51 protein-coding genes (2 of these 51 only partly in view) are annotated in these 57,671 nt (G+C 62.8%); 38 read left to right on the top strand and 13 right to left on the bottom strand.

The window, feature by feature from the left end:
• The 8 genes from prmA to HU773_RS03750 all read left to right on the top strand — a co-directional run.
• A protein-coding gene (prmA, locus tag HU773_RS03785) for a 50S ribosomal protein L11 methyltransferase (protein WP_057958210.1) crosses the window boundary here: on the top strand, positions 1-5 show its 3' portion. It extends 874 nt beyond the left edge of the window; only the last 5 of its 879 coding nucleotides appear in the window; its start codon lies off the left edge, out of view; it ends in the stop codon at positions 3-5.
• Between the two features lie 30 nt (positions 6-35).
• Positions 36-1,244, top strand: coding sequence for a DUF3426 domain-containing protein (locus HU773_RS03780; protein ID WP_169989296.1), 1,209 nt, complete (start codon positions 36-38; stop codon positions 1,242-1,244).
• Positions 1,245-1,430: 186 nt separating this feature from the next.
• The gene (gene dusB / locus HU773_RS03775; RefSeq protein WP_057437552.1) at positions 1,431-2,444 is read left to right on the top strand and encodes a tRNA dihydrouridine synthase DusB; all 1,014 of its coding nucleotides are present in this window, start codon (positions 1,431-1,433) and stop codon (positions 2,442-2,444) included.
• Positions 2,441-2,761, top strand: a complete 321-nt coding sequence (fis, locus tag HU773_RS03770; RefSeq protein WP_003186237.1) for a DNA-binding transcriptional regulator Fis — start codon at positions 2,441-2,443, stop codon at positions 2,759-2,761. The genes dusB and fis overlap by 4 nt, the downstream gene beginning before the upstream one ends.
• Positions 2,762-2,842: 81 nt before the next feature.
• Positions 2,843-4,450: a bifunctional phosphoribosylaminoimidazolecarboxamide formyltransferase/IMP cyclohydrolase gene (gene purH / locus HU773_RS03765; RefSeq protein WP_057958208.1), complete on the top strand. Its 1,608-nt coding sequence runs from the start codon at positions 2,843-2,845 to the stop codon at positions 4,448-4,450.
• A 131-nt stretch (positions 4,451-4,581) separates the two neighbouring features.
• Positions 4,582-5,874: a phosphoribosylamine--glycine ligase gene (gene purD / locus HU773_RS03760; RefSeq protein ID WP_057437548.1), complete on the top strand. Its 1,293-nt coding sequence runs from the start codon at positions 4,582-4,584 to the stop codon at positions 5,872-5,874.
• 102 nt (positions 5,875-5,976) lie between these two features.
• Positions 5,977-8,754 carry a hybrid sensor histidine kinase/response regulator gene (locus HU773_RS03755; RefSeq protein WP_057958207.1) on the top strand — a complete coding sequence of 926 codons (2,778 nt, stop codon included), beginning with the start codon at positions 5,977-5,979 and terminating at the stop codon, positions 8,752-8,754.
• 231 nt (positions 8,755-8,985) lie between these two features.
• Positions 8,986-9,582: a MarC family protein gene (locus HU773_RS03750; RefSeq protein WP_057437546.1), complete on the top strand. Its 597-nt coding sequence runs from the start codon at positions 8,986-8,988 to the stop codon at positions 9,580-9,582.
• An 8-nt stretch (positions 9,583-9,590) separates the two neighbouring features.
• Here the strand turns inward: HU773_RS03750 and HU773_RS03745 are convergent, their stop codons facing one another.
• The 5 genes from HU773_RS03745 to cobG all read right to left on the bottom strand — a co-directional run bounded on the left by HU773_RS03745 (position 9,591) and on the right by cobG (position 14,957).
• Positions 9,591-10,373: a hypothetical protein gene (locus tag HU773_RS03745; protein ID WP_120731444.1), complete on the bottom strand. Its 783-nt coding sequence runs from the start codon at positions 10,371-10,373 to the stop codon at positions 9,591-9,593.
• 298 nt (positions 10,374-10,671) lie between these two features.
• Entirely contained in the window at positions 10,672-12,309 is a 1,638-nt protein-coding gene (gene cobJ, locus HU773_RS03740; RefSeq protein ID WP_115127292.1) for a precorrin-3B C(17)-methyltransferase, read from the bottom strand.
• Positions 12,309-13,043 (bottom strand): precorrin-2 C(20)-methyltransferase, encoded by a 735-nt coding sequence (locus HU773_RS03735; protein WP_370694595.1) that lies wholly within the window; start codon positions 13,041-13,043, stop codon positions 12,309-12,311. Before HU773_RS03735 ends, cobJ begins: the two co-directional genes overlap by 1 nt.
• Positions 13,040-13,666, bottom strand: a complete 627-nt coding sequence (locus HU773_RS03730) for a precorrin-8X methylmutase (RefSeq protein ID WP_057437540.1) — start codon at positions 13,664-13,666, stop codon at positions 13,040-13,042. The genes HU773_RS03735 and HU773_RS03730 overlap by 4 nt, the downstream gene beginning before the upstream one ends.
• Positions 13,659-14,957 carry a precorrin-3B synthase gene (cobG, locus tag HU773_RS03725; RefSeq protein ID WP_186625848.1) on the bottom strand — a complete coding sequence of 433 codons (1,299 nt, stop codon included), beginning with the start codon at positions 14,955-14,957 and terminating at the stop codon, positions 13,659-13,661. Before cobG ends, HU773_RS03730 begins: the two co-directional genes overlap by 8 nt.
• Positions 14,958-15,068: 111 nt before the next feature.
• Here cobG and cbiE point away from each other — a divergent pair, with 111 nt between their 5' ends.
• The 13 genes from cbiE (at position 15,069) to HU773_RS03660 (ending at position 27,867) form a co-directional block, all read left to right on the top strand.
• Positions 15,069-16,274, top strand: a complete 1,206-nt coding sequence (gene cbiE, locus HU773_RS03720; RefSeq protein WP_186625838.1) for a precorrin-6y C5,15-methyltransferase (decarboxylating) subunit CbiE — start codon at positions 15,069-15,071, stop codon at positions 16,272-16,274.
• Entirely contained in the window at positions 16,271-16,996 is a 726-nt protein-coding gene (locus HU773_RS03715) for a cobalt-precorrin-6A reductase (protein ID WP_057958202.1), read from the top strand. The genes cbiE and HU773_RS03715 overlap by 4 nt, the downstream gene beginning before the upstream one ends.
• 56 nt (positions 16,997-17,052) lie before the next feature.
• The gene (locus HU773_RS03710; protein WP_057958201.1) at positions 17,053-17,385 is read left to right on the top strand and encodes a type II toxin-antitoxin system RelE/ParE family toxin; all 333 of its coding nucleotides are present in this window, start codon (positions 17,053-17,055) and stop codon (positions 17,383-17,385) included.
• A gap of 5 nt (positions 17,386-17,390) precedes the next feature.
• On the top strand, positions 17,391-17,714 hold the full coding sequence (locus HU773_RS03705) for a helix-turn-helix domain-containing transcriptional regulator (RefSeq protein WP_057958200.1): 324 nt from the start codon (positions 17,391-17,393) through the stop codon (positions 17,712-17,714).
• 102 nt (positions 17,715-17,816) lie between these two features.
• A complete protein-coding gene (locus tag HU773_RS03700) occupies positions 17,817-18,212 on the top strand; it encodes a DUF2946 domain-containing protein (protein ID WP_169959867.1) in 396 nt (131 codons plus the stop codon).
• Positions 18,213-18,257: 45 nt separating this feature from the next.
• Positions 18,258-18,740 (top strand): copper chaperone PCu(A)C, encoded by a 483-nt coding sequence (locus HU773_RS03695; protein ID WP_115127288.1) that lies wholly within the window; start codon positions 18,258-18,260, stop codon positions 18,738-18,740.
• Between the two features lie 19 nt (positions 18,741-18,759).
• Positions 18,760-19,182, top strand: coding sequence for a DUF2946 domain-containing protein (locus HU773_RS03690; protein ID WP_128593122.1), 423 nt, complete (start codon positions 18,760-18,762; stop codon positions 19,180-19,182).
• 93 nt (positions 19,183-19,275) lie between these two features.
• Positions 19,276-21,351, top strand: coding sequence for a TonB-dependent copper receptor (locus tag HU773_RS03685; protein WP_057958197.1), 2,076 nt, complete (start codon positions 19,276-19,278; stop codon positions 21,349-21,351).
• 94 nt (positions 21,352-21,445) lie between these two features.
• Positions 21,446-22,828 (top strand): PepSY-associated TM helix domain-containing protein, encoded by a 1,383-nt coding sequence (locus tag HU773_RS03680; RefSeq protein WP_057958196.1) that lies wholly within the window; start codon positions 21,446-21,448, stop codon positions 22,826-22,828.
• A gap of 153 nt (positions 22,829-22,981) precedes the next feature.
• Complete coding sequence (locus tag HU773_RS03675; protein ID WP_186625839.1) at positions 22,982-25,090, top strand: TonB-dependent receptor; 2,109 nt, start codon at positions 22,982-22,984, stop codon at positions 25,088-25,090.
• A gap of 37 nt (positions 25,091-25,127) precedes the next feature.
• On the top strand, positions 25,128-25,916 hold the full coding sequence (locus HU773_RS03670; protein WP_057437525.1) for an ABC transporter ATP-binding protein: 789 nt from the start codon (positions 25,128-25,130) through the stop codon (positions 25,914-25,916).
• Complete coding sequence (locus HU773_RS03665; RefSeq protein ID WP_170044487.1) at positions 25,913-26,860, top strand: ABC transporter substrate-binding protein; 948 nt, start codon at positions 25,913-25,915, stop codon at positions 26,858-26,860. Before HU773_RS03670 ends, HU773_RS03665 begins: the two co-directional genes overlap by 4 nt.
• Complete coding sequence (locus HU773_RS03660; protein WP_057958193.1) at positions 26,857-27,867, top strand: FecCD family ABC transporter permease; 1,011 nt, start codon at positions 26,857-26,859, stop codon at positions 27,865-27,867. Before HU773_RS03665 ends, HU773_RS03660 begins: the two co-directional genes overlap by 4 nt.
• A 51-nt stretch (positions 27,868-27,918) precedes the next feature.
• On the opposite strand, the gene HU773_RS03655 is transcribed toward HU773_RS03660, so the two are convergent.
• Entirely contained in the window at positions 27,919-33,846 is a 5,928-nt protein-coding gene (locus HU773_RS03655) for a DUF4329 domain-containing protein (protein ID WP_186625840.1), read from the bottom strand.
• A gap of 301 nt (positions 33,847-34,147) precedes the next feature.
• Here HU773_RS03655 and urtA point away from each other — a divergent pair, with 301 nt between their 5' ends.
• The 12 genes from urtA (at position 34,148) to HU773_RS03595 (ending at position 45,527) form a co-directional block, all read left to right on the top strand.
• Positions 34,148-35,413, top strand: a complete 1,266-nt coding sequence (urtA, locus tag HU773_RS03650) for an urea ABC transporter substrate-binding protein (protein WP_057437515.1) — start codon at positions 34,148-34,150, stop codon at positions 35,411-35,413.
• An 84-nt stretch (positions 35,414-35,497) separates the two neighbouring features.
• A complete protein-coding gene (urtB, locus tag HU773_RS03645) occupies positions 35,498-37,000 on the top strand; it encodes an urea ABC transporter permease subunit UrtB (RefSeq protein WP_128593127.1) in 1,503 nt (500 codons plus the stop codon).
• Positions 37,000-38,079, top strand: coding sequence for an urea ABC transporter permease subunit UrtC (gene urtC / locus HU773_RS03640; RefSeq protein WP_057437513.1), 1,080 nt, complete (start codon positions 37,000-37,002; stop codon positions 38,077-38,079). Before urtB ends, urtC begins: the two co-directional genes overlap by 1 nt.
• The gene (urtD, locus tag HU773_RS03635; RefSeq protein WP_057437511.1) at positions 38,076-38,936 is read left to right on the top strand and encodes an urea ABC transporter ATP-binding protein UrtD; all 861 of its coding nucleotides are present in this window, start codon (positions 38,076-38,078) and stop codon (positions 38,934-38,936) included. Before urtC ends, urtD begins: the two co-directional genes overlap by 4 nt.
• A gap of 181 nt (positions 38,937-39,117) precedes the next feature.
• Positions 39,118-39,816, top strand: a complete 699-nt coding sequence (gene urtE / locus HU773_RS03630) for an urea ABC transporter ATP-binding subunit UrtE (RefSeq protein ID WP_057437509.1) — start codon at positions 39,118-39,120, stop codon at positions 39,814-39,816.
• A gap of 31 nt (positions 39,817-39,847) precedes the next feature.
• The gene (locus tag HU773_RS03625; protein ID WP_128593128.1) at positions 39,848-40,687 is read left to right on the top strand and encodes an urease accessory protein UreD; all 840 of its coding nucleotides are present in this window, start codon (positions 39,848-39,850) and stop codon (positions 40,685-40,687) included.
• 86 nt (positions 40,688-40,773) lie between these two features.
• Positions 40,774-41,076, top strand: coding sequence for an urease subunit gamma (locus HU773_RS03620; protein ID WP_032862374.1), 303 nt, complete (start codon positions 40,774-40,776; stop codon positions 41,074-41,076).
• Between the two features lie 9 nt (positions 41,077-41,085).
• Positions 41,086-41,616, top strand: coding sequence for a GNAT family N-acetyltransferase (locus tag HU773_RS03615; protein ID WP_115127280.1), 531 nt, complete (start codon positions 41,086-41,088; stop codon positions 41,614-41,616).
• A gap of 5 nt (positions 41,617-41,621) precedes the next feature.
• A complete protein-coding gene (locus HU773_RS03610) occupies positions 41,622-42,155 on the top strand; it encodes a GNAT family N-acetyltransferase (protein ID WP_057437504.1) in 534 nt (177 codons plus the stop codon).
• Complete coding sequence (locus tag HU773_RS03605; RefSeq protein ID WP_057958190.1) at positions 42,152-42,460, top strand: urease subunit beta; 309 nt, start codon at positions 42,152-42,154, stop codon at positions 42,458-42,460. Before HU773_RS03610 ends, HU773_RS03605 begins: the two co-directional genes overlap by 4 nt.
• 141 nt (positions 42,461-42,601) lie before the next feature.
• Positions 42,602-44,302 (top strand): urease subunit alpha, encoded by a 1,701-nt coding sequence (ureC, locus tag HU773_RS03600; RefSeq protein WP_115127279.1) that lies wholly within the window; start codon positions 42,602-42,604, stop codon positions 44,300-44,302.
• Between the two features lie 100 nt (positions 44,303-44,402).
• Positions 44,403-45,527: a sensor histidine kinase gene (locus HU773_RS03595; protein ID WP_169959875.1), complete on the top strand. Its 1,125-nt coding sequence runs from the start codon at positions 44,403-44,405 to the stop codon at positions 45,525-45,527.
• Between the two features lie 641 nt (positions 45,528-46,168).
• Here the strand turns inward: HU773_RS03595 and HU773_RS03590 are convergent.
• Positions 46,169-47,113, bottom strand: coding sequence for a DnaJ C-terminal domain-containing protein (locus HU773_RS03590; RefSeq protein ID WP_120731426.1), 945 nt, complete (start codon positions 47,111-47,113; stop codon positions 46,169-46,171).
• Positions 47,114-47,385: 272 nt separating this feature from the next.
• On the opposite strand from HU773_RS03590, the gene HU773_RS03585 reads away from it, so the two are divergent.
• Positions 47,386-48,654 (top strand): Hsp70 family protein, encoded by a 1,269-nt coding sequence (locus HU773_RS03585; RefSeq protein WP_115127277.1) that lies wholly within the window; start codon positions 47,386-47,388, stop codon positions 48,652-48,654.
• Positions 48,655-48,691: 37 nt separating this feature from the next.
• On the opposite strand, the gene HU773_RS03580 is transcribed toward HU773_RS03585, so the two are convergent.
• The 4 genes from HU773_RS03580 to HU773_RS03565 form a co-directional block, all read right to left on the bottom strand.
• Positions 48,692-49,033 carry a thioredoxin family protein gene (locus tag HU773_RS03580; RefSeq protein WP_186625841.1) on the bottom strand — a complete coding sequence of 114 codons (342 nt, stop codon included), beginning with the start codon at positions 49,031-49,033 and terminating at the stop codon, positions 48,692-48,694.
• Between the two features lie 123 nt (positions 49,034-49,156).
• A complete protein-coding gene (locus tag HU773_RS03575; RefSeq protein ID WP_186625842.1) occupies positions 49,157-50,170 on the bottom strand; it encodes an AI-2E family transporter in 1,014 nt (337 codons plus the stop codon).
• 197 nt (positions 50,171-50,367) lie between these two features.
• A complete protein-coding gene (locus tag HU773_RS03570) occupies positions 50,368-50,667 on the bottom strand; it encodes a PsiF family protein (protein ID WP_057437488.1) in 300 nt (99 codons plus the stop codon).
• A 71-nt stretch (positions 50,668-50,738) separates the two neighbouring features.
• On the bottom strand, positions 50,739-51,527 hold the full coding sequence (locus HU773_RS03565) for an AraC family transcriptional regulator (RefSeq protein ID WP_186625843.1): 789 nt from the start codon (positions 51,525-51,527) through the stop codon (positions 50,739-50,741).
• A gap of 97 nt (positions 51,528-51,624) precedes the next feature.
• Between HU773_RS03565 and HU773_RS03560 the strand changes: the two genes are divergently transcribed.
• Positions 51,625-52,497, top strand: coding sequence for a DMT family transporter (locus HU773_RS03560; RefSeq protein ID WP_057437486.1), 873 nt, complete (start codon positions 51,625-51,627; stop codon positions 52,495-52,497).
• On the opposite strand, the gene HU773_RS03555 is transcribed toward HU773_RS03560, so the two are convergent.
• Complete coding sequence (locus HU773_RS03555; protein ID WP_186625844.1) at positions 52,494-53,384, bottom strand: esterase/lipase family protein; 891 nt, start codon at positions 53,382-53,384, stop codon at positions 52,494-52,496. The genes HU773_RS03560 and HU773_RS03555 overlap by 4 nt on opposite strands.
• 175 nt (positions 53,385-53,559) lie before the next feature.
• Here HU773_RS03555 and HU773_RS03550 point away from each other — a divergent pair, with 175 nt between their 5' ends.
• Complete coding sequence (locus HU773_RS03550) at positions 53,560-54,090, top strand: ferritin-like domain-containing protein (protein WP_057958177.1); 531 nt, start codon at positions 53,560-53,562, stop codon at positions 54,088-54,090.
• Positions 54,091-54,223: 133 nt separating this feature from the next.
• Here the strand turns inward: HU773_RS03550 and HU773_RS03545 are convergent, their stop codons facing one another.
• On the bottom strand, positions 54,224-56,293 hold the full coding sequence (locus tag HU773_RS03545) for an AsmA family protein (RefSeq protein ID WP_186625845.1): 2,070 nt from the start codon (positions 56,291-56,293) through the stop codon (positions 54,224-54,226).
• 367 nt (positions 56,294-56,660) lie between these two features.
• Between HU773_RS03545 and HU773_RS03540 the strand changes: the two genes are divergently transcribed.
• Both HU773_RS03540 and HU773_RS03535 read left to right on the top strand, forming a co-directional pair.
• Complete coding sequence (locus HU773_RS03540) at positions 56,661-56,999, top strand: hypothetical protein (protein ID WP_186625846.1); 339 nt, start codon at positions 56,661-56,663, stop codon at positions 56,997-56,999.
• A 152-nt stretch (positions 57,000-57,151) separates the two neighbouring features.
• Positions 57,152-57,671: the 5' portion of a TetR family transcriptional regulator gene (locus tag HU773_RS03535; RefSeq protein WP_057958175.1), read on the top strand. The gene runs 113 nt beyond the window's last position; 520 of the gene's 633 nt are visible here — the first part of the coding sequence; the start codon lies at positions 57,152-57,154; the stop codon falls past the right edge of the window.

The following is a 57,671-nucleotide window of genomic DNA, read 5'->3' as shown; positions in this document are numbered from 1 at the left end:
GCTAGAATGAGCGCCTGCATGAATCGGATGGCCGCATGACCGACAGTTTCGTCACCCAGTGCCCGCATTGCCAAACCCGCTTCCGCGCCAGCCATGCTCAATTGAGCGTGGCCCGTGGTGTGGTTCGTTGCGGCTCGTGCCTGCAAGTGTTCAATGCCGCCCGGCAACTGCTGGAGCAACGCGCCCACGCGCCTGAAGCGCCGGCTGCCGAAGCCCCGCCACGCGCCATCAGCCAGAAGCAATGGACCGCCGAAGAGCTGGACCTGGACCACCTGAACCTCGACGAAGAATTGGCCAAGCTTGAGCGCCGGGAGATCCAACACACCCAGCCCCAGGGCAGCGACCGCCGCCAGGCCGGCGCGGACCGTCGGCAAAAAGACGAGTCGATGATCGCCAGCCGCGATACGGTCAAGGCTGAAGAAGAACAGTGGGCCGCCAGCCTGTTCAGCGACCCGCCGGACGAACGGGCTGCGACAATCGCCCACACCGAGGAAACCGTCGAACCAGCCCCGGCCCCCACGGGCAAGCCCCAGCGTACCGAGCCCTCGATGTCCTTCGACATTCACGAGGTGGACGATGAGCCCGTGCTGCGTGCCGACGACGCTCTCGACCCGCCCGAGCCAACGCTCAGCAGCGAGCCGGACGAGCCCGAGCCTGAACCACGCCGCAAGCGCACACGCGCCACGGGCAACGTCCATGACGAGATGCTGCAGGACCTGGAAGACGACCCGCTGCACCTCTACGCCGGCAAGCGCCCCGCCGGCTGGGGCCGCCGCCTGCTCTGGCTGACCCTGGTGCTGCTGGCCGCCGCCGCCCTCGCCGGCCAGTACATTGCCTACCAGTTCGACGAACTGGCCCGCCAGGACAAGTACCGCCCATGGTTCCAGGAACTGTGCCCGAAACTGGGCTGTACCGTGCCGTCGCGGGTGGATATTGCCCATATCAAGAGCAGCAACCTGGTGGTGCGCAGCCATCCGGAGTTTGCCGGCGCGCTGGTGGTGGATGCCATCATCTATAACCGTGCGACGTTCTCCCAGCCGTTCCCGCTGCTGGAGCTGCGCTTTGCCGACCTAAATGGCCGGATGATCGCCAGCCGGCGCTTCAAACCCGCCGAATACCTCAGCGGCGAGTTGGCCGGCCAGACCGAGATGCCGTCCCAGACCCCGATCCATATCGCCCTGGACATTCTCGACCCAGGCAACAAGGCCGTGAACTACAGTTTGAGTTTCCACTCCCCCGAGTGATTGGTTGCGCGCGTCAAGGTTCGGACGGCAGGTTATTGACTTGCTCGTCCACGACCAAACCGCTGGCGATAAGAAAATAACTGCTCAGATTTTATCCAATTCAGCCTTTAACCAGTCATCGAGAGCGGGTATCATGCCAACCCTTTTTCGAACTCTAATGATCCGGCCCCACAACAGGGAAGTCCTATGTCGGCGGTACGCATCGGCCCATATACATTGCCAAACGCTTTGATTCTCGCCCCGATGGCGGGCGTCACTGACCAGCCCTTTCGTCAGCTGTGCAAACGTTTGGGGGCAGGGCTTGTAGTCTCGGAAATGGTCACCAGCGACATGAGCTTGTGGAACACCCGCAAATCGCGGATGCGCATGATCCACGAAGGTGATCCCGAGCCCCGCTCGGTGCAGATCGCCGGCGGTGATGCGCAAATGCTGGCGGATGCGGCCCGAGCCAACGTAGAGCTGGGTGCACAGATTATTGATATCAACATGGGTTGCCCGGCAAAAAAGGTCTGCAACAAGGCCGCCGGCTCCGCCCTGTTGAAGGATGAGCAGTTGGTGGCCGAGATCCTGCACGCCGTGGTGGGTGCAGTGGATGTGCCGGTCACCCTGAAGATTCGCACCGGCTGGGACCGGGACAACAAGAACGGCCTGACGGTGGCGAAGATCGCCGAACAGGCAGGCATTGCAGCATTGGCGGTGCATGGCCGCACCCGCGCTGACCTTTATACCGGCGAGGCCGAATACGACACCATTGCCGCGATCAAGCAGGCAGTGTCGATTCCGGTCTTTGCCAACGGCGACATCGACTCGGCCGAGAAAGCCCGGCGCGTATTGCACGCAACCGGTGCCGATGGCCTGTTGATCGGCCGGGCCGCCCAGGGGCGGCCATGGATTTTTCGTGAGATCGAGCATTTCCTGCGTACCGGCGAAATCATGCCGGCACCGGGGCTGATCGAGGTGGAACGTATTCTGCTAGAGCATCTGGCCGCCCTGCACATCTTCTATGGGGACGTGATGGGCGCGCGCATTGCTCGCAAGCATGTGGGTTGGTACCTCGCAACCCTGCCCGGCGCCAAAGAGTTTCGCACCGGGTTCAATCGTTTGGATGAAACGCAAGCACAGGTCACCGCCGTTCGTGAGTTCTTTGCCGAACGAGACAAGAGCCTGAGAGCAGGGGACGGAGAAGGGGTGGCCGCATGACGATGATGACCGAGACTTTAGTGAGTGGAACAACACCCGTGAGCGACAACGTCAATTTGAAACAGCACCTCAACACGCCGAGCGAAGAAGGCCAGACCCTTCGCGGGAGCGTCGAGAAAGCGCTGCACAATTATTTCGCCCACCTTGAGGGCGCGGCCGTCACGGATGTGTACAACCTGGTGCTCTCCGAAGTCGAGGCGCCCTTGCTCGAAAGCGTGATGAACTACGTCAAGGGCAACCAGACCAAAGCCAGTGAGCTGCTGGGCCTGAACCGTGGGACCCTGCGCAAGAAGCTCAAACAGTACGATTTGCTGTAAGCATTCAATCAAACCAGAAAGGCGCCCGCGTAAAACCGGTCGCCTTTTTTGCTGACTCCTTTGCTTTTGATGGAAATTGAGATGACCGACCAGACTACCCGCCTGCCGATCCGCCGCGCCTTGATCAGTGTTTCCGACAAGACCGGGATCCTCGAATTTGCCCGGGAGCTGGAAGCCCTGGGTGTGGAAATCCTCTCCACGGGCGGGACCTTCAAACTGCTGCAGGACAACGGCGTGGCCGCAGTAGAAGTCGCGGACTACACCGGTTTCGCAGAAATGATGGACGGTCGGGTCAAGACCCTGCACCCGAAAATCCACGGCGGCATCCTCGGCCGTCGCGGTATCGACGATGCCATCATGAACGAGCACGGCATCAAGCCGATCGACCTGGTGGCCGTCAACCTCTACCCGTTTGAAGCCACCATCAACAAGCCAGGCTGCGACCTGCCGACCGCTATCGAGAACATTGATATCGGCGGCCCGACCATGGTGCGCTCGGCAGCCAAGAACCACAAAGACGTGGCCATTGTGGTCAACGCCAGCGACTACGCCCAAGTATTGGAAAGCCTGAAAGCTGGCGGCCTGACCTACGCCCAACGTTTCGACCTGATGCTCAAGGCCTTCGAACACACGGCGGCCTATGACGGCATGATCGCCAACTACATGGGCACCGTGAACCAGGCCGCCGAGACCCTCAGCACTGAAGGCCGCAGCCAGTTCCCGCGTACCTTCAACAGCCAGTTCATCAAGGCCCAGGAAATGCGCTACGGCGAGAACCCGCACCAGAGCGCGGCGTTCTACGTGGAAGCCAAGCCTGCCGAAGTGGGGATCGCCACCGCGACCCAACTGCAGGGCAAAGAGCTGTCCTACAACAACGTGGCTGATACCGACGCCGCGCTGGAATGTGTGAAGAGCTTCGTCAAGCCAGCCTGCGTGATCGTCAAGCACGCCAACCCGTGCGGCGTGGCCGTGAGCCCGGACGCTGAAGGCGGGATCCGCCAGGCCTACGAACTGGCCTACGCCACCGACACCGAATCGGCATTCGGCGGCATCATCGCCTTCAACCGCGAACTGGACGCCGAGACCGCCAAAGCCATCGTCGAACGTCAGTTCGTCGAAGTGATCATTGCCCCATCCGTCAGCGAAGAGGCCCGCGCCATCGTCGCCGCCAAGGCCAATGTGCGCCTGCTGGCCTGTGGCGAGTGGTCGGCTGAGCGTGCCGCTGCCTGGGACTACAAGCGCGTCAATGGCGGCTTGCTGGTGCAGAGCCGCGACATCGGCATGATCGGCAGCCAAGACCTGAAAGTGGTGACCAAGCGCGCACCGACCGAGCAAGAGATCAACGACCTGATCTTCGCCTGGAAAGTAGCCAAGTACGTTAAGTCCAACGCCATCGTCTACGCCAAGAACCGCCAGACCATCGGTGTCGGCGCTGGCCAGATGAGCCGCGTGAACTCGGCGCGTATTGCAGCGATCAAGGCCGAACACGCCGGCTTGCAGGTGGTCGGTTCGGTGATGGCCTCGGACGCGTTCTTTCCGTTCCGTGATGGCCTGGACAACGCTGCAAAAGCGGGCGTGACTGCGGTGATCCAACCGGGTGGCTCGATGCGTGATGCTGAAGTGATTGCCGCCGCTGATGAAGCCGGCATTGCCATGGTCTTCACCGGCATGCGCCACTTCCGTCACTGATTGATCGCGCCCACGCTCCGCGTGGGTGCGCAGCCCGGGACGCTCCGCGTCCCTCGGACGCAGGGCGTCCGTAGAGGCATTCCCACGCAGAGCGTGGGAACGATCAACTAACAGAATTTGAGGTTTTTGAAATGAATGTTTTGATCATTGGCAGCGGTGGCCGTGAACACGCCCTGGCCTGGAAAGTCGCCCAGGACCCTCGCGTCCAGAAAGTCTTCGTCGCGCCCGGCAACGCCGGTACCGCCATTGAAGCCAAGTGCGAAAACGTCGCCATCGACGTCTTGGCCCTGGAGCAACTGGCCGACTTCGCCGAAAAGAACGTGTCCCTGACCATCGTCGGCCCTGAAGTACCGCTGGTGGCCGGCGTCGTGGACCTGTTCCGCAGCCGTGGCCTGGACTGCTTCGGCCCTACCGCTGGCGCCGCCCAGTTGGAAGGTTCGAAAGCCTTCACCAAGGATTTCCTGGCTCGCCACAAGATCCCGACTGCCGACTACCAGAACTTCACCGAGATCGAGCCCGCCCTGGCTTACCTGCGTGAGAAAGGCGCCCCTATCGTGATCAAGGCCGATGGCCTGGCCGCCGGTAAAGGCGTGATCGTGGCGATGACCCTGCAGGAAGCCGAAGACGCGGTGCGCGACATGCTCGCCGGCAATGCCTTCGGTGACGCCGGTTCGCGGGTGGTGATCGAAGAATTCCTCGATGGCGAAGAAGCCAGCTTCATCGTGATGGTCGACGGCAAGAACGTCTTGCCGATGGCCACCAGCCAGGACCACAAGCGCGTCGGCGACGGCGACACCGGCCCGAACACCGGCGGCATGGGTGCCTACTCCCCTGCCCCGGTGGTCACCGCCGACGTGCACCAGCGCGTCATGGACCTGGTGATCTGGCCGACCGTGCGCGGCATGGCCGATGAAGGCAATGTCTACACCGGCTTCCTGTACGCCGGGTTGATGATCGACAAGGCCGGCAACCCGAAAGTCATCGAGTTCAACTGCCGCTTCGGCGACCCGGAAACCCAACCGGTGATGCTGCGTCTGCAGTCGAGCCTGGTACTGCTGGTGGAAGCCGCCCTGGCGCAAGCGCTGGACAAGGTTGAAGCCCAGTGGGATCCACGCCCAAGCGTCGGCATCGTGCTGGCCGCCGGCGGCTACCCTGCCGACTACGCCAAGGGTGACCTGATCCAGGGCCTGGACGCCGCGGCTACGCTGGAAGGCAAGGTGTTCCATGCTGGGACCGCGCTCAAGGATGGCCAGGTGGTTACCGCCGGTGGCCGCGTGCTGTGCGCCACCGCCATGGGTGCCAGTGTCGATGCCGCCCAGCAGCAAGCCTACAAGCTGGCTGCAAAAATCGACTGGCAGGGCTGTTTCTACCGCAAGGACATCGGCTATCGCGCCATTGCCCGTGAGCGGGGCGAGAGTCAGTAAACAGCTATCCGTTCGGCTAGGCAGGGGCCTTTGGCCCTTGCCGTCCCATTACGGTCCCGCGCATAGTTAACCCCGTGCATTAACCTACGAAGGGATTTCGCCGTGCGCTGGCTCAGGATCGCCATAATCTTCACGGTCAGTCTGCTGACCCTGCTCTGTCTGTTGCCGGCCCAGGCCGTTGCGCAAGGCAGTGGCTGGGCCGTATTGCTTGATGAACAGGCCGACCTGCAATTGAGCGATATTCGCTCGCCACGCTACATCAACCAATTCAGCCCTATTGAACTGGAACGGATCACCGCCGCCGAACCCAACGGTGCGCTATGGGTACGTTTCAAGCTGCAGCCCGGCAAGCACGAGCAAGTGCTGCGGGTCTTCGCGCCGGACCTGGCGCATCTCAATCTGTATGTGCTGGACGGCGACACGCTGATCGAGCAGATCAACACCGGCACCCGCCAACCCCAGGCCGAACGCCCACTGCCCAGCAGCGAATTCATGCTGCCCATGCCCCAGAGCCAGAAGCCCCTGGATGTGTATGTGCGCCTGGTCTCGGAGCATGAGCTGCGGCCCTACCTGACCCTGGAACCGGCCGTGCAGGCCGCCGCCAACCAGACCCAGACCCTGGTCTACGGCCTGTTGTTCGGCTGCCTGCTGATGCTGATCCTGCACAACCTCACCCGCTACGCCTACCATCGCTCGCGCAGCAGCCTGTGGCTGGCGGCCTGCGAAGTGCTGCTGATGCTCAGCCTGTTGCTGTTGCTCAACCTGCTGGGCCCGTGGCTGCCGAACTGGCAGGCGGTGCAAACCCCGGGCGCCTACATGGCGTTGCTGCTGACCGCGCCATGCGGCCTGATGTTCGCCTACCGTTTCTTCGCGCCATTGGGCCCGCACCCGCTGAACAAGTTGCTGATGGCGGACATCCTGTTGATCGTGCTGTGCGGCCTGTTGCTGCTGTTCGTCAACACCCTGCCGCTGAATATCATCACCTACGCCCTGGTGGCGCTGGCCGGCCTGAGCATGCTGTTTGTCTCGGCCTACCACTGGCAAAAAGGCTACCGGCCGGCACGTCTGTTCCTGCTCGCCATGGTGGTGTTCAACACCGGCACGCTGATTATCCTCCCGGCCCTGCTGGGCCTGACCCTGGTGGCGCCGCAAGGCCTGATCATCACCTTGCTGGCGGTGATCTGCGTCAGCGGCCTGTTGATGAGCCAGGCCCTGGGCGAGCGCCAGCGCAGCATCGTCGAGGATCGCTTCAGCCTCAGCCGCGACCTGGCTGCCAGCAATGCCGAAATTGCGGCCAAGGCCGAGTTCCTGGCGAAGATCAGCCACGAAATCCGCACCCCCATGAACGGCGTGCTGGGCATGACCGAGTTGCTGCTGGGCACGCCGCTGTCGGTCAAGCAGCGCGACTACGTGCAGACCATCCACAGCGCCGGCAATGAACTGCTGACCCTGATCAACGAGATTCTCGACATCTCCAAGCTCGAGTCCGGGCAGATCGAACTGGACGATGTGCAGTTCGACCTCAATGCCCTGATCGAAGACTGCCTGAGTATTTTCCGCGCCAAGGCCGAGCAGCAGAACGTCGAACTGATCAGCTTTATCCAGCCCCAGGTGCCACGGGTCATCAGTGGCGACCCGACGCGCCTGCGCCAGGCCCTGTTGAGCCTGCTGGAAAACGCCCTGCAAAAGACCGACGAAGGCGAAGTGCTGATCGTGGTCGCCCTGGATGAGCGCAGCAGCAAACCGCGCCTGCGCATCGCCGTGCAAGACAGCGGCGTGCCGATGGAGGCCGCCGAGCGCGATGCCCTGCTGCACAGCGAACTGCACAGCAAGAACTTTCTCTCGGCCACGCGCCTGAGCGGCCACCTCGGCCTGGTGATCGCCCGCCAGCTGATCCTGTTGATGAATGGCGAGTTCGGCATCAAGGCGGGCAGCCAGCAAGGCAGCACCCTATGGCTGACCTTGCCCCTGGACCCGGAGCGCCTGGAACACCCGACCTCCGACCTCGACGGCCCGCTGCAAGGCGCACGGGTGTTGGTGGTGGACGACAATGACACCTGCCGCAAGGTGCTGGTGCAGCAATGCACCGCCTGGGGCCTGAATGTCAGCGCCGTACCGTCGGGCAAGGAGGCCCTGGCCCTGCTGCGTACCAAGGCGCACCTGCGCGACTATTTCGATGTGGTGCTGCTGGACCAGAACATGCCCGGCATGACCGGCATGCAACTGGCGGCGAAGATCAAGGAAGACCCGAGCCTGAACCACGACATCCTGCTGATCATGCTCACCGGCATCAGCAATGCGCCGAGCAAGATCATCGCGCGCAACTGCGGGATCAAGCGCATCCTGGCCAAACCAGTGGCGGGCTACACCCTCAAGACCACCCTGGCCGACGAGTTGACCCAGCGCAGCAAGGGTGTGGTCCAGCCGCGCCATGCCGCGCCGAACGTCCCCGTGACCATCACCGTGCCCAGCGATTTCCGCATCCTGGTGGCCGAAGACAACAGCATCTCCACCAAAGTGATTCGCGGCATGCTCGGCAAGCTCAACCTGCAACCCGACACGGCCAGCAATGGCGAGGAAGCCTTGCAGGCGATGAAGGCCCAGCGCTATGACCTGGTGTTGATGGACTGCGAAATGCCGGTGCTCGATGGCTTCTCCGCGACCCAGCAGTTGCGGGTCTGGGAAGTCAGCAACCAGCGCACCCGCACGCCGGTGGTGGCGCTGACCGCGCACATCCTCTCGGAACACAAGGAACGCGCACGCCAGGCCGGGATGGATGGGCATATGGCCAAGCCGGTAGAACTGTCGCAACTGCGCGAGCTGGTGGAGTACTGGGTGACACAGCGCGAGCAGCCGCAGGAGCAGGTGCACACGTCCTGAATCACCACACATCCCTGTGGGGGCCAGAGCTGGTTTGGGGGAACTGGCTTGTGTGGGAGCTGGCTTGCCTGCGATAGCATCACCTCGGTGCAACTGAAAAACCAGGGTGCCTGCATCGCAGGCAAGCCAGCTCCCACACAAGCCCACTCCCACATTGGTTCGCAGTCGCGCCTTCTGGCCCACAAGCCTGATAAACTCCCCCTCGCCCTTCCTTCGCTGTGAGCTCCCACCATGCTCCACGTGTTGTTCAGCGTTTATTTGAAGATGCTGGTGCTGTATAGCCCCTTCTTCGTCCTGTCCTGCTTTATCAGCCTGACCCGGGGCTATTCCAGCAAGGAGCGGCGACGCCTGGCCTGGAAGGTCGCCCTGGCGACGCTGGTGTCGAGCGTGTTGCTCTACCTGTTTGGCCGGGTGATTTTCAGTGTATTTGGCATCACCGTGGACGCCTTCCGCATCGGCGCCGGCAGTGTGCTGTTTATCTCCGCCCTGGGCATGGCCCAGGGCAAGTCGGCAGTGCAGACCGACAATGTGCAGCAGGACGTGACTATCGTCCCCCTGACCATCCCCTTGACCGTCGGCCCCGGCACCATCGGCGCACTGCTGGTAATGGGCGTCAGCCAGCCCCATTGGGATGACAAGCTCATGGCCATTCTCAGCATCGCCCTGGCCAGCCTGACAGTGGGCGTGGTGCTGTATCTGTCCAACCGCATCGAACGCATCCTCGGCGACCAAGGGCTGCAGATTGTCAGCCGCCTGATGGGCTTGTTCGTCTGTGCGCTGGCGGCGCAGATCATCTTTACCGGCGTACGCGGTTACCTGGTGCCCTGAGGCCCCGGTCAGATCCGGTATTGGGCGATGGCCAGCAAGACCTTGTCGCCCGCACTCTCACGCAACTGCTGGAGGGTTGCGTCGTTGACCACGGCAGGGTTGAGCATCAGGCAGGTCTGGCCGCTGTAGGCTTCGACCGTGGAGCTGTCCCATTCAAAAAACGGCACCCCCACTTTCTTGCTGACGCCCTGGGCGCTGTAGGTCACCAGCACCATCAGCACCTCACCGTCAACCTCGGAACAGGACGCCAGGCCAAAGTCGCCGCCCTCATGGTTGACGATGTTGCGCTTGAACAGATCAAAGGGTGCCGACAGCTGTTTCAAGGCGTCGAAAGCATCCGCCGCCAACTTGGGCAGCACCATCGCCAGGGAGCCTGACAGAAACGTCGAGGCCACCGTGGAGGTGATGATATTCAGCGCCGCCACCTGCACGCTCAGGCCCTTCACGGAGGTGGTGACGCGCTCGAAACTGCTGCGTATCGGCAGCCACCCCAGGTTGCCCATGACCTTGATGAACTCGTCGTACCAGGCCTGCGTGCCGCGCCCCACTTTCAGCACATCACTCACGTAGCTGCTGGCCAACAGGTAACTCTTGCGGGTGTATTCCTTGTTGAGGCGGCTCATGCCCGCGACAAACGAAAACACACTGTTATTGATCACCGCGCCATTCAGGTCGCCGTCAGCCTGCACCGGCGCCGGCGAACCCGCCGGCCGGCTGCTCAGCGGCAGTCGGTACGCCGCGATCAGCTTGTTCTTTTTAGCCAGATTGATTCGTTTATGTTTGCGCTCCATAACTGTTTCTCCACAAAAACCCACATGGGCTTACAAGAAACACTAGTCGCGTGATTGAACTTTTTTCAGGGGGTACGGAGAGCGTCATTTCACCGTAGGAAAAATCAGAGTTTGTTGCACCCCGCGTAAATACTGGGGATGGGGTGACGCCTGATAATCGCAGGCTTACTTTCTGCAACTGAAAGAGAGGAACCGTTAATGGCATTGCGAAATGACGCGGCAGAACACAGAGGTTTCTGTCATCAATGATTAGCCTTTTCTGACAGATCAGCGGCCCCATTGCGGGGCCGCTGCCGTTTCAGGAGGCCGGTTTCTCGCCATACCAGCGTGGCGTGTACACCCACTCACCACCGCCCACCCGAGGGAACGCGCAGGTGGTGGACGAACCGATCAGCACCATGGTGCGCATGTCCACCTGGTCCGGGGTCAGTTGGCCCAGGGTGGTGGTGCGCAGCGTTTGCCCGGGGCGACCGATATCGCGCCCCAGCACTACCGGCGTGGCGGCGAGGCGGTGCTGGGCGACGATTTCCAGGGCACGCCCCAATTGCCATGGGCGCGAACGGGAGATGGGGTTGTAGAACGCCAAAGCCAGGTCGGCCTGGCAGGCCAGGTCCAGGCGTTTCTCGATGATGGACCAAGGCTTGAGGTTGTCCGACAGCGACATCACGCAGAAGTCATGGCCCAACGGCGCACCCGCCTGGGCCGCGGTGGCGAGGGACGCCGAGACCCCCGGCAAAATCTCCAGCTCGACCCGCTGCCAGGCCGGGTCGCTGGATTCGTGCAGCGCCTCCAGCACCGCCGCAGCCATGGCGAACACCCCTGGGTCGCCGGAAGACACCACCACCACCGAACGCCCCTGGGCCGCCAGCTCGAAAGCATGCCGTGCCCGTTGCATCTCTTCGCGGTTATCGGTGCAGTGCTGCACCTGGTCGGCGCGAAACGGCCCGGCCATGCGCACATAGGTTTCGTAACCCAGCACATCGGTGCAGCGCGCCAGTTCTGCCTTGACAGCCGGCACCATCAACTCGGCTGCGCCGGGGCCCAGGCCGATCACGGCGAGACGGCCACGGGGGCGGCCCAGTTGCGCCAGGTCCACGGGCCCGGCGGCCGAGTGGATGATGATATCGGGGCCTGCCGCCAGCGCCGTAAAGCGCAGCGGCACGCCCAGTTCCAGCGCCGCCTCATGCAGTTCGCCACTGGCCATGTCGGCGTCATCGGCCAGCAGGCACGCCAGGGACTGCACGGCGATGCCGTCCTGCTGCAACGCCTGGCGCACCCGCGCGGCCAATCCGACGCCGGGGCGGCAGGTGACCCAAGTGTTTTTCGGATAGATCAGCAGCTCATTGGCCGCCGGCACGCGCTCGGCACTGCCGACATGAATGCTCAGGCGCGCCTGCTGGTCCTGCGGCAGGTTGGCCTGCTCCAGCCATGGTGCGGCGCCTTCAATGCGCACCTGTTCGCCAGCCAGCAAGTCCGAGACAAAACGCTTGCCCAGCTCAAGGTCCGCCAACTGATAACCCTGGGGCGGGTTGAGCAGGCAGGTGCCAAAGCGCAGTTCACCACTGGTGGTAATCGCAGCCGCCACCCCCAGGGCCGCCGCGATTTCCCGCGCCATGATATTCACCCCGCCCAGGCCGCCGAGCAACGGCACCACCGCACTGCCGTCTTCAGCGACGGCCAGCACCGCCGGCTCTTCGCCTTTCTCCAGCAACAGCGCCGCCAAGGTGCGAATCACAATCCCGGCCGCGCACAGGGCAATGATCGGCGTGCCCTGTTGATACAACTGGCGCACGGTCGCGCCAAATTCGCTGTAGGCCTGGTCGGCGCCTTCCACCCGGCCGGCCAGGCCGTGGATCAAGGCGCCGGGGTACACCTGCTGGATGCTGCGCGCGGTGGCGAGGCTGCCCTGGCCGAGAATGACGATCGCCGGCGTCATCACCCTTGCCACCTTTCGCCCGGCACGATAATCAACGAGAAATATGGCGAAGACATGGGTTCGACCTGATCCAGCGCGACGATTTTCTGGTTGGCCATGGTGGCGCGTTCCACATACAGCGCACGCCCGGCCAGCCCCAGTTCCTCCAGCACCTGGCGCACCTTGGTGAAGTTGCGTCCCAGCTTCATGATCACCGCCGCATCGGCATCCGCCAGGCGGCGTTTGAGTTCGTCGTGGGGCAGCACCCCGGACAATACCGACAGGCTCTGGTTGCGATACACCAACGGCGCACCCAGCACCGAGGCACCGCCGAGCATCGAGCACACGCCGGGGATGACTTGGGCGTCATAGCGCTCGGCGAGGCGGTCATGCAGGTACATGTAGGAGCCGTAGAAGAACGGGTCGCCTTCGCAGATCACCGCCACATCGCGCCCGGCATCCAGATGCGCGGCCACATCAACACTGGCCGCGTCGTAGAAATCGCTGATCACCTGTTCATAGGACAGCGGCGCCGGCAAGGCTTCGGTGGTCACCGGGTACACCAGCGGCATCAGCGTCTGCTGGGGCACCAGGTGTTCTTCGATAATGCCGAACGCATTGCCCTTTTTGCCCTTGGCGACGAAGTACGCCACCACCGGCGATTCGCGCAGCAGGCGCAGGGCCTTGAGGGTAATCAGTTCCGGGTCGCCGGGGCCGACGCCCAGGCCGATCAATCGTCCACGTGCCTGCATCATTCGACCTCCGTGGCCAGGGCGTTGACCGCTGCGGCGGCCATCGCACTGCCGCCCAGGCGGCCTTGCATGATCACAAACGGCACGCCACGGCTGTCTGCGGCGAGCATCGCCTTGGACTCGGCGGCGCCGACAAAGCCCACCGGGAAACCGAGGATCAGCGCCGGTTTGGGGGCGCCGGCGTCGAGCATTTCCAACAGATAGAACAAAGCAGTCGGCGCGTTGCCGATCACCACCACACTGCCTGCCAGGTGCGGGCGCCACAGTTCCAGGGCGGCAGCGGAACGGGTGTTACCCAGCTCCCGCGCCAGCTCCGGCACGCTATCGTCACGCAAGGTGCAGATCACTGGGTTATTGGCAGGCAGGCGCGCACGGGTCACGCCTTCGGAGACCATCCGCGCATCGCACAGGATCGGCGCACCGGCGGCCAGGGCCTCACGGCCGGCTTTGCCCGCGCCTTCAGAAAACTGCAAACCGTCGATAGCCTCGACCATGCCGCAGGCGTGAATCACCCGCACGGCGAGTTTTTCCAGGTCGGCCGGGATGCGATCCAGCTTGGCCTCTGCGCGAATGATCGCAAAGGAGTTGCGATAGATCTCCTGACCGTCGCGGATGTAATCAATCATCGGTGTTGCTCCGTGGACAGGCACGCAACACGGCGCCCGCCGCTTCAATAGAAAGGTTGTGCGCGTGCAGGCGGCCGAAACCCGGCTGGCCTGCATCGCGAAAATAGAGGTCGTAGTGCCCGGTGCCCACTGCCAGCAGGGTAATCGGGGCAATGTGTGCCGCAGCGCAGGTGCGTGGGCAGCCAGACAGGTGCACATCAAGGCCATGGTCCTGGAGCAGCGTGGCCAGGTGCAGGGCGTCGGCCTTGGTGTCGGCCAGGGCCTTGGCGCAGCCGCTGGAACCGGTGCAGGCAATCAGCCGCGCCAGGGCCTGGTCGGCGGAACAGAGGAAGCCCAATTGCGCCAGGCCCGTCGTCACGCGCACGGCGGCGTCCGGCGCCAGGTTGGGCAGCAGCAGGCCTTGCCACGGGGTGAAGCGCAATGTGCCGTCACCCTGTTCGAGGGCCAGTTGCGCGGCACCACGCAGCATGCTCGAGTCCAGGCGTCCTAATGGCGTGACCGCCGCCACATAGACCTGCTGCGGTTGGCGCTGTGGATAAGTGCCAAGGCGCAAACTGCTCGGGTTGGCGCGGCGACGATAGCCATCGGCGGGCAGTACCGGCAGGCGCAAGCGCCTAACGAAGTTATCCACAGACGTGTGTGTCAGCAGGTCGCGCATGCGGTTCTGGTCGGGTCGGGCCAGCTCAAGAAACAGTTCCAACACCGCCACGACCAACTCATGGCCTTGCTCCAGGGGTACGGCGCCCAGCGGCCTGTCATGCCCCGGGCAACCGGCCAGGCCGAATGCCAACAAGGTCTGGCCCTGCGTGGGGTAAGCCGATAACCACAGGTCATGATGATGTTCGAGCATCGCCAGGGCTTCGCCGCCATCCAGTTGCACGGCGAACTTGGCCGACAACTCATGGAACCGTGGATGGGTTTGCAGGGTGGCGAGGATCTGCTCCGCCAGGGGCCGGGTGTCCAGCAGCATGTCGCGGTCGATGCCCGCGCCGGGGCTGAGCATCACATTGCGCACATCATCGCCCGCAGCGGTGGTCGGGCCCAGGCCTGCGGCCAGCAGGTGCGCGATCAAACCCTCGTGCCCCAGGCCAATGCCGCGGATCTGCAGGTTGGCGCGGTTGGTCGCCTCGATCACTCCGCCGGCGTAGGTCTGCGCGGCGTGTGCCACGGCCAGCGCCTGCGCGGCGGTGATGACCCCACCGGCCAGTTTGATCCGGCAAATCCCGCCATCCAATGCCTGGACAATACGCAGCAACCCCGGACAACCCGAGGGACGTTTGCTGGCGGACAGAGGAAGTGGCTTCACGGGGGCTACCGGTTCACGGGTAAAGGCGCGGTATTATGCCTGCTTTGTCCGGCAGCATGAAAAGCCTGCCCGTCGGATGTCGTTCAAGGAATCAATATGTCGCCCTGGCTGACAGTAGTAGGCATTGGTGAAGATGGCTTCAAGGGCCTGGGCAGGAATGCCCGGCATGCTCTGTTGCGCGCCTCTCGTATCATCGGCGGCCAGCGCCAGCTGGATTTGCTGCCGGTGTGCATCCGCGGCGAACGCGAGCTGTGGCCCAGCCCGTTTTCCCTGGAGCCGCTGCTGGCACGGCGCTTTGAACCGGTGTGTGTACTGGCCAGTGGCGACCCGATGTTCTACGGCGTCGGCGCCAGCCTGGCGAGGCAGGTGGCGGCGGATGAGCTGTTGATCCTGCCGGCGCCTTCGTCGGTGTCACTGGCGGCGGCGCGCCTGGGCTGGCCGTTGCAGGACGTGGTGACACTGTCGGTGGTCGCCCGCCCGGTGGTCGCGCTCAATGCTCATCTGGCCAGCGGCGTGCGCTTGCTGGTGTTGAGCAACGACGGCCAGAGCCCGACGGCCATCGCCGCGTTGCTGCGCGCCAGCGGGTTTGGCCCGAGCCGCCTGAGTGTGTTTGAACACCTCGGTGGCGCGGCCGAACGGCGTATCGATGGCCACGCCGAAAGCTGGCAAGACCCAGCCATTGCCGCGCTGAACCTGGCCGCCATCGACTGCCTCGCCGACGCCAATACCCCACGCCTGTCGCGCCTGGCCGGCCTGCCGGACTCAGCGTTCAAGCATGACGGCCAACTGACCAAGCGCGATGTGCGAGCCATGACCCTCGCGCGCCTCGCCCCCACCCCGGGCGAATTGCTGTGGGACGTCGGCGCCGGCAGCGGCTCCATCGGCATCGAGTGGATGCGCGCCCATCCCAGCTGCCGCGCCCTGGCGATTGAAGCCGACGCTGGCCGCCAGCAACTGATCGAACATAACCGCGACGCCCTCGGCGTGCCTGGCCTGCAATTGATTCGCGGCAGCGCGCCCCAGGCCCTGGCAGGGCTGGAAGCGCCTGATGCGATTTTCATCGGCGGCGGCGTGACCCGCGACGGCGTGCTCGACACCTGCTGGCAACACCTGCGCCCTGGTGGGCGGCTGGTGGCCAATGCCGTGACCCTGCAAAGCGAAATGACCCTGATGGCCTGGCGCGCGCAACACGGCGGCGAGTTGACCCGCATCCACGTGGCCCAGGCCCAGCCCCTGGGCGACTTCGATACCTGGCGCCAGGCGCTGCCCATCACCTTGCTTGAAGTGCTCAAGCCGCTATGAAGCGCATCCTGCTGCTGGGCGGCGTGACGGAAGCCCTGGCCATCGCCCGCACCCTGGGGCCCCAGCATATCTACAGCCTGGCCGGGATTGGCCGGGTGCCCACTGACCTGAGGTGCCAGGTGCGCGTCGGTGGTTACGGCGGCGCCGCAGGGCTGGCGCAGTTTATTCGCGAACAGGGCATCGACCTGCTGCTGGACGCCAGCCATCCCTACGCCGCACAAATCAGCGCCAACGCCGCCCAGGCCGCGCGCTTGTGCACGATCCCCTGCTGGGCCCTGCGCCGTCCCGCCTGGCAGCCACAACCGGGTGATGACTGGCGTGAAGTCAGTGACTGGGCCGGGCTGATCGAGGCGTTGAAACCCTTCCAGCGCCCACTGTTCACCCTCGGCCGCGAACCGCTGCAACACCTCGATGAAATCCCCGCCGGGCAGTTCTGGACCTTGCGCGCCCTGGACGTCTACCCCGGCAACGAACGCTGCGAAGTAATCGGCGCCCGTGGGCCGTTTTTGATCGAGGATGAACGGGCGTTGTTCGAACGACGGCGGATTGATGTGCTGATCAGCAAGAACAGCGGCAGCAGCGCCACCGAACCCAAGCTGGAAGTGGCCCGCGAGCGCGGCATACCGGTGGTGGTTTTGCAGCGGCCGGTGTTGGCGGGGGTGGATCGGGAGTTTTTGACGCCCCAAGAAACACTCACAGCGTTGGCAAGTTTCACTCAATAAGTCAGGATCGCCCGCTTGCTTGACAAGTAACCTATTTGTTACCTTCGAGGCGGGCGATGATTGAGATCGAAGAATATAAACGCAGCGGCCAAACCAGCCCATTCAAACAATGGTTTCTATCCCTGAGTGTCCAGGCACGCCTTAAAGTATCAACATCATTGCTTCGGCTGGAAATGGGCAACACCAGCAATATCAAGTGGTTCGATGGAATGGGCGAGTATCGGATCGACTGGGGCCCGGGGTATCGAATTTATTTGGTACGGGAGGGCCTGCGACTCATCATCCTGTTCGGCGGCGGTGACAAATCCAGTCAGAAAAAAGATATCAAAACTGCAAAGTCGCTGATCCGCGATTATCAACGCGACAAAAAACTGGAACAAAAGAGGTAGCCAGCATGGCACTTACCCGTAGTTATAAACTTACGATTGCCGAAGCCGCCCAGCGCGACCCAGAGTTTGCCCAGGCACTTCTCGACGAGGCTGCTACGCTATTTCTCAACGGCGAACCAGAATTGTCCCGCATCATTCTGCGCGACCTGGTCAACGCCACTGTCGGTTTTGAGAGTTTGGCGAAGGAGACGGCCAAACCGAGCAAAAGCTTGCATCGTATGCTTTCGGCTCATGGCAACCCAAGCATGGATAACCTGGCTGCAATCTTTGCGGTACTCCGAAAGGGACTTGGGGTCGATATGCAGGTTCATGGCGTTCCCGTCGCATAACCTGACATCACTGCGACACCAAACCACACCAGCAACTTTTACTTATGCCCCCCGATCAGGCTAAATACCCACCTGATCGCTTAACCCTACGGATTGTCCGCCATGGCCCGTCAACGCTTTGCATTTGCCTGGATCGCCTGCCTTGCAGTGCTGTTCAATGCGTTTGCCATGCCATTGGCCGGGGCAATGCAACAGGGTAAAAGCCCTTCCGAGCAATTGCTGTGGGGCAGTTTCTGTTCGTCCAATGGCAGCAAGCTGGTGGCGATGTCCCTGGGCACGCTGGATATACCGGCGCCGCAGCAGGACGAACATTCCAGCATGCAGCATTGCTGGTGCTGTTCGGGCTCGGCGCCGTTGGTGGCGCTGCCGGGACATGTGCCGCAGTTGTATCTCACACGAATCGACCCGGCGCCTGGCCTGCCATCGCCTGCCCTGCAAGCCCCGACTCCGCGCCAGCAATGGCCGAGCCTCAGCCCCCGCGCCTCTCCTACCGTTTGATCACTTCGCAATTGAACTGCGTTTGAATCGTTCTGGAGAACTGCCATGCTCAAATCTTCCCTGCTTCTGGCGGCCTTGCTGCTGCCTGCGTTCAGTGCCGCCAATGCCGATGACTACAAGGCCGGCGACCTGCTGGTGAGCGACCCCTGGTCACAGGAATTGCCGCCCAATGCGCCGACGGTAGCCGCCTACTTTGTGATCCATAACCAGGGTGAAGCCCCGGACCGCTTGCTCAGTGTCGACACGCCAGTGGCGGCCAAGGCCGAGCTGCATGAGCATGTGATGCACGGTGACCTGATGAAGATGCAGCAGGTGCCCAGCGTGGCCGTGCCGTCCAAGGGCGAGCTGACCTTTGCGCCGATGGCCTATCACGTGATGCTCCTGGATCTTAAAGATCGCAGCCAGTTGCGCGACGGCCAGCACTTCCCGCTGACCTTGAACTTCGAAAAGGCCGGGCCGGTAAAAGTGCAAGTCTCGGTGCAAAAAGTACCGCCGATGGCCGAGCACGGACACAAGCACGCCCATTAACCAGCCCAGGCCGCTCCCCATGGGTGCTCGCGCCAACAGGTCGACCACGCGCCGCCGCCAGCCTTTGAGGTTGGCGGGCGGCAGTTGGATCAGCCTGTTCGCCATGCTGATGATCTTTATCGGACCGCTGATTTCCCAAGCGATGCCGATGGATCATCACGCCGGCATGTCCATGCAGATGTCCATGGACGACACCTGCCATGCCGCGCCCCAGCACCCGGCCGAGCACACCAAGGCCCCCGCCGCCGACCACGTGATGTGGGAGAAATGCGGCTATTGCAGCCTGTTGTTCAGTTGCCCGGCCCTGCCTGGCAGCGTGTCATTCGTGGCCCTCGGCAGCCCGCCGCCGGCCACTGGCCTGATCCCCGCACCGCGCCTGGGCCATGCCCGGCAGAGCATTTTCCCCGGCGCCCGCAGCCGCGCCCCGCCCAGCCAGTCGTAGACCGCCAATAACACACAACTTCGCACGGCCGCCTTCACACAGACAGCCGCAGGCTGCTGGCCGTGTTGTTTACGACTGATTGATGGAATTTTTATGTCCAGGTTTCCTGCTGACACCCGTATGGGACGTACCCCTGTGCTCGCCGTTTTGTGCGGCGCACTGTTGGCGCCACAGGCGTATGCCGACGAACACGCCGAGCACCACAATGAGCTGAGCCCGACAGTGATTACCGGCGTCGCCCCCAGCTCCCCCCTGACCATCGTCACCAACCCCAAGGACCCGCGCCAGCCAGTGCCGGCCAGTGATGGCGGTGACTACCTCAAGACCATCCCCGGCTTTGCCCTGGTGCGCAATGGCGGCACCAATGGCGACCCGGTGCTGCGCGGCATGTTCGGCTCGCGCCTGAATATCCTCACCAACGGCAGCATGATGCTCGGCGCCTGCCCTGGCCGCATGGACGCACCCACCTCCTATATCTCGCCGGAAACCTACGACAAGCTGACCGTGATCAAAGGCCCGCAAACCGTGCTCTGGGGCCCGGGCGCCTCGGCCGGTACGGTGCTGTTCGACCGTGAGCCGGAGCAGTTCGGCGAGTTGGGCACCCGAGTCAATGCGAGCATCCTCGCCGGCTCCAACGGTCGCTTCGACAAAGTCGTGGATGCCGCCGCCGGCGGTTCACTGGGCTACATCCGCGTGATCGGCAACCAGGCTCACTCCGACGATTACAAGGACGGCAACAACGACACCGTCGCCTCGCGCTACGACAAATGGAACGGCGACGTCGCCCTCGGCTGGACCCCGGACGCCGACACCCTGCTGGAGCTCACCGCCGGCCGTGGCGATGGCGAAGCGCGTTACGCCGGGCGCGGCATGGACGGCTCGCAGTTCCTGCGCGAAAGCCTCGGCCTGCGTTTCGAGAAATCCAACATCGGCGAGGTGCTGGACAAGGTCGAAGCGCAGGTCTACTACAACTACGCCGACCACGTGATGGACAACTACAGCCTGCGCACGCCGTCGGGCACCGGGATGATGGCCGGACCCATGGCTTCCAACGTCGACCGCCGTACCCTCGGCGCGCGGATCAAGGCCACCTGGCGCTGGGCCGATGTGCAACTGATCAGCGGTATCGACGCACAGACCAACGAACATCGCCAGCGCAGCAGCGCCGGGGTCGACACCTACAAGAACCTGCCGCGCAACAAGGACGCCGACTTCCATAACTACGGGGTGTTTGGCGAGTTGACCTGGTACGCCGCCGACAATGACCGGCTGATCACTGGCGCCCGCCTGGATCGCGCCTCGGCCAAGGATTACCGCCAGCGCACCGGCAGCGGCATGATGAGCCGCGCCAACCCGACCGCCGGCGATACCCGCGCCGACACTCTGCCGTCCGGTTTCGTACGTTATGAACATGACTTGGCCGACAGCCCGACGACCCTCTACGCCGGCCTCGGCCACGCCGAACGCTTCCCGGACTACTGGGAGCTGTTCTCCCCCGGCAAAGGCCCAGCGGGTTCGCTGAATGCCTTTGATGCAGTCAAACCAGAGAAAACCACCCAACTGGACTTCGGCCTGCAATACAAAACCGCTGACTTGGAAGCCTGGGCCTCCGGGTATGTCGGCCAGGTGCGCGACTACATCCTGTTCAACTACACCCCGGGGATGATGGGCATGACCTCCCAGGCGCAGAACATCGACGCGCGGATCATGGGCGGTGAATTGGGCGCAGCCTACAAGCTGACGGCCAATTGGAAAGCCGATGCCACCCTGGCCTACGCCTGGGGCAAAAACAGCAGTGACGGCAAGGCCCTGCCACAAATGCCGCCATTGGACGCGCGCTTCGGCCTGACCTACAGCGAAGACGACTGGAGCGCCGGCGCCTTGTGGCGCGTGGTGGCGGCACAAAACCGCATCGACCAGAACAAGGGCAACGTGGTCGGCAAGGACTTCGCCAAGAGCGGTGGCTTTGGCGTGTTCTCCCTCAATGCGGCGTACCGCATCAACAAGAACTTCAAGGTCAGCACCGGCGTCGACAACCTGTTTGGCAAGGCCTATGCCGAACACTTGAACCTGGCCGGCAACGCTGGCTTCGGCTACCCGGCCAACGACCCGCAAGCCATCAATGAACCAGGGCGCACGCTCTGGACCAAGGTGGATATGAGCTTCTAACAGGTGGCTTTGTGTAGGAGCGAGCTTGCTCGCTCCTACACAGGCCCGTACCTCCAGACCTACCTATAAATAAAAAACCTTGCGGAGCACCCTGATGAACCCGCCAAAGATTTCCTTCTACAACCTGGCCTGGCGCTGGCATTTCTACGCCGGGCTGTTTGTCGCGCCCTTCATGGTGTTGCTGGCAGTGACCGGCATCATCTACCTGTTCAAACCCCAGCTGGACCCGTTGATGTATGGCGACCTGCTCAAGGTCGAGCCCGCCGCGCATGTCCTCAGCGCCGACGAGCAATTGCAGCGCGCCAAGGCCGCCTACCCCCAAGCCGCCCTCAGCAAATACCTGCCACCTGTGGACGCCAGCAGCAGCGCGCAATTTGTCCTGCACAACGCCGGCCACGAACTGACAGTGTTCGTCGACCCCTATCGCGGCAACGTGCTCGGGGAGCAGGACGCGACCTACAACCTGCAAGCCATCGTGCGTGCCCTGCATGGCGAGTTGATGATCGGCACCACTGGCGACCGCCTGATCGAACTCGCGGCGGGCTGGGGTGTGATGCTGGTGGTGTCCGGCCTGTACCTGTGGTGGCCGCGCGGCCGATCGGCCGCCGGGATCCTGTGGCCACGCCTGGGCAGTCGCGGGCGCCTGTTCTGGCGCGACCTGCACGCGGTCACCGGGTTTTGGGGCGCGGCGTTCCTGCTGCTGATGATCCTCAGCGGCCTGACCTGGACCGGCTTCTGGGGCAAGCAATACGCCGACCTTTGGAACCGCTTCCCGGCCGCCATGTGGAACGACGTGCCGCAATCCGACCAGCAAGCCCGCAGCCTCAATACCGCCACGCAACAGACCGTGCCCTGGGCCATGGAAAACACCCCCATGCCGATGTCCGGCGAGCATGCCGAGCACATGCAGCACGGCGGCATGCACCACGGTCCTGCCGCCCCGACAATCAGCCTGCAGCAGCTGGTGGACCTGGCCACCGCACGCCAGGTCGAGCCGGGCTACAGCATCACGTTCCCGACCACAGCCACGGGCGTGTTCACCCTCGCGGTGTTCGCCAACGACCCGCGCAATGATGCGACCCTGCATGTCGACCAATACACCGGCAAGGTCCTGGCCGATGTGCGCTGGGAGCACTACAACACCGTAGCGCGGGTCACCGAGTCCGGGGTGATGCTGCACGAGGGCAAGATGTTCGGCGTGGTCAACCAGATCATTGTGCTGCTGGTGTGCCTGATGATTCTGCTGAGTTCGGTCAGCGGCCTGGTGATCTGGTGGAAGCGCCGGCCACAGGGTGGCCTGGGGGTTCCGCCGTTGCGCCATGACCTGCCGAAGTGGAAAACCGCGATGGTGATCATGCTCGCCCTGGCGATTGTTTTCCCGCTGGTCGGCGCCTCGCTGATCGTGGTCTGGGTATTGGATCGGCTGGTCTTGTCACGCCTGTTCAAGCAACGTGAATCGGCCTCATCTTCTGCATGAGGTAGGCGAGATGCCCTACATAGAGGCGTTATGTAGTCTTACGCGGGCTTTCATCCTCCACGTAAGAAGTGTTAACTTATAACACTTATTGCACTGTCCCCACTCGCCGCGCCCAGCGGCGAGTACCGTCTCGAAGAAGCGATCTGCCGCCCGATGAACAAGTACCTTGCCAGCGGCCTGTGCCTGCTTGCCTTGCACAACAGTGCCCAGGCACTGACCCTGCCCGTCAGCCCCGTGACCGCCCCGGCGGTGGACAGCGCACCGGTCGACCTCAACACCCCGACCACCGCCGGTTCGCGCCTGGGCCTCAGTGCCCTGCAAACCCCCGGCAGTGTCGAAAGCCAGACCGGCGAGCAGATCCGTGAACGCGCTGATGCCAGTGTGCAGGACGCCATCTCCCGCGCCACCGGCATCAGCCGCACCGGCACCCCGGGCGACGGCGGTACCTCGCTGCAGGCTCGGGGTTTTGCCGGCCAGGGCTCAGTGATGCAACTGTATGACGGCAACCGCCTCTACAACGGCATGGGCACCTCGACCTTTCCGGTCGACACCTGGGCCGTCGAGCGCGTGGACGTGCTGCGCGGCCCGGCATCGGTGCTGTATGGCGAAGGTGCCACCGGCGCGGTGGTCAATACCGTCGCGAAAAAGCCCTTTGAGGGCGAGATCGAAAACCACATCCGTCTCGGCTACGGTTCCTATGATCGCCAGCAACAGGCCCTGGACAGTGGCGGCTCGCTGACCGACACCCTGAGCTATCGCCTGAACCTCAATCGCCTGCGCAGCCATGGTTTTATCGACCGTGGCGACTCGGCCAGCGATTTTGCCAGCGGCGCCCTGCGCTGGCAGGCTGCCGACAACCTGAGCTTCACCCTGGCCCACGACTACGGCGACCAGCGCCCGCAGAACTACTTCGGCACACCACTGCTCAACGGCCACTTGCACAAGGGCCTGCGTGACAAGAACTACAACGTCAGCAACGACACCCAGCATTACAACGACCAGTGGACCCGCCTGAGCAGCGAGTGGCAGATCAACGACAGCGTCAGCGCGCGCAACGAGCTGTACTACCTCAAGGCCCAGCGCCGCTGGCAGAACGCCGAGAACTACAATTTCAGTGCCGGGCAACTGACCCGCAGCGGCTTCTACGGCATCAAGCACAACCAGGAACAGGTCGGCGACCGCCAGACCTTTACCTTCAAACACACCCTGTTTGGCCTCGACAGCCAGACCGTGACCGGCGTGGAATACAACCGCATCCGCTTCCGCCTGGCCAGCAATTCACCGTTTACCGACGTAGTGACCGGCGGTCAGCCCATTGACCTGAAACACCCGGCCCAGGCACCGTTTGAAAGTGCCACCCCGTTCCTGCCGCTGTTCGCCACCACCACCAAGCAGTTCGCGGGCTTTGCGGAAAACCGCCTGCAACTGACTGACCGGCTCTCGCTGATCACCGGCATCCGTCGCGACTACGTGCACCTGGACCGCGATGAACTGCGCAGCGGTGAACGCAACGACAAGACCCTCACCGGCAACAACTGGAAGGCCGGCCTGGTGTTTACCCTCACCCCGGACACCTCGGTCTACGGCCAGTACGCCACCAGCACCGATGGGGTCGGCGGCCTGATCTCCCTGAGTTCAAGCCAACAGGCGTTCGACCTGTCCACCGCCAAACAGACGGAAATCGGCATCAAGCAAGCCTTCTGGGACCAGCGCGGCGAGTGGACCCTGGCGGCCTACCATATCGTCAAAAAGAAACTGCTGACCGATGTACCGGGCAACCCGCAGTTCAAACAGCAGGTGGGCCAGCAATCCTCCGACGGCCTGGAGGCCAGCCTCGACCTGCAACTGCCCCACGCCTGGCAACTGCAGGCCAATGCGGCCATCGTGCGGGCGCAGTACGACGACTTCCAGCAGGACGTCGGCGGCGTGCAGGTTTCGCGCGACGGCAATCGCCCGGTGGACGTGCCGCGCCGCACCGCCAACCTGTGGCTCAGCAAGGCCGTGACCGACGACATCCGTGCCGGGGCCGGCGTGCGTTATGTGGATGCGCGTTACGCCGACATGGCCAACCGCAATGAGCTGCCCAGCTACACCGTGGTCGACGCCACTGTTTCGTGGAAAGCCCTGCGCAACACGACATTGGGCCTGCAATTGAATAACCTGTTCGACCGCACCTATGCCGTAAGCCAATACAATGACGGCCAGCAATGGATTCTGGGGGAGCCGCGCTCGTTCTTCGTGACGGCGGACTACACCTTCTGACCCCCACCCCGGATCGCTGTTTGACTTGAGATATTTGATGCCCACACTCAACCTTCACCACCTCGCCTGGTCCCCCCTGGGGCATGGCCACTGCCATCACCAGTTCCATCTGCGTGATGCCAGCCTGCAGGTGGGTGCCGGGGAGTTTGTCGGGTTGATCGGGCCCAATGGCAGCGGCAAGACCAGCCTGTTGCGCTGCGCCTACCGCTTCAGCAAACCCGAGCAGGGCGAAGTGCACCTCGATCACCAGAACGTGTGGAAGCAATCCTCGCGCTGGTGCGCCCAGCGCATCGCCGTGGTGCTGCAGGAATTCCCCGATGCCTTCGGCCTGCGGGTCGATGAAGTGGTCGCCATGGGCCGCACTCCGCACAAAGGGCTGTTCGACAGCGATACCCTGCACGACCGCCAATTGATTCAACAGGCCCTCGAGTCCGTCGGCCTGCTGGGCTTTGAAGACCATGCCTTCGCCACCCTGTCCGGCGGTGAAAAGCAGCGCGTGATCCTCGCCCGCGCCCTGGCCCAGCAACCGCAACTGCTGATCCTCGACGAGCCGACCAACCACCTCGACCCGCGCTACCAACTGGAGCTGCTCAAGCTGGTCAAGCGCCTGCAGATCGGCACCCTGGCCAGCATCCACGACCTGAACCTGGCCGCGGCCTTCTGTGATCGCCTGTACGTGATCAACCATGGCCGCATCGTCGCCAGCGGCACGCCCCACCAAGTACTGACCGTCGAGCTGCTGCGTGAGGTGTTCGGGGTTGATGCCTTGATCGACACCCACCCTTTGTCCGGCTACCCACGAATCACCTGGATAACCCAACCATGATCCTGCGTTCCCTGCTGTGCCTTACCCTGCTGTGCGGTGCAACCCAGGCCTTTGCCGAAGCCACCCGCTACCCGTTGAAGATCCAGAGCTGCAACCGCGAGGTAACCTTCAATCAAGCCCCTGAACACGCGGTCAGCCACGACATCAACATGACCCAGATGATGCTCGCCCTGGGCCTCAAGTCGCGCATGGTCGGCTACAGCGGCGTGACCGGCTGGAAGGCGGTGACCCCGCAAATGGCCACCCTTCTCGACGGCCTGCCGGAACTGGCGGCCAAGTATCCGTCGGTGGAAACCCTGCTCAATGCCAACGTGGATTTCTTCTTCGCCGGCTGGGACTACGGCATGCGCGTCGGTGGCGACCTCACCCCGCAAACCCTGCAACCGTTGGGCATCAACGTGCTGGAATTGACCGAGTCGTGCGCATTCGTGATGAAGCGCCCGGCTGCGACCCTGGACGACACCTATAACGACCTGCGCAACCTGGGCCGGATCTTCGACGTGCAGGACCGCGCCAATGCCCTGATCGCCCGGATGCAGGCCCAGGTCGGCGCCGTGCAGAAAACCCTGCCCGCCGAACAGCCACGGGTATTTCTCTACGACAGCGGCGAAGACCGCGCCATGACCTCCGGCCGCCTGGGCATGCCCCAGGCGCTGATCGCGGCCGCCGGCGGGCGCAATATCCTCGACGATGTGGATGCCAGCTGGACCCGGGTCAACTGGGAGACCGTCGTCGAGCGTAACCCCCAGGTGATCGTGATCGTCGACTACAGCGAAATCACTGCCGAGCAGAAAATCCAGTTCCTGTTGGATAACCGGGCCCTGCAATCGGTGGATGCGATCAAGCAGCGGCGCTTTATCGTGATCCCCTACGTGCAGGCCACGCCGGGCATCGACAATGTGCTGGCGGTGGAAACCCTGGCCAAGGGGTTCCACGGCCAATGATCGAGCGCCGCTATGCCCTGCTGCTCGCCGCCCTGGGTGCGGTGCTGCTGGTGTCCTGTGTGGTCTCGCTGGGCTTCGGCTCGGCGCGGGTGCCGGTGGACGTGGTGTGGCGGATTCTGTTGCACAAGGCCCTGGGAATCGGCGAAGTGGATTGGTCGGTGGGCCAGGAGCATATCGTCTGGCTGATCCGCGTGCCGCGCATGGTGCTCGGGGCACTGGTGGGCGCCGGCCTGGCGCTGATCGGCGCGGTCTTGCAGGCAGTCACCCGCAACCCGCTGGCCGACCCGCACCTGCTGGGCGTGACCTCGGGCGCCACCCTGGGCGCGGTGATTGTGGTGCTGCATGTCGGCCAGATCATCGGCCTGCTGACCCTGCCCATCGCCGCCTTTATCGGCGCCTTGCTGAGCATGCTGGTGGTGCTGGCGGTAGCCAGTCGCAACGGCCGGCTGGAGAGTGATCGCCTGTTGCTGTGCGGCGTGGCGGTGTCGTTTGTGATGATGGCGGCAGCCAATCTGCTGCTGTTCATGGGCGACCATCGTGCCGCGTCGGCGGTGATGTTCTGGATGCTCGGCGGCCTCGGCCTGGCACGCTGGGAACTGCTGGCGATTCCCAGCGCCACCGTGCTGTTGGGCCTGCTGTTGCTGCTGGGCATGGCCCGCCCACTGAACGCGCTGATGGCCGGCGAGCAGACCGCCGTGACCCTGGGCCTGAATGCCCGCACGGTACGGCTGCGGGTGTTTTTGATTGCCTCGCTGATGACCGGCGTGCTGGTGTCGATCAGCGGCTCTATTGGCTTTGTCGGGCTGATGGTGCCGCATATCGCCCGGCGCCTGGTGGGCGCCGAGCACCGGCGCTTATTGCCGGTTTGTGTGCTGGTGGGCAGCCTGTTCCTGGTCTGGGTGGACGTCGCCGCGCGCACCCTGATCGCCCCCGAAGACCTGCCGATAGGCGTAGCCACGGCGGCGATTGGCGGGCTGTTTTTTATTGGCCTGATGCGCAGGCGCTAGGCCTCCTCAACACTCATCGACCGGCGGCGTATCGGCAGGTGACCCTCGCCCTTACAACTCATCGCGGTCGCGTATCCTCAACGCTTCATCCATCTGGATTTCTTCGGTTTGCGTGTCGTCGCGGGTATCGACCTGAGCGTCTGACAGGCGTCCCTCGTACCGCCATAACGCATCCCGCTCCAGTACAAAAAGCTCACCGCTACTGGTCACGCGTTTCAAAAAGACACTGGGCTGAAGACCGGTGCCCAACACCATGACCTCCTCTTCCATCCTGGAAAAACTCGGGATGTATTTGAGGAGCGCCCCTTCGCGAACCGACAGATAAACGCTGGCTGGCCGTTGCGCATGGGCACGTACCACGCGCAGATAGAATCCGAGGAGGGTCGGGCCGACAAAGTTATTGATCAGCCTCTGTTCCTTGGGATCACTGCTTTGAGTAGACGGCATGCTTTTATAGACAAGCTGGGCAGCGACCACTTCATAGCGCGACGGGAACACGGGTAACGGCACCGGGCGGCCCACCGGCTGTACCAGAGGCTGTACCGGCCCGTCGGGCCCCGTGTAGAAAAGTGCCAGTTGCTGCGCCGTATCGAGCCCGGCCGCCAATGGTTGCGTTCCGACAAACGAGGTGCGCGTGGGGTTGCCCAATACGGCGGCCAGGTACTCCCGCCCCCGATACGGCGCGAGCCTGCGATGGATGGCGCGCGCTGCATCGTCGGCAAGGGAAAAGAGCGGGCCACAAGCCTGCCAGGTTGCAAAAAAGCCTTCCCCCGTACCGGGTCGCCAATCGGCGGCGACCCGCACAGTGCCGGACCAGACACGGCCCTCGATCAATATATCCAGATTGCCTCGGGCAATCAGGCTGCGCACGTAGTCGAGCATGCGGGCGCCCCCCTGCAGTAGCTGCAAACGCAGGGTCTGTAGCGTGCTCAGGGTGTCCAGTTGCTCATCAGTGCCAAGGTACTGATACCTGAGCAGCGCGCCGTCCAGGCACGACAGGTAAAACGTTAGTTTTTTGTCCTTGAGCCCGTGAATGGAGAAGCGTATCCCCGTATCAATATCCGAGGGCAGAAAGAACGCCTGATGCAACGGGTCATCCTCCGCTGTCAGAACCTCCCGGGTAGCACAGAGGTAGAAACCTTCGAGCGTATAGCCCTGGGGAAACAGGCCCTGGGGGAAAACCTGGTTGTAGTCGCGATAGCTCTGGCGCACCAGCGGCAGACTGACCATGTAATGCCCCGATCTGTGCGACTTGAAGATGTAGCCGAACTGCAGGCTTTCGCCGTGCCTGCAGTGCTCATGGGCATAGCGCACGGCATCCTGTTCCTGAGTGAAGACCGGGCTGAACGGCGGATCGGCCAGCGAGTTCCTGATCAATAACGGCTCAGGTCGGTCGAGGTTGGCAATGAACGGGGTGCTGATCCTGCGGGGCAGACCCCACACCTGGCTCCCCTCCACGACCCGCAATACACCGGCCTGGCCCAACCGGGAAACAAACTCGACCGGGGTCAGCGTGCCATCGCGCATCTGGCGCTCGACAAGGTTATCCAACAGTTCCGCCCGTTCGAGCTTCAACGGCAGCAAGGCCTTTTTCAGCTCATCCTCCAGGACTGTATGGCTTCGGGTGTAACTGAGCACACAGCCGTCACTGCCCAATAGATACTCACGGGTCAGGCGCGTGTCCGGGGACTGCAACGATGAACTGATCACCCGGGTGGAGAGCATGTTGCGATAGACGTTTTTTTGCGTGACCTCCAGAGCAAACGGCAACTCCCGCACCGGGCTGGTGCGGTAGCGCGCGACAATCGTGTGTCCCGCCGGAAAGCCCCCGGAGGCGACCACTTCATCCGGCAGGATCCACTTGGGATCGAAATCTTCCCGAGGCACCCTCAACGGTTCGGTCGCCACGAACAGGCCGTCAGGGCGTTTGAGGATCACCCCCCCCATCCCTCCGTTATCGTGATTGCTCAGCTGCGAGCGCACATGCCGCACCGCATCATCCTGCTCCTGGAAAGCCGGCCCCAGGCGACGACGGATAAAGTTCCTATAGGGCCGCCATAACACAGCGTTTTCGCTCACCGGGCCCCGTCGGTCCCAGCACTGGCTGCTGTACAACACCCGCAAGTCTCCGGCCTTGGCAATCAGCGAAATATAGCGGCGGGTATCCAGGGAGCCATTGCGCAGGCTCATGCCCTGGATCGTCACACCGTCCCCGCCACTACTCTGCTTGAGCAATGACGAAGCCTGGGGCTGATACCGCAGCAAGGCCCCGTCCAACGTCGAAAAATACACCGGCAGCACGGGAGTGGTGGAAGACCGCGGTAAATTCCGGGCATCCTCTTCAGCACGCAACAACACCTCGGGCGTGACAAAAAAACTCGTCAGCCAGGCCTCTGTCGTGGATAGCCCCACGGGCAGCCATTGCTGTGAATACAGCAGGCCCACCAGGACAAACCCCTTGGCGAAATCGCCACCGGCCAGATACCCGGCGCCTCGGGTGGAATCACTCAACCAACGCCCGTCCGGCTTGACCGGCAACAGTTCACTGACCACGAATTCATCGCGTTGTGGGTGTTTGAGGATGTAGGCCGCCCCTCCCTGGGCATCCAGGTTCCTGCCGTACCAGCGAACGTGGGCGTTGAGTGCCGCCGCGTCCTGGCTGTTGAAAATCGCACCAAACGCCGGGGCTTGCAGAGCCACTTCGGCGTACTCGAAGTTGGGCGTCCAGTCGTTGTAGACCTTGCCACGCGGCCCCCACAACTGGCTGCGAATCAGCACCTGCAGATTGCCCGCCTCCGCCAGGCGGCTGACAATGTCCACGGGCTTGAGCTTGCCGCTTTCCAACCGTTCGAAATACCCATGCTGGCCCGGCTCGCGGGTGGTGTTGTTGAGCACCAGCAATTCATTGGCCGAGCCACTGGGGGTGTAGCCGATCAGGTTGTTCGGCGACCCGCTCAGATAGGCCGGCTGCCGGGACTCGATCACCGAGCGGATCTCCCTGTCCGAGAACATCGTGATATTCACCTCCAGGTCGGCAAGGGTCCAGCCAAGACGCCGCTGGCGCCCCAGGTCACTCAAGGACAAAGCCGCATGGGACGCGTAGCGGGCATGAATTTCATAACCCGCCGGGGGCACCAGCAAGCCACTGCCCTGTGTCGGCAGCAGCAGGTCGGAGGCAAAGCCGTCACCGTGGATGCTCACCGGATCAGTGAACACAAACCGCCCGTCGGTCTTCTTGAGGAGGTAGCCACCCAGAGCGGTCCCACGGCGAAAGCCGATCTTCTCGTGGGCATGGCGTGCGGCGTCATCGGCCGTCAGGAACGAGGCACTGAGCACCATGGCGCCCGAGCCCAACGGCAGTTGCTCAAGGTCATGCATCGGCCCCAGGACGTTCCATAACCCGCCCTGCTGAAGCACCACCAACTCCCCAGCGCGGATGACCCGGCGCACGAACTCGCGCGGGGTCAGCGAGCCATCGAGCAAGGCGACCTGGTTGCCGTTGTCGGTGACTGCCTGGCCCGCCACGCTGAACAGTTCGTTGGCGGTCTGCGCACTCGGCACCTGCCAATGCAGCAGCGCGTTGTCGGCGGTCTGCAGATACAGCTTGAACCCCAGTCCGGCGATTTGCAGGCCGAAGGTGGCGATGGCCTGAGTCATGGCGTCCACCCACAGCGCCGGGCTGGCAAAGCGCTTGTACAACCAGGCTTCGCTGGCCGGCAATTGCCCGGGCTCGAAGCGCGGTGCGTTCCGGTAGACGCCGACCACCCGATAGTTAGAGAGCAGTTTCGGCTGACCGTCGGCGCGGGTCGGGAACAGGCTTGCCAGGGTCGAGCCCGCCGCCACCGGTAACGTCGCGACATACGACGAGCGGGTCTGATGCTTGAGGACAAACCCCTGGTATGCAGCAGGCGGCAGCGAGTCGAGATTATTCAGGGCGATCAGCGCCGCCACATGCCCCATGCCGGCGACCGGCGTAAAGAACGGCTGTTCCTGCACACTGCCGGCGGGGGCGACCGGGTTGCCGAGACGCCAGCCTCTGGATATCCGACCGCGAGCACCGCCCCAGACACGATTGGGCAAAACCACCCGCAGGTCTCCAACATCCGCAAAGCCCCAGATGGCCCCTTCAAAGTCAGTGAATGGCTCGATCTCCAGCTCGCCGGTCAGTTGCTTGAGCAGCTTCTGCTCCGCTGCCGAGCCGCTGCTCATGTACTTGAGCAAAGAGCCCTCCGGCCCCGAGAGATAGTGGGCCGGGGCGAACTCGCGGTTACCGATGATAAACGCCTGGTCGGCCGACGAGAAAAAGCTGATAAACACCCTGACCTGGTCGGCGGAAAACTGTTCGTGCAGCTGTTGTTCCCCAGCGGAGCCTGCCGGATGCGAATGGTAGAAGGCGTGGCAGTCATAGGGCGACGGTGCAATGAAGTAGTCATGCTCGTCGGTGGCCATCATGGTGCGGAAATCAAACTGAATGGACGCACCGGCCACCGGCTCAGTGGCGAAATAACGCCCGCCCTGTTTCAGTACCGCGCCGCCATACTCCTTGTCACGCCGCTCGCCGATCCGATTGTGGGCCCAGCGGGCAGCATCGTCGGCCGTGGCAAAAGGCGGGCTCAAGACGGGCTTGGGAATCAACGAACAAGCACGCCAGTGCCCATCGACCGGGCCAACCTTGTCCCAGATCTTCCCTGCCCGGATCACCGCCAAATGCCCGGCCGCTGCCACGCGCAGTACAAAATCCCGCGGCCGCAACGTGCCGGCAAGCAGCGCCGAATCAATCTGGTTATCCACCACCCGACCGCTGGGCGCGACGCGAAAAAGCTCCGTCTCAGCCGCCGAAAACCCACAGGTGTATCGCAACAACGCGCCATCGTTGAGGTTGCGATAGAACCACAGCTGGCGCCCCGGCCCCAGTAAATCCGTGGCCTGGTGCCCCTGATAAAGCTGGGTCGCCAGCTCAAGCGGAGTAAAGAAGTTACGGTACAGCCAGGGTTCCAGGGCGGCGAGCCGCACTGGCGTCGGGGTTTTTCCCAGATAGACCCCGACCCAATGAAAATGGTCGTGCACCACGCGCTTGCCATCCGGGGTGCGCGGGAAGAGCTGTTGAACCGACAGCGCCGGTGCGCCATCGGCCTGGGGTTCGCTCAGCACATAGTCTTCTTTGTCGACGTGCTTGAGGATAAACACCGGCCGTGTCCGCTGGGGGCTGCGCGCCTGCAGCACCGCCAACGCAGCCGTCAGTCCCGCCTGGACAGGCCCGCAGGCAGGCAGGTCGTAGGTGTGTGAAGCAAAGGGTGAATACGGCTGCCACTGCTTGGGAACGGTGCCCACCGAACCGCCCCACAAGGGACTGGACACCACAAAGGACAGTTGGCTGACACTGAGCACCTTCTTGATAAGGCTTTCCGGTTTGTTGTCGGGGATCCCGTCCTCATGATTGAAGTGCAGCTTTTGATCAAGCCAGACCCCGAAACGGCGCTCCTCTTCCGAGCCGCTGGTGACATGCTTGAGCAGCGCGCCGTCGGGAGCGGACAGATAGGACGCAGAGAAAAAACCGCGCTCCAGAATATTGATGGCCAGATCAATGTCCGAAAAAAAGCCGTTCAGCGCCCGGACCTGACGATCGGAAAACTGCGGATTATTGGCTTCGAACTCATCGAACAGATCGGGGTGAGAGTGGTAGTCGGCCACACACCGATAGCCTTCCGGGGCCAGGTACTGCCCATTGCTGTCGACCTTCAGTACCTTCCAGTGATCGAAACTATTGCGCTCCCCGGCGATGGGCTCGGTGGAATGAAAGTAACCATCCGCCAGGCTCTCCAGAATCACTCCGCCGTACTCCACATCCCGCCGCCGACCAATCTGCTGATGAGCATAACGAGCCGCATCATCCATGCTGGCAAAGGCCGGCCCCACTGGCGGCAGCACCGCATCTGACTGCAAACCGCCCCCGAACCAGCCGCGTTTAGGTCGCTCCATGACATCCCCTCCAATTGGATAATCGCTGTGGCCAGACGCTGGCCACACAGCCAGCCAAATAATCACCGCTGCGGCCTGGCAGGGGGCGCTAGATAGTTATCTGCCGTCGCGCCCTGCCCTATTCGGGCGCGCCTCACGCACCAGCATGCAAAACAGGCCCTCACTTGGTGCAGCGTGCCTTGCCCACCCAGTCGATAGCCCCTGCAACCGCGCGGTGCAGGCACTAGGCACAGCCTTTGCAAACGCTCCAGCAATGCCCCTATCTGCCCTCATGAAAATAATCAGTTCTGGAGATCGCACCATGAAGCGTCGCAGCTTGATCAAGGCTTTCACTCTGTCGGCATCCATTGCCGCCATGGGCCTGACCTGGACCGTCCAGGCCGCCGAGACCATCAAGGTCGGCATCCTGCATTCGCTGTCCGGGACCATGGCCATTTCCGAAACGTCCCTCAAGGACATGGCGCTGATGACCATCGACGAGATCAACGCCAAGGGCGGAGTGAACGGCAAGATGCTCGAAGCGGTGGTGGTCGACCCGGCCTCCAACTGGCCGCTGTTCGCCGAAAAGGGCCGACAGTTGCTGACCCAGGACAAGGTCGCGGTGGTGTTCGGCTGCTGGACCTCGGTGTCGCGTAAATCGGTGCTGCCGGTGTTCGAAGAACTCAACGGCCTGCTGTTCTACCCGGTGCAATACGAAGGCGAAGAAATGTCGCCCAACGTGTTCTACACCGGCGCCGCGCCGAACCAGCAGGCGATCCCGGCAGTGGAATACCTGATGAGCGAAGAAGGCGGCAGCGCCAAGCGTTTCTTCCTGCTGGGCACCGACTACGTGTACCCGCGCACCACCAACAAGATCCTGCGTGCGTTCCTGCATTCCAAAGGCGTGGCCGACAAGGACATCGAAGAGGTCTACACCCCGTTCGGCCATAGCGATTACCAGACCATCGTGGCCAACATCAAAAAGTTCTCGGCGGGCGGCAAGACCGCCGTGGTCTCCACGGTCAATGGCGACTCCAACGTGCCGTTCTACAAGGAACTGGCCAACCAGGGCCTGAAGGCGACCGAGGTACCGGTGGTGGCGTTCTCGGTGGGCGAAGAAGAACTGCGCGGCATCGACACCAAGCCGCTGGTGGGCAACCTGGCGGCGTGGAACTACTTCCAGTCGGTAGAAAACCCGGTCAACGCCAAGTTCGTCGCCGACTGGAAAGCCTACGCCAAGAAACACAACCTGCCGGGCGCCGATAAAGCGGTGACCAACGACCCGATGGAAGCCACCTACGTCGGCATCCATATGTGGGCGCAGGCCGCTGAGAAAGCCAAGTCCACCGACGTCGACAAGGTGCGCGAAGCCCTGGCCGGCCAGACTTTTGCGGCACCGTCGGGCTACACCCTGACCATGGACAAGACCAACCACCACCTGCACAAGCCGGTGATGATTGGCGAGATCCAGTCCGACGGCCAGTTCTCGGTGGTGTGGCAGACCGAAGGGCCGATCCGTGCCCAGCCGTGGAGCCCGTACATCCCTGGCAATGACAAGAAGCCGGATCACGCGGTGAAGAGCAACTAAACCGCACCACAGATCAAATGTGGGAGCAGGTCGAATCGCCGCTCCCACATAAACCTAGTCCGCGCATGACCAGGACATTTGTTTATGCCCACTGCCCTCCACCGCTTCCTCCTGGCCTGCCTGCTGTTGCTGCCCCTGGCCGCACACGCCGGTGATGCCGAAGACTTCCTCGCCGCCAACCCGAGCCAACAAGCCAAGCTGTTGCAGGACTGGGCCGCCCAGCCTGACCCGGCGCGCATCGAGTTGGTCAACGCCCTGCAACAAGGCCAACTCACGGTCAACGGCGAACCCAAGACCGTGCGCCTGAACAACCGCCTGCGCGGCCTGATCGATAATGTGCAGGCCAGCCAACAACTGCTCGCCGCCGATCCCACGGTGCGCCTGGCCGCTGCGCGGACCCTGCAAAAAAGCGCGCAGCCTGCGCAACTGAAATTCCTCGACCAGCAACTCGCCAGCGAAGCCGACGACGACGTCCACAGTGCCCTGAGCCTGGCCCTGGCCAACCTGCAACTGGTCGACCCCGATCCGGCCGTGCGCCTGGCTGCCGTGCGCCTGCTTGGCAGCACCGGCGACCCGCTGGCCCGCACGCGCCTGGAAGCCTTGCTGGCGCCCGGCGTGGAAACCGATGCCGGGGTGCACACCGCCGCCGAAACCAGCCTGGCCCAGGTCAAGCGCAAGTTGCTGGTGGGCGAGATCCTCGGGCAAGCCTTCAGCGGCATGTCCCTGGGTTCGATCCTGCTGCTGGCGGCCCTGGGCCTGGCGATCACCTTCGGCTTGCTCGGGGTGATCAACATGGCCCACGGCGAGATGTTGATGCTCGGTGCCTACTCCACCTACGTGGTGCAGTTGCTGATGCAGCGCTACATGCCCCAGGCAATCGAGTTCTACCCGCTGATCGCGCTGCCGGTGGCGTTTTTTGTCACCGCCGGCATCGGCATGGCCCTGGAACGCACGGTGATCCGTCACCTCTACGGCCGCCCCCTGGAAACCTTGCTCGCCACCTGGGGCATCAGCCTGATGCTGATCCAACTGGTGCGCCTGCTGTTCGGTGCACAGAACGTCGAAGTGGCCAACCCGGCCTGGCTGTCGGGCGGGATCCAGGTGCTGCCCAACCTGGTGCTGCCGTACAACCGCATCGTGATCATCGGCTTTGCGTTGTGCGTGGTGGTGCTGACCTGGCTGCTGCTGAACAAGACCCGCCTGGGCCTCAACGTGCGTGCCGTGACCCAGAACCGCAACATGGCCGCCTGCTGCGGCGTGCCCACCGGGCGTGTGGACATGCTCGCCTTTGGCCTCGGCTCGGGTATCGCCGGCTTAGGTGGCGTGGCCCTGAGCCAGATCGGCAACGTCGGCCCGGACCTGGGCCAGAGCTACATCATCGACTCGTTCCTGGTGGTGGTGCTCGGCGGGGTCGGCCAGTTGGCCGGCAGCGTCATGGCCGCCTTTGGCCTGGGGATCGCCAACAAGATTCTCGAACCGCAGATCGGTGCCGTACTCGGCAAGATCCTGATCCTCGCGCTGATCATTCTGTTTATCCAGAAACGCCCGCAAGGACTCTTCGCACTGAAAGGACGGGTGATCGACTGATGAACCAGCCATTGATGCTTACAGCCGCGCAAAAGGCCGGCCCCAAGGTAACGATCGCGGTGGGTGTGGTGATCCTCGCCGTGCTGCTGGCGTTGCCGCTGCTGTCGCTGCTGCCTGCCGATAACGCATTGCATGTCTCGGCCTACACCCTGACGCTGGTGGGCAAGATCCTCTGCTACGCCATCGTCGCCCTGGCCCTGGACCTGGTGTGGGGCTACGCCGGTATGTTGTCCCTGGGGCACGGCCTGTTTTTTGCCCTAGGCGGTTATGCCATGGGCATGTACCTGATGCGCCAGGCCGCCGGCAGCGAGTTGCCGGCGTTCATGACCTTCCTGTCGTGGACCGAACTGCCGTGGTATTGGCTCGGCACCCAGCACTTCCTCTGGGCCCTGTGCCTGGTGGTGTTGGCCCCGGGTTTGCTGGCGCTGGTGTTCGGCTTTTTTGCCTTTCGCTCGCGGATCAAGGGCGTGTATTTCTCGATCATGACCCAGGCCCTGACCTTTGCCGGGATGCTGTTGTTTTTCCGCAACGAGACCGGCTTTGGCGGCAATAACGGCTTTACCAACTTCCGCAGCATCCTGGGCTTCGGTATCACCGAGCCCGGTACCCGCGCGGTGCTGTTCCTGGCCACGGTGCTGCTGTTGGTGGGCAGCCTGTTTATCGGCTGGCGCCTGGCCCGGAGCAAGTTCGGGCGGGTGCTGACGGCCCTGCGCGACGCGGAAAACCGTCTGATGTTCTGCGGCTATGACCCGCGTGGCTTCAAGCTGTTTGTGTGGGTGTTGAGCGCGGTGCTGTGCGGCCTCGCCGGGGCGCTGTACGTGCCGCAAGTGGGCATCATCAACCCCAGCGAAATGTCGCCGACCAACTCCATCGAAGCCGCCGTATGGGTGGCCCTGGGCGGGCGCGGCACACTGATCGGCCCACTGCTGGGTGCCGGCGTGGTCAACGGTATGAAGAGCTGGTTCACCGTGGCCTTCCCGGAGTACTGGCTGTTCTTCCTGGGGGCACTGTTCATTATCGTCACCCTGTACCTGCCCAAGGGCATCATCGGCCTGCTGAAGAAAAGGGGCGAACAATGAGAGTCACGGCAACCGACCAGTTCATGCTCGAACCGATCATCGAACCGAACCGCGACCAGGGCACCAGCCGCGACGCCATCGGCCTCGGCCAGGCCGCCGGCAAGGGCCTCAATACCCGCCATGGCACGATCCTGACCCTGGAAGATATCAGCGTCAGCTTCGATGGTTTCAAGGCCCTCAACGACTTGAACCTGTACATCGGCGTCGGCGAATTGCGCTGCATCATCGGCCCCAACGGCGCGGGCAAGACCACGCTGATGGACGTCATCACCGGCAAGACCCGCCCCAGCCACGGCAAGGCGTGGTTCGGTGAAACCCTGGACCTGACGCGCATGAGCGAAGTGCAGATCGCCCAGGCCGGTATCGGCCGCAAGTTCCAGAAGCCCACGGTGTTCGAGGCCCTGAGCGTGTTCGAGAACCTGGAGCTGGCACAGAAGACCGACAAATCGGTGTGGGCCAGCCTGCGCGCGCGTCTGAGCGGTGAACAGAAAGACCGCATTGAGGAGGTGCTCGACACTATTCGCCTGACCACGTCGGTACAGCGCCCGGCCGGCTTGCTGTCCCACGGCCAGAAGCAGTTCCTGGAGATCGGCATGCTGCTGATGCAAGACCCGCAACTGTTGCTGCTCGACGAGCCCGTGGCCGGCATGACCGACGCCGAGACCGAGTTCACCGCCGAACTGTTCAAGCGCCTGGCGGGCAAGCATTCGCTGATGGTGGTGGAGCACGACATGGGCTTTGTCGGCTCGATTGCCGACCATGTGACGGTGCTGCACCAGGGCAGCGTGCTGGCCGAAGGGTCGCTGGAGCAGGTGCAGGAAAACGAGCGGGTGATCGAGGTGTACCTCGGTCGTTGAGCCAGACACAGACCGCTTACTGTGGGAACCAAATCAAATGTGGGAGCTGCCTTGTCGGATCGCCGCATCGCTGCGATCCAGACAACTCGGTATGTCTGATGGACCGAGGTGATGCCATCGCAGGCAAGCCAGCTCCCACAGTTGATCCGGTTCCTACCAGGGATTTGAGGAGAGTTTGAACATGTTGCAAGTCGACAAGCTGCACCAGTACTACGGCGGCAGCCACATCCTGCGCGGCCTTTCGTTCGACGTGAAAGTCGGTGAAGTCACCTGCCTGCTCGGCCGTAACGGCGTGGGCAAGACCACCCTGCTCAAATGCCTGATGGGCCTGCTGCCCGCCAAGGAAGGTGCGGTGAACTGGGAAGGCAAGGCCATCACCGGCTTCAAGCCGCACCAGCGGGTACACGCCGGCATCGCCTACGTGCCCCAGGGCCGCGAGATTTTCGGCCGGCTGACGGTGGAAGAAAACCTGCTGATGGGCCTGTCGCGTTTTCCCGGCAGCGAAGCCAGGGAAGTCCCGGCGTTTATCTACGAGCTGTTCCCAGTGCTGCTGCAAATGAAGCACCGGCGCGGTGGCGACCTGTCCGGTGGGCAACAGCAACAACTGGCCATCGGGCGCGCCCTGGCCAGCCGTCCGCGCCTGTTGATCCTCGATGAGCCCACCGAAGGTATCCAGCCGTCGGTGATCAAGGAGATCGGCGCGGTGATCAAGAAGCTCGCCGAGCGCGGCGACATGGCGATTTTGCTGGTGGAGCAGTTCTACGATTTTGCCGCCGAACTGGCCGATCAATACCTGGTGATGTCCCGGGGTGAGATCGTCCAGCAGGGCCGTGGTGAAAATATGGAGGCCGACGGTGTACGCGGCCTGGTTACCATCTAATCTGTAGCGTCCCGTTGATTAAGCCCTGACCATGACCGTTCCTGCCCCCACCGCCCTGTTCACCCCCAGCTGGCACGCCGCGCTGGAGTTGGGCTATGCACGCTTCGGCGCCAGCACACGCCCGGTGATGCGCCGCCACCTGGGCCCGCTGCGGGTGCAAAAGCACCTGTACGCCGAAGGCCCCGAGGTGTGCCAGCACATCATCGTGCACCCGCCGGGCGGGATTGCCGGAGGGGATCGCCTGGAGATCACCGCCCACCTGGCTGAGGGCGCGTGGGCGCAATTGACCAGCCCCGGCGCCGCCAAGTGGTACCGCGCCAGCGGGCCGGCCTATCAGCAGGTGGCTTTGACGGTCGAGGCCGGCGCCACCCTGGAGTGGCTGCCCCAGGAAACCATCGTGTTCAGTGCGGCCCAGGCCGAACTCAGCACCCGCATCGACCTGCACGGCGACGCCCGGCTGTTGTACTGGGATGTGGTGGCGCTGGGGCGCCCGGCCAGTGGCGAGCGTTTCGAGCGCGGGCACTTCCAGTCGCACCTGGACATCCGCCGCGACGGCCAGTTGCTCTGGCATGAGCGCCAGCGCATCGTCGGCGACGACGGCCTACTCGACTCGCCGATCGGCCTGGATGGCCAGCCGGTGTTTGCCACCTTGCTGGTGACCGGTGAAATCGACAGTGAACTGCTGGAACAGTGTCGCGCCCTGTCCCATGCAGTACGCGGCGACCTGACCCAGTTGCCGGGCTTGCTGGTGGCGCGCTGCCTGGCCAGCGAGACCCTGCTGGCGCGGGCGTGGTTGATTGATTTATGGCGACTGTTGCGCCCGGCACTGCTGGGGCGTGAGGCTGTACCCCCAAGAATTTGGAACACATGAAGGTGGAACCGGGCTTGTGTGGGAGCGGGTTCCCACAATGAATCTTCGGTGTTTTTTAGAATGCTTTTTATGACGGACTGCTGACCATGGACCTGACCCCAAGGGAAAAAGACAAACTGCTGATCTTCACCGCAGGCCTGGTGGCCGAGCGCCGCCTGGCGCGCGGGGTGAAGCTCAATTACCCGGAAACCATCGCCTATATCTCCGCCGCCCTGCTTGAAGGCGCGCGCGACGGGCGCACCGTGGCCGACCTGATGCACTTTGGCACCACCCTGCTCAGTCGCGAGCAAGTGATGGAAGGCATCCCGGAGATGATCCCGGATATCCAGGTTGAAGCCACTTTCCCGGACGGCACCAAACTGGTGACCGTCCACCAACCCATCGCCTGAGGCCCGGCCATGTCCTTGCTGATTCGTGACGCGGTACACGGCGACCTGCCGGCCATCTGCGATATCTACAACGATGCCGTGCTCAACAGCACCGCCATCTGGAACGACCAACCCGTGGACCTGGGCAATCGCCAGGCCTGGTTCAGTGCGCGCCAGGCGCAGTGCTATCCGATCCTGGTGGCGGTGGAAGCCGAGGAGGTGGTCGGCTATGCCTCGTTCGGCGATTGGCGGCCCTTCGACGGTTTTCGCCACACCGTCGAACATTCGGTGTACGTGCGCAACGACCAACGCGGCAAAGGCCTTGGCCCCTTGCTGATGCAGGCACTGATCGAACGCGCCAGGGCCTGCGACAAACACGTGATGGTCGCCGCCATCGAAAGCGGCAACCAGGCCTCGATCCGCCTGCATGAGCGCCTGGGCTTCAGTGTCACCGGGCAGATGGCCCAGGTAGGCACCAAGTTTGGCCGCTGGCTGGACCTGACCTTTATGCAACTGCTGCTCAACCCTGGCGCCCAGCCGCCGGCGGTTCACAAGGAGTAATAGCGATGAACGCTGCCCAACTGCGTCGAGTGAATGCCGAAAGTTTTGCCCATTACCGCCAGGGCTTGATTGAGTTGTTGCTGGACGCCGTGCAGCACGGCGCATCGGTAGGCTTCATGGCCGACCTCGACGCGGCCCAGGCGCGCAGCTACTTCGATGGCGTACAAGCCGGCGTCGAGGACGCCAGCGTGTTGCTGTGGGTGGTGGTGCGTAATGAGCAAGTCCTGGCCAGTGTGCAACTGGCGCTGTGCCAGAAAGCCAATGGCCTCAACCGTGCCGAGGTGCAGAAACTGTTGGTGCGCAATGACGCCCGGCGCCACGGCCTCGGCCAGCAATTGATGAGCGCCCTGGAGCTGTGCGCGCGCCAGCACAAGCGCGGCCTGCTGTACCTGGACACCGAAGCCGGCTCCCCCGCCGAAGCCTTCTACCAGGCCCTGCGCTACACCAAAATCGGCGAGCTGCCGGATTACTGCCAAAGCCCGGACGGGCGCTACAGCCCGACCGCCATCTACTACAAGACCCTGGGGCAACCTGCATGATTCCTGGCCAATTCCAGATCCAGCCTGGCGACATCGAATTGAATGTGGGCCGGCGCACATTGAGCCTGAGCGTGGCCAACAGTGGCGACCGGCCGATCCAGGTCGGCTCCCATTACCATTTTTTCGAGACCAACGACGCGCTGACCTTTGACCGCGCCCTCAGCCGCGGCATGCGCCTGAACATCCCGGCGGGCACGGCGGTGCGCTTTGAACCGGGGCAGAGTCGCGAGGTGGAGTTGGTGGAGCTGGCAGGGTTGCGCCGGGTGTTTGGCTTTGCCGGACGGATCATGGGCGACCTCGACTGACTGATCGTTCCCACGCTCCGCGTGGGAACGCCGCCTGGGACGCTCCGCGTCCCGCTCTTAACGTCGTGACGCAGAGCGTCAGCGGATGCATCCCCACGCAGAGCGTGGGAACGATCAACACAAATTTTTCAGGACACCCCAATGAAAATCAGCCGCCAAGCCTACGCCGACATGTTCGGCCCCACCGTCGGCGACAAGGTCCGCCTGGCCGATACCGAGCTGTGGATCGAAGTCGAACAGGACTTCACCACCTACGGCGAAGAAGTGAAGTTCGGCGGCGGCAAGGTCATCCGGGACGGCCAGGGCCAGAGCCAACTGCTGGCCGCCGAGGTGGTCGACACAGTGATCACCAACGCGCTGATCATCGACCACTGGGGCATCGTCAAGGCCGATGTCGGCCTGAAAAATGGCCGCATCGCCGGGATCGGCAAGGCCGGCAACCCGGACATCCAGCCCGGCGTGACCCTGGCCATCGGCGCCAGCACGGAAGTGATTGCCGGCGAAGGCATGATCCTCACCGCCGGCGGCATCGACACCCATGTGCACTTCATTTGCCCGCAGCAGATCGAAGAGGCGCTGACCAGTGGCGTCACCACCATGATCGGCGGCGGCACGGGCCCGGCAACCGGCACCAACGCCACCACCTGCACCTCCGGCCCGTGGCACCTGGCGCGCATGCTGCAATCAGCCGACGCGTTTGCGATGAACTTGGGCTTTACCGGCAAGGGCAACGCCAGCCTGCCCGAGCCTTTGATCGAGCAGGTCAAGGCTGGGGCGATTGGCTTGAAGCTGCATGAAGACTGGGGCACCACCCCGGCCAGCATCGACAACTGCCTGAGCGTGGCCGACGAGTACGACGTGCAGGTGGCAATCCACAGCGACACGCTCAACGAGTCGGGCTTTGTCGAAACCACCCTCGCCGCCCTCAAGGGCCGCACCATCCACACCTATCACACCGAGGGTGCCGGCGGCGGGCATGCGCCGGATATCATCAAGGCCTGCGGCTTTCCTAACGTGCTGCCCAGCTCCACCAACCCGACCCGGCCGTTCACCCGCAATACCATCGACGAACACCTGGACATGCTGATGGTCTGCCATCACCTCGACCCAAGCATTGCCGAGGACGTGGCCTTCGCCGAAAGCCGCATCCGCCGCGAGACCATCGCTGCCGAAGACATCCTGCATGACCTCGGCGCCTTTTCGATGATCAGCTCCGACAGCCAAGCCATGGGCCGCGTAGGCGAAGTGATCATGCGCACCTGGCAAACCGCCGACAAGATGAAGAAACAGCGCGGGCCGCTGCCCGGCGACGGCGAGGGCAATGACAACTTCCGCGCCAAGCGCTATATCGCCAAGTACACCATCAACCCGGCGATCACCCACGGTATCAGCCATGAAGTGGGCTCCATCGAAGTCGGCAAATGGGCCGACCTGGTGTTGTGGCGCCCGGCGTTCTTCGGCATCAAGCCCACGTTGATCCTCAAGGGCGGGGCAATTGCGTCCAGCCTGATGGGCGATATCAACGGCTCGATCCCCACCCCGCAGCCGGTGCACTACCGCCCGATGTTCGCCAGCTTCGGCAGCTCGCTGCACGCCACCAGCCTGACGTTTATCAGCCAGGCGGCGCTGGCCGAGGGCCTGCCGCAGGCGTTGGGCCTGAAGAAGCAGATCGCCGTGGTCAAGGGGTGCCGCCAGGTGCAGAAGACCGACCTGATCCACAACGACTACCTGCCAGACATCGACGTAGACCCGCAGACCTACCAGGTCAAGGCCGATGGCGAACTGTTGTGGTGCGAGCCGGCGGACGTGCTGCCGATGGCCCAGCGTTACTTCCTGTTCTGACCGTTCATCGGCAGATACCCGCCGTGCCAGTGAAGCGAAGAGGTGTAAGGCGCTACGATGCGCCACGCTTCTTCACTGTCTTGCACTTGGGAACCTGGCTATGCGCCTATCCGAATTCATCGTGTTACATGCCGACCGGATCGTCGATGAATGGGAACAGTTTGCCGAAACCTTGACCCCGGCCGCCGAAACCCTGAACCGCACGCAACTGCGCGACCACGCGCACTCCATCCTGCTGGCCGCTGCGCGGGACATGAACACCCGCCAGAGCGCCAGCGAACAGGCGGCCAAGGCCAAGGGCGAAGGCCTGGAAAAAACCCCGAGCCTGGACGAAGCCGCCGCCAGCCATGGCGAGCTGCGCCATACCGTTGGCTTTGACCTGGTACAGATGACCTCCGAGTTCCGCCACCTGCGCGCTTGCGTGATCCGCCTGTGGGTCAATCACCTGGAATCGCCAGAGCTGACCTATTTCCAGGACATGATCCGCTTCAACGAAGCCATCGACGAAGCCCTGGCCGAATCCACGGCGGCCTACGCCGAGCAGGTCAATCGCTCGCGGGATATCTTCCTCGCCATCCTCGGCCACGACCTGCGCGCACCGTTGCAGGCGGTGAAGATGTCCACCGAGATGTTGTTGCGCAAAGCCCCGCTGGACAGCAAAGGCCTGAGCCTGGTGGGCAATATCCAGAATGGCGCCCGGCATATGGGAGCGATGGTCAGCGATCTCTTGGAGTTTGTGCGCAGCCGGCTGGGCAGCAGCCTGCCGATCGAGCCCAAACCGATGAACCTGGCCGATGCAGCCAGGGAGGCCATCGCCGAAGCGTGCGCAGGCCGCCCGGATTGCCAGGTTCACTTGCATACCGACGGGGACACCCAAGGGCAGTGGGATCGCGGGCGCATTGATCAACTGCTGCAGAATCTGATCGGCAATGCGTTACAGCACGGGCTCAACGGCCAGGCGCCGACCCTGAGCCTCGACGGCACCGCCGACAGCGTGGAACTGCGCATGCACAACTTTGGCCCGCCGATTCCCCAGGCGGCGCTGGGTACCGTATTCGACCCGCTGGTGCGCAGCGCCACTGAAGAACTGGGCAGCAACTCGACCAGCCTTGGGCTGGGGTTGTTTATCGTCAAGGAAGTGGTGCAGGCCCACCGAGGCACGATTGAAGTGGCGTCCAGCGAGGCGGGGGGCACCACGTTTACCGTGGTACTGCCACGCCGATAGGCCACGCAAATCCTTTGTGTGTCGAGCTTTAGCGAGGCTGCGATAGCGGTGGGTCAGCCAACATCAATACTGGCAATGCCGCCGCCATCGCAGCCTCGCTGGGGCTCGACAGCTCCCACAGTAAACTTGCGTTCCTGACACAGATTGAGAGGCGCCGCCAATCCCTGTGGGAGCTGTCGAGCTTTAGCGAGGCTGCGATAGCGGTGGGTCAGCCAACATCCACGCTGGCAATGCCGCCGCCATCGCAGCCTCGCCGGGGCTCGACAGCTCCCACATTGGACTGGTGTTCCTGACACAGATTGAGAGGCGCCGCCAATCCCTGTGGGAGCTGTCGAGCTTTAGCGAGGCTGCGATAGCGGCGGGTCAGCCAACATCAATACTGGCAATGCCGCCGCCATCGCAGCCTCGCCGGGGCTCGACAGCTCCCACAGTAAACTCGCGTTCCTGACACAGATTGAGAGGCGCCGCCGATCCCTGTGGGAGCTGTCGAGCTTTAGCGAGGCTGCGATAGCGGCGGGTCAGCCAACATCAACGCTGGCAATGCCGCCGCCATCGCAGCCTCGCCCGGGCTCGACAGCTCCCACATTGGACTGGTGTTCCTGACACAGATTGAGAGGCGCCGCCAATCCCTGTGGGAGCTGTCAGCGGTTCCAGGTTTCCCGTGGATCAAAGTTGGCCTTTTTCGCCAATTCCTGCCACAGCGCCTTGACCTCTTCGTCGCTGCTTTTCGGCATCACTGCCTTGAGCTGCACAAACAGATACCCGCGCTGCCCGGCCTTGTTCAGCAAGCCATGGCCCTTGGCCCGCATGCGCTGGCCATTCTGGCTGCCGGCCGGGACTTTGAGGTTGATCTTGCCGGTCAGGGTCGGCACCGCGACTTCTGCACCCAGGGCCAATTCCCACGGTGCCAGCGGCAAATTAATCACCAGGTTTTCGCCTTCCACCTCAAACTTCGGATGCGGCGCAAAGCGGATGATCAGGTACAGGTCGCCATTCGCGCCACCACCAATCCCCGGTGCGCCCTGGCCCTTGAGGCGGATGCGCTCGCCATCGGCCACGCCGGCCGGGATCTTCACGTTCAGGCTCTTGGTGGTGTTGCTGACGTGCTGGCCCGCCGCATTGTATTGCGGCACCTGGAAGCTGATCGCCTTGGACTCGGTAGACAGCGTCTCTTCCAGGAACACCGGCAGCTCCATCTCCACATCCTGGCCGCGACGGCCGGGGCTGCGCCCTTGAGCGCCGCCGAAGCCGTTGCCACGCGAACCAAAGATCGAGCTGAAGAAGTCCGAAAACTCGCCCGTGTCCTGGCCACCGCCGAACCCGCCACGGCTCTGCCAGCCTGGCGGCCCCTGGAAAGGTTGACCGTGCTGGCCATAGCGGCGCAATTCGTCATATTCGGCGCGCTTGTCGGCACTTTTCAGCGCTTCATAGGCTTCCGAGGCGTCCTTGAACTTCTCTTCCGCGTCCTTTTCCTTGCTGACGTCGGGATGATACTTACGGGCCAGCTTGCGATAAGCGGCCTTGATCTGCTTGTCATCGGCCGTCGGCTCGACACCAAGAATCTTGTAATAGTCTTTGAAATCCATGGGGGCATCACCATCCGTTATCGAGATCGCACAGTCGGGCCCTGCCTGCCGGGGCATTGCGGGGCGATTCGAGGTGCGTCAGAAAAATATCGGCGGCTTGCAGGACAAACTTGATCCTTTCGACAGCCACCAACCGTATGCACAGGAGTTGGGGGCAAGGAGCCGACCTTTCAAGGTAACAAGTCTGCTGTATTTAGCGGATAGTCGGCCTACGCATCTGCACGCGAGTGACATACACTGCGCGGCCGTTTTTTAACCGGAACCTGTTAGACATGAACAACACCTCCCCAGCCCGTGCCTGCGGCATCGACTTCGGCACGTCCAACTCCACTGTCGGCTGGATCCGTCCCGGCATGGAAACGCTTATTGCGCTGGAGGACGACAAGATCACCCTGCCGTCAGTGGTGTTCTTCAACTTCGAAGAACGCCGCCCGGTGTACGGCCGTCTGGCGCTGCACGAGTACCTGGAAGGCTACGAAGGCCGCCTGATGCGCTCGCTCAAAAGCCTGCTGGGCTCCAAGCTGATCAAGCACGACACCAGCGTGCTGGGCACGGCCATGCCGTTCAAGGACCTGTTGGGCCTGTTTATCGGCCAACTCAAGAATCGCGCCGAAGCCACCGCCGGCCGTGAGTTTGAAGAAGTGGTGCTGGGCCGCCCGGTATTTTTCGTCGACGACGACCCAATGGCCGACAAAGAGGCCGAAGACACCCTGGTGGACGTGGCCCGCAAGCTCGGTTTCAAGGAGGTCTCGTTCCAGTACGAGCCGATTGCCGCGGCCTTCGACTACGAGTCCACCATTGAAAAAGAAGAGTTGGTACTGATTGTCGACATCGGCGGCGGTACCTCCGACTTCTCCCTGGTGCGCCTGTCGCCCGAGCGACGCAAGCATGACAACCGCCACGACGACATCCTCGCCACCGGCGGCGTGCATATCGGCGGTACCGACTTCGACAAACAGCTCTCGCTGGCCGGCATGATGCCGCTGTTCGGCTATGGCAGCCGCATGAAAAGCGGCGCCTACATGCCCACCAGCCACCATATGAACCTGGCCACCTGGCACACCATCAACTCGGTGTACTCGCAAAAATCCCAGCTGGCCCTGGGCAGCATGCGCTACGACATCGAAGACACCGGCGGCATCGACCGCCTGTTCAAGCTGATCGAACAGCGCGCCGGCCACTGGCTGGCCATGGAAGTCGAAGAGACCAAGATCCACCTCACCCACGAGGACAGCCGCCATGTGCCGCTGGACCGGGTAGAACCGGGCCTGAGCGTGGAACTGAGCCGCGCCCTGTTCGAGTCCTCCATCGACAACCTGCTGGAACGGGTGCGCAACAGCGTGACCCAACTGCTCGACGACGCCTCGGTGGATGTGGCCCAGGTCGACACGGTGTTCTTCACCGGCGGCTCCAGCGGCATCCCGGCCCTGCGCCAGAGCATCTCGGCGATGCTACCCAATGCCCGGCACGTGGAAGGCAACATCTTCGGCAGTATCGGCAGCGGGCTGGCGATTGAGGCCAGTAAGCGTTACGGCTACTGAGTGAAGAAATCGCCTCGTGATGGCACGGGGCGATTCATCACAACTTGCCTGTGGCCAACTGATCGACCCATGCCTTGAAGGTATCGGCATAGTCATAAAAACCGACGACCGTACGGACTAATTTTCCGTCCCGGAAAAACAGCGTGGTTGGCGCGGACTGCACGTCATAAGCAGGCGTTTTCTCGATCGGGCCATTGACCTCCAGCGTCTTGTCGAGGAACTCAATAGCCGTGCCCTGATCCCGGGCTGCAGCCTCCAGTGTCGCGACCATTCTGTTTGAAGATTGCTTGCTGGCATTACTGAACAGCACAATCACTGGGGTCGTGGCCTTGAGCACACGACTTTCAAAGCTGCTGGCATCTACCGTAGGCAAAGACATGATTTAGCTCCTGTCGAAACGAAAAATGATATTCCGCACTCAGGAGCAGACCAGCAAACCCGTGGTGGGTCTACTGTCAGAAATAACAGGTGTGAACCAAAGGCAGCCTCTTACCGCAGCTCTCTACACCATCCCGCCCAGCTTCAACTCACTCTTCAAATACGCATAGTAGATCGGCCCCGCCACCACTCCCGGCAGGCCAAAGGCGGCCTCGAACACCAGCATGGCCAACAGCAACTCCCACGACTTGGCGCTGATCTGCCCGCCGACGATGCGCGCATTGAGGAAGTACTCGACCTTGTGGATCACGATCAGGTAGCCCAGCGCCGCCACCGCCACCCACATCGACACCGACAACGCGACGATGGTGATCAGGGTGTTGGACATCAGGTTGCCGATCACCGGCAGCAGGCCCAGCAGGAAGGTGAGGACGATCAGGGTCTTGGTCAGCGGCAGGTGGATCCCTGCCAGTGGCAGCACCACCGCGAGGAATATCCCGGTGAAGATGGTGTTGAGGGCGGCAATTTTGATTTGCGCGAAGACAATGTTGCGAAAGGCCTGGACCAGCAGGTGCAGGCGATCGAACAGCGCGGCGGCCAGGGGTTTGCGCTTGGTCAGGTCGGGCACCCGCTGGAGGGCGATGATCGCCCCCAGGACCATACCGATCAGCAAGGTCACGAACATATGGGCGGCGTCTTTGCCCACCAGTTGCAGTTCGCTCAGGTGCTTGCTCAGCCATTCGCCGATGGCCACGCGAAACTCGGCGGCGCTGGCTGGCAGGTAGGCGTCGAGGAACGGCGGCAACTGGCCGCGCGCGCGGTCGACCACGCCCATGAATTTATCGAGGGAGGCCCCGGGGTTTTCCGCTTCGTGCAGCAGGAAACTGATGGCGCCAGCGAAGATCAGGGTCAGCGCGCTGACAATCACAGTGCCAAGCAACGCCACCGCCAGCCAGCGCGCACGCCGGCCTTCGATCAGGCGTTGCAGCTGTGGAGTGAGCATGTTGACCAGTTCGAAAACCAACAGGCCGGCCAACAGGCTGGGCAGCAGCTTTAACGGTAGGACCAGCAACAAGCCGCCGAAAATGATGATGTAGCTGGCCAGCAACAACACATGACGCTGAGAAAACGTTGGCATACAGCCTCTAAACGAACGGCGTTAAAGGATGGGCAGTCTGCCAGCCTTGGGACAATCAAGCGAGAAGTCTGATGGCTGTAAACGCCATCGACTGTGGGAGCGGGCTTGCCCGCGATGGCGCTGGCTCAGTCGATATCTCGCCGGCTGACACACCGCAATCGCGGGTAAGCCCACTCCCACAGGGGTATTTAAGCGGGTCAGCCTTTGAGGCAGGTGCTCATAAAGGTTTTACGCGCATCGCCGGTCAGCGCCTTGGTTTTTGCCGACGCGTTGCAGTCCTTCATTTTTTGCTGCTGCGGGGTCAGGGTCTTGGCGTCGTTGGCGGCCGGGGCCGAGAGGCAGGTTTTCATGAAGGCCTTGCGCTCGTCGCCCTTCAAGGTCTTGGTCGAGGCTTCGGCATTGCAGGTGGTCATTTTGTTTTGCTGGGCAGTGGCCGCAAACCCTTGGGAACAGAGCAGCAGACCGATCATCAACAACGGAATACGCAACATCTTCATGGAGTTTTCTCCCTGTTACCACGCCGAGGGGCGCGGCCTCCCCTGCAGTGTAGACAAAGCCTGTTACACCTTCACCTGCTACGTAAGTTCGTTCGTCGATACTGCTCCGGCGTACAACCGGCCTGGCGCTGGAACATCGCAATAAATGCCGAGGCGGTGCTGTAGCCCAGGTCAAACGCCACTTCCTGCACGCTGCGCGTGCTTTCCAGGGCCTCGATGGCCGCCAGAAAGCGCAGGCGCTGACGCCACTCGCCAAAGCTCATGCCCAGTTCGCGCACAAACTGCCGGGCCAGGGTGCGCTCGCTGACATGCACCTGCTGCGCCCACAGCGCCAGCACGCGGTTGTCCCCAGGATCGGCCTGCATGCCTTCAAGCACGCTGAGCAGGCCGGGGCTGCTGGCATACGGCAGGAAACAGTCATGCACCGGCGCCTGCTGGAGTTGGTCCACTAGCACCTGGGCCAGGCGCACGTCGGCCTCGTTGGCCGGGATGTTCACGTCGCGCTCGGCGAAATCACTGAGGATCGCCTTGAGGATGTTGCTGATGGTCAGGGTGCAGGGCTGCTTGGGCAACAGCTCGCACAACGACGGCGCCAGGTACACCGAGCGGTAGACAATCGCCTGGGCGTTGTAGGAACTGTGCTGGGTGTTGGGCGGGATCCACACCGCGTATTGCGGCGGCGACATAAACCGGTTGCCGCCCACTTCAAAGCGCATCACGCCACGGGCCGAGTAGTCCAGGGAGCCCCAGGCATGCTGATGGCGGGAGGCGCGGCTGTCGGCGGCAAATTCCGAGTAGCGGAAGTACACCGGGGCCGGTAGCACGTCGAAATCGGGCAGGTTGATGTAGGTCTTGGACATATTGTCTGGATACAAAGGCGGCTTGTCTGGATCGAAGTATAAGCTTCGATCCAGACAAAGGATAATCAACCCTCACTAACGTTCCTGGTTCCTTGCAATGCAATACGCTTATCCGCTGCTGGCCATCTTTATCTGGGCTGGCAATACCGTGGTCAACAAACTCGCCGTGGGCTCGATTTTTCCGGCCGAGATCGGTTTTTATCGCTGGCTGCTGGCGGCCATCCTGTTCACCCCGTTCATGCTCAAGCCGGTCATTGCCAACTGGGCATTGATCCGCCCCAACCTGGGCAAGATCGCTGTGCTTGGCGTGCTCGGCATGGCGGTTTACCAGAGCCTGGCGTACTACGCCGCGAGCCTGACCAGCGCCACCAATATGGGGATCATCCTCTCGCTGATGCCATTGATGGCCCTGACTGCGGCGATTATCAGCCTCGGCCAGCGCCTGACCTTCGGCGCCCTGACCGGGGCGGTACTGTCGTTTGCCGGGGTGGCGGTGGTGGTGTCGGCCGGCAGCCTCGGCGCGCTGCTGCAACACGGGGTGAACCTGGGCGACGCGATGATGTTGGTGGCCACCCTGGCCTACGCGATCTACAGCACCCTGTTGAAAAAATGGCAGCTGCGCCTGCCGCCCCTGGTGCTCCTGTATTTGCAGGTGCTGGTGGCTGTAGTGGTGCTGTTTCCGCTGTTCCTGGCCTCGGACAAGGTCGGCCTCGGCCCGTCGAATATTGGCCTGGTGGTGTACGCCTGCCTGCTGGCCTCGATGATTGCGCCGCTGGCGTGGATGCATTCGGTCAAGCAGTTGGGGCCGAGCCGGACCACGCTGTTTTTTAACCTGCTGCCGTTGATCACCGCGCTGATTGCCGCAGTGGTGCTCAAGGAACAGCTGGCGCTGTATCACCTGGTCGGCGGCGTACTGACGCTGGGCGGGGTGATTTTGTCGGAGCGCTGGACGACGCCCGTAAGACGTTAAAGCCCGGCCGCCTTCAACCGCTGTGCATGCTCGACAAACAGGCGGATCGGCTCGGCCCCCTTGCCCACCAGGCCCAGCGACTGGTTGACGATATCGAAATGGTCCAGCGCATAGTCGTCACCGATCACCGTGCCCAAGTGTGAACTGTAGCGCCCGACCATGCCGTCGCACTGGCCTTTCTCCTTGACGAAGGTCCGCGCAAACAGCCGGCAACTGCGGTTGGTGCCGTCCAGCAGGTTGCGCCCGCGATCGGTCTTGCCCGGCTGCAGGGTGCCGGACCAGGAGTAATAGCGCACACCGCCCACTTCCTCGGCGCCCTGCCCGCCCCAGGTGTCTGGCAGGCCCTGAGGGTACTGGCGATTGAACAGCGCCACTCCCGCGCTGGTCAGCGACTGATGGGAGGCGTGGATATCCGCCGCAAAACGCGGGCCGCGATAGCCGGTTTCCAGAAGCCCCATCACCACGCCCACCAGGCGCAACAGCGCACTCATGATCCGGCCCTTGGCGCTGTCGGCCGGGTAGTGGGTGTGCAGGTAGTCTGCCAACTCCGAGCCGTGATTAGGTCCCGCCACCGACGTCACCGAAGCCACCCATTCCGGGCGTTTGGCCGCTGCGTAACGGGCGGTGAGCGAGCCCTGGCTATGGCCGATCAGGTTGACCTTGTCGGCGCCGGTCTGGCGGCGTATCTGCTCGATCTGCACCAGTAACTGCTCGCCACGCACCTCGCTGGAGTTGAGCGGCGCCACTTGCACCGCAAACACCTGCGCCCCGCCGGCACGCAAGGCCGGAACGATGCCGTACCAGTACGGGTACAGCACCAGCCGTACAAACCCGAGCATGCCCGGCACCAAAACCAGGGGATAACGTGTAGCCAATGTCTGCGTCATAGGGGCAAACGTCCTTGAAAGAGGCGATTAGGCTGATCCTAGACCAGCCCTGCCGCCACCGATATGACACCCGGCAACATCCGATAAAACTTTTTGCGCCGCACAGCACTCACAACTTGGAGCGATCACACCCCGAGAGTGTGGCGCAAAACCGGATTAGCCTCAGGAGATTGAAATGACTGACATGCATTTGTCTGACGTAAGCACCCTTCGCGAACGGGCACGCAAGAATGTGGAAAACGGCGCGGTGACCGAAGGCTACAGCGCCGACCGCGAAGAGATCCTGCGTCTGCTCAATGAGTCGCTGGCCACCGAACTGGTCTGCGTGTTGCGCTACAAGCGCCACTACTTCATGGCCAGCGGCCTGAAAGCCAGCGTCGCCGCCGATGAGTTCCTGGAGCACGCCAACCAGGAACTGGAACATGCCGACAAACTGGCCGAGCGCATCGTGCAACTGGGCGGCGAACCCGAGTTCAACCCGGACCTGCTGTCCAAGAACTCCCACGCGCAGTACGTAGCCGGCACGACCTTGAAGGAAATGGTCTACGAAGACCTGGTGGCCGAGCGCATCGCGGTGGACAGCTATCGCGAGATCATCCAGTACATCGGCGAGAAAGACCCGACCACCCGCCGCATCTTTGAAGACATCCTGGCCCAGGAAGAAGAGCACGCTGACGATATGGCGGACATTCTCAAAGACCTGTAAGGCTGCCAGCACAGCTAACAACGGTGGGAGCGGGCTTGCTCGCGAGAGCGGTGTATCAGTCAGCATTTTTAGCGACTGAGCCACCGCTATCGCGGGCAAGCCCGCTCCCACATTGAGCTATCGGTTTCTTCGGTTAGCCTTTCACCGTTTTCGGTGCCTTGCCTTCCCGCATCTGCTGCAACAGCGGCACGCACTGGTTCGGCTCATCCCCACTCGGCGCCACCAGCGCCAGCAAGCCCGCCGCAGGGGCGACGATCACACCCAGCGCCACCATGCCTGCGCCACGCAACAACAGTGGCACCGTCTTGACCCCGGCATTGGGCTTGATAAACGGCCCGTTGACGTACAACGGCGAGCGCAGCGAGAACAGGCGAAAGCCCTTGGACTCTGGGCTGATCGTCAGGTCCAGCTGTTCGCTGGCCATGTTCGCGGTGCCGTCGATGTAGATGATCGCGTTCTCGGTATCGAATACAAACAGGCGGGTGGTAGCCAGGCCGGTCTTGATGCCGAAATCTGCCGCCGCGCAGTTGATCTTCACTTCCTTGTCGCCAAACAGTTTGCCAATCACATAGTTGCCCACGTTCAGCCCGGCGATTTCCATCAAGCCACGGCTGATGGCTCCGTCGTTGATGAGCATTTTCAGATCGCCATTGGCACTGCCCAGCAACGCTGCCACCGAGTTGCCGCGCCCGGCGATATCGGCATCGCCATTGAGCTCGCCGAAGCTGGTCTTCATCGGTTCAAAGGTGGGGAACAGTTGCTTGAGCTTGAAGTTGCGCGCCGTCAGTTTCGCCCGGCCTTCCAGCGGGGTGATGCGGCCATTGAGGCGAATCTGCGCATCGAGCTTGCCGCCCGCCACACCGAAACGCAGGGGTTCGAGGCTCAGTTGGCCGTCGTTGAGCACCAGGTGCGTGTAGAGGTCGGTAAAGGGCAATTCGGCACTGTGGACGATGCGTTTGCCGGTGAACTCGACATCCGCGTCCATATCGCGCCAGCGCTCGGTGCGGAACTCCTCCACCGGCAACACCTTGGTCGCCGGTTGCTTGCTTTCACCGCCACGAGCTTTTTGCTTGGCATTGGAGTCGGCACCGATCAGCGGCGCGAGGTCGGCCAGCAGCAGTTGATTGGACACCAACGCGCCGCTGAGCTTGGGCCGTGGCTGACTGGCGACATAGGCCAGGTCGCCGTGGATGTCGCTGTTGCCGATCTTGCCGTTGAAGTTCTCATAGCGGAACGACGCACCGCCGGCCTCCTGCAACTTGGCGATCAGGCGCCCATCGGTGGAATAGGCCGGCGAGTCCGGCAGGGTCACGCCAGTCAGTGGGTAAAGGTTGCCCAGGCTGGTACCGGACAGTTTCAGGCGCAGGTCCAGGGCGCCGAGGTTCAGTGGGTCGGTCAGGGTGCCGGCCAAGGCAATACTGGTATCACCGATTTTCGCCTGGGCTTGCAGGGGGAATGGCTTGGCAGCGTCCTGCAGGGCCAGCAGCCCGCCGATCTTGCCGCTGCCCGCGAGTTTCTGGCCGTGGTACTGGCCGCTGACCTTGAGGCCGAAGGCATAGTCCTGGGGTGTCGCGCCCTGCTCCAGGGCCTTTTTGGCATCGCGCTCGCCGACGATTTCGCTGAATGCGATGGGTTTGCCCAGGAGGTCGATCAGCACATCGAGACGGGTCTTGAGGGTCTGGTCGTCGAGGGTCACGTGGCCCTTGTCGAAACCGATGGCACCGATATCCACCACCCAGTTGGACGGTTCGGCATTCGGATCCTTGGGATCAAAGGTGAAGGTCCAGTTGGCGCGGCCATCGGCCAGGCGCTGCAGCTCGGCGCTCGGTTCGGTCAGGTCGATGCGCGGGATCACCACGCGCTGGGCCAGCAAGGCCAAGGGCGAGATGCGCAGTTCAACGCGCTTGAGGGTGACCATTTGCGGTTTTTTCGACCACTCGGGGTTGCCCAGGCTCAGGTCTTCGGCCACCACATGGGGCCACGGCACCCAGGCGCGCCAACCGCCCTCGTCCGGCTCGCGCTGCCAGACCACCGCCAGGTTGCCATTGATGGCAAAGGCGCGATGCAGCTCTTCGGAGACTTTGGCATTGAGTTGCGGCTTGATCCGGTTCCAATCGAAGAACACCAGGATCAGTACCACTGCGGCGATCAGCAGGACGAAGCAAGCACTGCTCCAGGCGAGAATTTTACGAGTGCGCGTCATTGCACAGGGCTCCTGATTACGACTGCGCGTGCCACGGGCCACGCGCGCAAGGGCTAAAGCTTATATGGCTACGACTGGCAAATGGCCTGGGGGTTTAACCGCAGAGGGCAATTAGCAGTGAAAAGCGTTTTTTCTGACTAATCCGACAGCTTCTTTCATCAATGACGCACCATTGTTACCCACGCCCGTGTCGAAAATACCCACCTCGGTGCAAAAGCGCGTGCTTGAGAGCCGCGATTTAGAGCCTCGGCGCAGAACAATCAATTCTGTTGATTATTACCATTGCGTTTATGAACTTTTATATCGAGATATCGAGAGTAGCATTGGCTCCGTACCCACTTTATCGCCCTCCCAAGGAGCCACTCTCATGAAACGCCAATTACTGCTCAGTGTTGCACTCTCCGTCCTGGCCACCAGCGCTTTTGCCCTGCCAGCCGCAGAACAAGCCATCCCACAAGCCAAGGCTGACGCCGCGCACATCAGCCAGACCGTTGCCGAAGGTGGCCGCGATCGCCTGGAACAGAAAGGCCTGGTTGAAGGCGGTTCTGAGCGTCTGCAGAAACGTGAATTCGTAGCCGAAGGCGGCCGTGATCGCCTGGAACAGAAAGGTCTGGTTGAAGGTGGCTCGGACCGCCTGCAACAGCGCGAATTCGTTGCCGAGGGCGGCTCCGACCGTCTGGATGACATGCATAAAGCTACGAGCTAAGCCCGTGCCGGCCCTGAAAAAAGCCCGATCCCCAGTGATCGGGCTTTGACTTTGTGGGACCTGCCCCCCTTTTGCCCTGTTTCAAGTTCGACGCCGGTAAAGTTGTTTTGCTAGAGTGCGTCGCTGTCCTTGTCTACAAAGCCCAGCTGCCAATGCTCCCCCGCGCCGAACAGAAGCAACAGACCCGCCTTGCCTTGATGGACGCAGCCCGCCATCTGATGGAGGGTGGCCGTGGGTTTGGTAGCCTGAGCCTGCGTGAAGTGGCAAAGAGCGCCGGCATCGTGCCCACCGGTTTTTACCGTCACTTTGCCGATATGGACCAACTGGGCCTGGTGCTCGTCAGTGAGGTCGGCCAGACCTTCCGCGCCACCATCCGCCTGGTACGCCACAACGAATTCGTCATGGGCGGCATCATTGATGCCTCGGTGCGGATCTTTCTCGATGTGGTGGCGGCCAACCGTTCGCAATTCCTGTTCCTGGCCCGCGAGCAATACGGCGGTTGCCTGGCCGTGCGCCAAGCCATCGGCGCGCTGCGCGAGGACATCACCTCGGACCTGGCAGCCGACCTGACGCTGATGCCCAAGCTCCAGCACCTGGATGCCGACGGTTTGCATGTGATGGCCGACCTGATCGTCAAGAGCGTGTTCGCCACCCTGCCCGACATCATCGACC

This window comes from Pseudomonas shahriarae, assembly GCF_014268455.2.
Taxonomy (GTDB): Bacteria; Pseudomonadota; Gammaproteobacteria; order Pseudomonadales; family Pseudomonadaceae; genus Aquipseudomonas; species Aquipseudomonas shahriarae.
This window is presented reverse-complemented; position numbering and strand designations above follow the sequence as displayed.

Bases quoted from the DNA above. Each gene is read 5' to 3' on its own strand.
- HU773_RS03780 (WP_169989296.1), top strand. From the start codon at position 36: ATGACCGACAGTTTCGTCACCCAGTGCCCGCATTGCCAAACCCGCTTC.
- dusB (WP_057437552.1), top strand. From the start codon at position 1,431: ATGTCGGCGGTACGCATCGGCCCATATACATTGCCAAACGCTTTGATT.
- fis (WP_003186237.1), top strand. From the start codon at position 2,441: ATGACGATGATGACCGAGACTTTAGTGAGTGGAACAACACCCGTGAGC.
- purH (WP_057958208.1), top strand. From the start codon at position 2,843: ATGACCGACCAGACTACCCGCCTGCCGATCCGCCGCGCCTTGATCAGT.
- purD (WP_057437548.1), top strand. From the start codon at position 4,582: ATGAATGTTTTGATCATTGGCAGCGGTGGCCGTGAACACGCCCTGGCC.
- HU773_RS03750 (WP_057437546.1), top strand. From the start codon at position 8,986: ATGCTCCACGTGTTGTTCAGCGTTTATTTGAAGATGCTGGTGCTGTAT.
- HU773_RS03745 (WP_120731444.1), bottom strand. From the start codon at position 10,373: ATGGAGCGCAAACATAAACGAATCAATCTGGCTAAAAAGAACAAGCTG.
- cobJ (WP_115127292.1), bottom strand. From the start codon at position 12,309: ATGACGCCGGCGATCGTCATTCTCGGCCAGGGCAGCCTCGCCACCGCG.
- HU773_RS03735 (WP_370694595.1), bottom strand. From the start codon at position 13,043: ATGATGCAGGCACGTGGACGATTGATCGGCCTGGGCGTCGGCCCCGGC.
- HU773_RS03730 (WP_057437540.1), bottom strand. From the start codon at position 13,666: ATGATTGATTACATCCGCGACGGTCAGGAGATCTATCGCAACTCCTTT.
- cbiE (WP_186625838.1), top strand. From the start codon at position 15,069: ATGTCGCCCTGGCTGACAGTAGTAGGCATTGGTGAAGATGGCTTCAAG.
- HU773_RS03715 (WP_057958202.1), top strand. From the start codon at position 16,271: ATGAAGCGCATCCTGCTGCTGGGCGGCGTGACGGAAGCCCTGGCCATC.
- HU773_RS03710 (WP_057958201.1), top strand. From the start codon at position 17,053: ATGATTGAGATCGAAGAATATAAACGCAGCGGCCAAACCAGCCCATTC.
- HU773_RS03705 (WP_057958200.1), top strand. From the start codon at position 17,391: ATGGCACTTACCCGTAGTTATAAACTTACGATTGCCGAAGCCGCCCAG.
- HU773_RS03700 (WP_169959867.1), top strand. From the start codon at position 17,817: ATGGCCCGTCAACGCTTTGCATTTGCCTGGATCGCCTGCCTTGCAGTG.
- HU773_RS03695 (WP_115127288.1), top strand. From the start codon at position 18,258: ATGCTCAAATCTTCCCTGCTTCTGGCGGCCTTGCTGCTGCCTGCGTTC.
- HU773_RS03690 (WP_128593122.1), top strand. From the start codon at position 18,760: ATGGGTGCTCGCGCCAACAGGTCGACCACGCGCCGCCGCCAGCCTTTG.
- HU773_RS03685 (WP_057958197.1), top strand. From the start codon at position 19,276: ATGTCCAGGTTTCCTGCTGACACCCGTATGGGACGTACCCCTGTGCTC.
- HU773_RS03680 (WP_057958196.1), top strand. From the start codon at position 21,446: ATGAACCCGCCAAAGATTTCCTTCTACAACCTGGCCTGGCGCTGGCAT.
- HU773_RS03675 (WP_186625839.1), top strand. From the start codon at position 22,982: ATGAACAAGTACCTTGCCAGCGGCCTGTGCCTGCTTGCCTTGCACAAC.
- HU773_RS03670 (WP_057437525.1), top strand. From the start codon at position 25,128: ATGCCCACACTCAACCTTCACCACCTCGCCTGGTCCCCCCTGGGGCAT.
- HU773_RS03665 (WP_170044487.1), top strand. From the start codon at position 25,913: ATGATCCTGCGTTCCCTGCTGTGCCTTACCCTGCTGTGCGGTGCAACC.
- HU773_RS03660 (WP_057958193.1), top strand. From the start codon at position 26,857: ATGATCGAGCGCCGCTATGCCCTGCTGCTCGCCGCCCTGGGTGCGGTG.
- HU773_RS03655 (WP_186625840.1), bottom strand. From the start codon at position 33,846: ATGGAGCGACCTAAACGCGGCTGGTTCGGGGGCGGTTTGCAGTCAGAT.
- urtA (WP_057437515.1), top strand. From the start codon at position 34,148: ATGAAGCGTCGCAGCTTGATCAAGGCTTTCACTCTGTCGGCATCCATT.
- urtB (WP_128593127.1), top strand. From the start codon at position 35,498: ATGCCCACTGCCCTCCACCGCTTCCTCCTGGCCTGCCTGCTGTTGCTG.
- urtC (WP_057437513.1), top strand. From the start codon at position 37,000: ATGAACCAGCCATTGATGCTTACAGCCGCGCAAAAGGCCGGCCCCAAG.
- urtD (WP_057437511.1), top strand. From the start codon at position 38,076: ATGAGAGTCACGGCAACCGACCAGTTCATGCTCGAACCGATCATCGAA.
- urtE (WP_057437509.1), top strand. From the start codon at position 39,118: ATGTTGCAAGTCGACAAGCTGCACCAGTACTACGGCGGCAGCCACATC.
- HU773_RS03625 (WP_128593128.1), top strand. From the start codon at position 39,848: ATGACCGTTCCTGCCCCCACCGCCCTGTTCACCCCCAGCTGGCACGCC.
- HU773_RS03620 (WP_032862374.1), top strand. From the start codon at position 40,774: ATGGACCTGACCCCAAGGGAAAAAGACAAACTGCTGATCTTCACCGCA.
- HU773_RS03615 (WP_115127280.1), top strand. From the start codon at position 41,086: ATGTCCTTGCTGATTCGTGACGCGGTACACGGCGACCTGCCGGCCATC.
- HU773_RS03610 (WP_057437504.1), top strand. From the start codon at position 41,622: ATGAACGCTGCCCAACTGCGTCGAGTGAATGCCGAAAGTTTTGCCCAT.
- HU773_RS03605 (WP_057958190.1), top strand. From the start codon at position 42,152: ATGATTCCTGGCCAATTCCAGATCCAGCCTGGCGACATCGAATTGAAT.
- ureC (WP_115127279.1), top strand. From the start codon at position 42,602: ATGAAAATCAGCCGCCAAGCCTACGCCGACATGTTCGGCCCCACCGTC.
- HU773_RS03595 (WP_169959875.1), top strand. From the start codon at position 44,403: ATGCGCCTATCCGAATTCATCGTGTTACATGCCGACCGGATCGTCGAT.
- HU773_RS03590 (WP_120731426.1), bottom strand. From the start codon at position 47,113: ATGGATTTCAAAGACTATTACAAGATTCTTGGTGTCGAGCCGACGGCC.
- HU773_RS03585 (WP_115127277.1), top strand. From the start codon at position 47,386: ATGAACAACACCTCCCCAGCCCGTGCCTGCGGCATCGACTTCGGCACG.
- HU773_RS03580 (WP_186625841.1), bottom strand. From the start codon at position 49,033: ATGTCTTTGCCTACGGTAGATGCCAGCAGCTTTGAAAGTCGTGTGCTC.
- HU773_RS03575 (WP_186625842.1), bottom strand. From the start codon at position 50,170: ATGCCAACGTTTTCTCAGCGTCATGTGTTGTTGCTGGCCAGCTACATC.
- HU773_RS03570 (WP_057437488.1), bottom strand. From the start codon at position 50,667: ATGAAGATGTTGCGTATTCCGTTGTTGATGATCGGTCTGCTGCTCTGT.
- HU773_RS03565 (WP_186625843.1), bottom strand. From the start codon at position 51,527: ATGTCCAAGACCTACATCAACCTGCCCGATTTCGACGTGCTACCGGCC.
- HU773_RS03560 (WP_057437486.1), top strand. From the start codon at position 51,625: ATGCAATACGCTTATCCGCTGCTGGCCATCTTTATCTGGGCTGGCAAT.
- HU773_RS03555 (WP_186625844.1), bottom strand. From the start codon at position 53,384: ATGACGCAGACATTGGCTACACGTTATCCCCTGGTTTTGGTGCCGGGC.
- HU773_RS03550 (WP_057958177.1), top strand. From the start codon at position 53,560: ATGACTGACATGCATTTGTCTGACGTAAGCACCCTTCGCGAACGGGCA.
- HU773_RS03545 (WP_186625845.1), bottom strand. From the start codon at position 56,293: ATGACGCGCACTCGTAAAATTCTCGCCTGGAGCAGTGCTTGCTTCGTC.
- HU773_RS03540 (WP_186625846.1), top strand. From the start codon at position 56,661: ATGAAACGCCAATTACTGCTCAGTGTTGCACTCTCCGTCCTGGCCACC.